General features: G+C 67.6%; 44 protein-coding genes and 2 tRNA genes (1 of these 46 cut by a window edge). 23 read left to right on the forward strand and 23 right to left on the reverse strand.

Translation table 11 applies throughout. The features are described 5' to 3' along the window. The 4 genes in view from HT136_RS05845 to HT136_RS05860 are tightly spaced (each overlapping or abutting the next) and all read left to right on the forward strand, a layout consistent with a single transcriptional unit that may run on beyond the window. On the forward strand, positions 1–79 hold the end of the coding sequence (locus HT136_RS05845) for a YggT family protein (protein WP_214198639.1). Its footprint begins 215 nt before the window's first position; only the last 79 of its 294 coding nucleotides appear in the window; the start codon falls outside the window, past its left edge; its stop codon occupies positions 77–79. Further along, positions 79–972, forward strand: coding sequence for a bifunctional methylenetetrahydrofolate dehydrogenase/methenyltetrahydrofolate cyclohydrolase FolD (gene folD / locus HT136_RS05850; protein WP_214198640.1), 894 nt, complete (start codon positions 79–81; stop codon positions 970–972). The genes HT136_RS05845 and folD overlap by 1 nt, the downstream gene beginning before the upstream one ends. Then, positions 969–1,718, forward strand: coding sequence for a hypothetical protein (locus HT136_RS05855; protein ID WP_246543392.1), 750 nt, complete (start codon positions 969–971; stop codon positions 1,716–1,718). The genes folD and HT136_RS05855 overlap by 4 nt, the downstream gene beginning before the upstream one ends. Beyond that, entirely contained in the window at positions 1,715–2,356 is a 642-nt protein-coding gene (locus tag HT136_RS05860; protein WP_214198641.1) for a MarC family protein, read from the forward strand. The genes HT136_RS05855 and HT136_RS05860 overlap by 4 nt, the downstream gene beginning before the upstream one ends. Before the next feature lie 50 nt (positions 2,357–2,406). Here HT136_RS05860 and HT136_RS05865 read toward each other — a convergent pair whose 3' ends face one another. Both HT136_RS05865 and HT136_RS05870 read right to left on the reverse strand, forming a co-directional pair. Then, on the reverse strand, positions 2,407–3,018 hold the full coding sequence (locus tag HT136_RS05865) for an LON peptidase substrate-binding domain-containing protein (RefSeq protein WP_214198642.1): 612 nt from the start codon (positions 3,016–3,018) through the stop codon (positions 2,407–2,409). Between the two features lie 48 nt (positions 3,019–3,066). Next, positions 3,067–3,969 (reverse strand): tetratricopeptide repeat protein, encoded by a 903-nt coding sequence (locus HT136_RS05870; RefSeq protein WP_214198793.1) that lies wholly within the window; start codon positions 3,967–3,969, stop codon positions 3,067–3,069. Between the two features lie 226 nt (positions 3,970–4,195). Between HT136_RS05870 and HT136_RS05875 the strand changes: the two genes are divergently transcribed. Both HT136_RS05875 and HT136_RS05880 read left to right on the forward strand, forming a co-directional pair. Next, positions 4,196–4,270, forward strand: a tRNA-Gly gene (locus HT136_RS05875). A gap of 185 nt (positions 4,271–4,455) precedes the next feature. Then, a tRNA-Gly gene (locus tag HT136_RS05880) sits at positions 4,456–4,530 on the forward strand. A gap of 95 nt (positions 4,531–4,625) precedes the next feature. Here HT136_RS05880 and HT136_RS05885 read toward each other — a convergent pair. Both HT136_RS05885 and HT136_RS05890 read right to left on the reverse strand, forming a co-directional pair. Next, the gene (locus HT136_RS05885) at positions 4,626–5,972 is read right to left on the reverse strand and encodes a TldD/PmbA family protein (protein WP_214198643.1); all 1,347 of its coding nucleotides are present in this window, start codon (positions 5,970–5,972) and stop codon (positions 4,626–4,628) included. Positions 5,973–6,106: 134 nt separating this feature from the next. Continuing rightward, positions 6,107–6,523 (reverse strand): hypothetical protein, encoded by a 417-nt coding sequence (locus HT136_RS05890; RefSeq protein ID WP_343222115.1) that lies wholly within the window; start codon positions 6,521–6,523, stop codon positions 6,107–6,109. Positions 6,524–6,759: 236 nt separating this feature from the next. On the opposite strand from HT136_RS05890, the gene lptB reads away from it, so the two are divergent. From lptB to HT136_RS05915, 5 genes are all read left to right on the forward strand, one after another. Further along, the gene (gene lptB / locus HT136_RS05895) at positions 6,760–7,542 is read left to right on the forward strand and encodes an LPS export ABC transporter ATP-binding protein (protein WP_214198644.1); all 783 of its coding nucleotides are present in this window, start codon (positions 6,760–6,762) and stop codon (positions 7,540–7,542) included. Between the two features lie 26 nt (positions 7,543–7,568). Then, the gene (rpoN, locus tag HT136_RS05900) at positions 7,569–9,113 is read left to right on the forward strand and encodes an RNA polymerase factor sigma-54 (RefSeq protein WP_214198645.1); all 1,545 of its coding nucleotides are present in this window, start codon (positions 7,569–7,571) and stop codon (positions 9,111–9,113) included. Positions 9,114–9,270: 157 nt separating this feature from the next. Then, positions 9,271–9,957: an energy transducer TonB gene (locus HT136_RS05905; protein ID WP_214198646.1), complete on the forward strand. Its 687-nt coding sequence runs from the start codon at positions 9,271–9,273 to the stop codon at positions 9,955–9,957. A 270-nt stretch (positions 9,958–10,227) separates the two neighbouring features. Further along, a complete protein-coding gene (locus HT136_RS05910) occupies positions 10,228–11,613 on the forward strand; it encodes a glycosyltransferase (RefSeq protein WP_214198647.1) in 1,386 nt (461 codons plus the stop codon). Positions 11,614–11,743: 130 nt separating this feature from the next. Then, entirely contained in the window at positions 11,744–13,324 is a 1,581-nt protein-coding gene (locus HT136_RS05915) for an ABC-F family ATP-binding cassette domain-containing protein (protein WP_214198648.1), read from the forward strand. A 10-nt stretch (positions 13,325–13,334) separates the two neighbouring features. Here HT136_RS05915 and HT136_RS05920 read toward each other — a convergent pair whose 3' ends face one another. Then, the gene (locus HT136_RS05920; RefSeq protein WP_214198649.1) at positions 13,335–15,560 is read right to left on the reverse strand and encodes an O-linked N-acetylglucosamine transferase, SPINDLY family protein; all 2,226 of its coding nucleotides are present in this window, start codon (positions 15,558–15,560) and stop codon (positions 13,335–13,337) included. A gap of 204 nt (positions 15,561–15,764) precedes the next feature. Here HT136_RS05920 and HT136_RS05925 point away from each other — a divergent pair, with 204 nt between their 5' ends. Then, a complete protein-coding gene (locus HT136_RS05925; protein ID WP_214198650.1) occupies positions 15,765–17,048 on the forward strand; it encodes a DUF3422 domain-containing protein in 1,284 nt (427 codons plus the stop codon). Between the two features lie 5 nt (positions 17,049–17,053). Here HT136_RS05925 and HT136_RS05930 read toward each other — a convergent pair whose 3' ends face one another. From HT136_RS05930 to HT136_RS05955, 6 genes are all read right to left on the reverse strand, one after another. Further along, positions 17,054–18,565, reverse strand: coding sequence for a tryptophan halogenase family protein (locus HT136_RS05930; RefSeq protein WP_214198651.1), 1,512 nt, complete (start codon positions 18,563–18,565; stop codon positions 17,054–17,056). After that, a complete protein-coding gene (locus HT136_RS05935) occupies positions 18,562–20,076 on the reverse strand; it encodes a tryptophan halogenase family protein (protein ID WP_214198652.1) in 1,515 nt (504 codons plus the stop codon). The genes HT136_RS05930 and HT136_RS05935 overlap by 4 nt, the downstream gene beginning before the upstream one ends. A 78-nt stretch (positions 20,077–20,154) precedes the next feature. Then, positions 20,155–23,112, reverse strand: a complete 2,958-nt coding sequence (locus tag HT136_RS05940; protein WP_214198795.1) for a TonB-dependent receptor — start codon at positions 23,110–23,112, stop codon at positions 20,155–20,157. Between the two features lie 273 nt (positions 23,113–23,385). Beyond that, entirely contained in the window at positions 23,386–24,180 is a 795-nt protein-coding gene (locus tag HT136_RS05945) for a GDSL-type esterase/lipase family protein (protein WP_343222117.1), read from the reverse strand. Then, entirely contained in the window at positions 24,177–25,175 is a 999-nt protein-coding gene (locus tag HT136_RS05950; RefSeq protein ID WP_246543393.1) for an alpha/beta hydrolase, read from the reverse strand. Before HT136_RS05950 ends, HT136_RS05945 begins: the two co-directional genes overlap by 4 nt. A gap of 13 nt (positions 25,176–25,188) precedes the next feature. Then, positions 25,189–27,636, reverse strand: a complete 2,448-nt coding sequence (locus HT136_RS05955; RefSeq protein WP_214198653.1) for a glycoside hydrolase family 3 protein — start codon at positions 27,634–27,636, stop codon at positions 25,189–25,191. 126 nt (positions 27,637–27,762) lie between these two features. Between HT136_RS05955 and HT136_RS05960 the strand changes: the two genes are divergently transcribed. Beyond that, positions 27,763–28,857, forward strand: a complete 1,095-nt coding sequence (locus HT136_RS05960) for a LacI family DNA-binding transcriptional regulator (RefSeq protein ID WP_214198654.1) — start codon at positions 27,763–27,765, stop codon at positions 28,855–28,857. Between the two features lie 100 nt (positions 28,858–28,957). On the opposite strand, the gene HT136_RS05965 is transcribed toward HT136_RS05960, so the two are convergent. The 5 genes from HT136_RS05965 to HT136_RS05985 form a co-directional block, all read right to left on the reverse strand. Continuing rightward, on the reverse strand, positions 28,958–29,797 hold the full coding sequence (locus HT136_RS05965) for an aldose 1-epimerase (protein ID WP_214198655.1): 840 nt from the start codon (positions 29,795–29,797) through the stop codon (positions 28,958–28,960). Then, positions 29,794–31,212 (reverse strand): sugar porter family MFS transporter, encoded by a 1,419-nt coding sequence (locus tag HT136_RS05970; protein WP_214198798.1) that lies wholly within the window; start codon positions 31,210–31,212, stop codon positions 29,794–29,796. The genes HT136_RS05965 and HT136_RS05970 overlap by 4 nt, the downstream gene beginning before the upstream one ends. A gap of 84 nt (positions 31,213–31,296) precedes the next feature. Continuing rightward, complete coding sequence (locus HT136_RS05975; protein WP_214198656.1) at positions 31,297–32,169, reverse strand: SMP-30/gluconolactonase/LRE family protein; 873 nt, start codon at positions 32,167–32,169, stop codon at positions 31,297–31,299. 39 nt (positions 32,170–32,208) lie between these two features. Next, positions 32,209–32,994 (reverse strand): D-xylose 1-dehydrogenase, encoded by a 786-nt coding sequence (gene xylB / locus HT136_RS05980; protein ID WP_214198657.1) that lies wholly within the window; start codon positions 32,992–32,994, stop codon positions 32,209–32,211. A gap of 23 nt (positions 32,995–33,017) precedes the next feature. Then, complete coding sequence (locus HT136_RS05985; RefSeq protein WP_214198658.1) at positions 33,018–34,139, reverse strand: fumarylacetoacetate hydrolase family protein; 1,122 nt, start codon at positions 34,137–34,139, stop codon at positions 33,018–33,020. A gap of 117 nt (positions 34,140–34,256) precedes the next feature. Here HT136_RS05985 and HT136_RS05990 point away from each other — a divergent pair, with 117 nt between their 5' ends. From HT136_RS05990 to HT136_RS06010, 5 genes are all read left to right on the forward strand, one after another. After that, positions 34,257–36,533: a beta propeller repeat protein gene (locus HT136_RS05990; protein WP_246543395.1), complete on the forward strand. Its 2,277-nt coding sequence runs from the start codon at positions 34,257–34,259 to the stop codon at positions 36,531–36,533. Next, positions 36,530–38,161: a DUF5597 domain-containing protein gene (locus tag HT136_RS05995; protein ID WP_214198659.1), complete on the forward strand. Its 1,632-nt coding sequence runs from the start codon at positions 36,530–36,532 to the stop codon at positions 38,159–38,161. The genes HT136_RS05990 and HT136_RS05995 overlap by 4 nt, the downstream gene beginning before the upstream one ends. Before the next feature lie 29 nt (positions 38,162–38,190). Then, complete coding sequence (locus HT136_RS06000; protein WP_214198660.1) at positions 38,191–41,067, forward strand: TIM-barrel domain-containing protein; 2,877 nt, start codon at positions 38,191–38,193, stop codon at positions 41,065–41,067. Between the two features lie 306 nt (positions 41,068–41,373). Then, positions 41,374–43,035, forward strand: coding sequence for an alpha-L-fucosidase (locus tag HT136_RS06005; protein WP_214198800.1), 1,662 nt, complete (start codon positions 41,374–41,376; stop codon positions 43,033–43,035). Further along, positions 43,035–44,663 carry a DUF5597 domain-containing protein gene (locus tag HT136_RS06010; RefSeq protein WP_214198661.1) on the forward strand — a complete coding sequence of 543 codons (1,629 nt, stop codon included), beginning with the start codon at positions 43,035–43,037 and terminating at the stop codon, positions 44,661–44,663. The genes HT136_RS06005 and HT136_RS06010 overlap by 1 nt, the downstream gene beginning before the upstream one ends. A 10-nt stretch (positions 44,664–44,673) precedes the next feature. On the opposite strand, the gene HT136_RS06015 is transcribed toward HT136_RS06010, so the two are convergent. The 4 genes from HT136_RS06015 to pdeM all read right to left on the reverse strand — a co-directional run bounded on the left by HT136_RS06015 (position 44,674) and on the right by pdeM (position 47,700). Beyond that, positions 44,674–45,303: a trimeric intracellular cation channel family protein gene (locus HT136_RS06015; RefSeq protein ID WP_214198662.1), complete on the reverse strand. Its 630-nt coding sequence runs from the start codon at positions 45,301–45,303 to the stop codon at positions 44,674–44,676. 73 nt (positions 45,304–45,376) lie between these two features. Beyond that, a complete protein-coding gene (locus HT136_RS06020; protein ID WP_214198663.1) occupies positions 45,377–46,162 on the reverse strand; it encodes an EF-hand domain-containing protein in 786 nt (261 codons plus the stop codon). Positions 46,163–46,317: 155 nt separating this feature from the next. Further along, a complete protein-coding gene (infC, locus tag HT136_RS06025) occupies positions 46,318–46,839 on the reverse strand; it encodes a translation initiation factor IF-3 (RefSeq protein ID WP_214198664.1) in 522 nt (173 codons plus the stop codon). A gap of 168 nt (positions 46,840–47,007) precedes the next feature. Next, positions 47,008–47,700, reverse strand: a complete 693-nt coding sequence (gene pdeM, locus HT136_RS06030) for a ligase-associated DNA damage response endonuclease PdeM (RefSeq protein WP_214198665.1) — start codon at positions 47,698–47,700, stop codon at positions 47,008–47,010. A 63-nt stretch (positions 47,701–47,763) separates the two neighbouring features. Between pdeM and hemF the strand changes: the two genes are divergently transcribed. The 4 genes from hemF to map all read left to right on the forward strand — a co-directional run bounded on the left by hemF (position 47,764) and on the right by map (position 50,963). Next, a complete protein-coding gene (hemF, locus tag HT136_RS06035) occupies positions 47,764–48,630 on the forward strand; it encodes an oxygen-dependent coproporphyrinogen oxidase (RefSeq protein ID WP_214198666.1) in 867 nt (288 codons plus the stop codon). 90 nt (positions 48,631–48,720) lie between these two features. Further along, positions 48,721–49,869 (forward strand): threonine aldolase family protein, encoded by a 1,149-nt coding sequence (locus tag HT136_RS06040; protein ID WP_214198667.1) that lies wholly within the window; start codon positions 48,721–48,723, stop codon positions 49,867–49,869. Positions 49,870–49,947: 78 nt separating this feature from the next. Beyond that, positions 49,948–50,160, forward strand: coding sequence for a ParD-like family protein (locus HT136_RS06045; protein ID WP_214198668.1), 213 nt, complete (start codon positions 49,948–49,950; stop codon positions 50,158–50,160). Further along, positions 50,157–50,963, forward strand: a complete 807-nt coding sequence (map, locus tag HT136_RS06050) for a type I methionyl aminopeptidase (protein WP_214198669.1) — start codon at positions 50,157–50,159, stop codon at positions 50,961–50,963. Before HT136_RS06045 ends, map begins: the two co-directional genes overlap by 4 nt. A 94-nt stretch (positions 50,964–51,057) precedes the next feature. On the opposite strand, the gene HT136_RS06055 is transcribed toward map, so the two are convergent. After that, positions 51,058–52,695: an alkaline phosphatase D family protein gene (locus tag HT136_RS06055; RefSeq protein WP_214198670.1), complete on the reverse strand. Its 1,638-nt coding sequence runs from the start codon at positions 52,693–52,695 to the stop codon at positions 51,058–51,060. A gap of 28 nt (positions 52,696–52,723) precedes the next feature. Beyond that, positions 52,724–55,048 carry a TonB-dependent receptor gene (locus HT136_RS06060; RefSeq protein WP_425516880.1) on the reverse strand — a complete coding sequence of 775 codons (2,325 nt, stop codon included), beginning with the start codon at positions 55,046–55,048 and terminating at the stop codon, positions 52,724–52,726. A 259-nt stretch (positions 55,049–55,307) separates the two neighbouring features. Between HT136_RS06060 and HT136_RS06065 the strand changes: the two genes are divergently transcribed. Then, positions 55,308–56,792: a S41 family peptidase gene (locus tag HT136_RS06065; RefSeq protein ID WP_214198672.1), complete on the forward strand. Its 1,485-nt coding sequence runs from the start codon at positions 55,308–55,310 to the stop codon at positions 56,790–56,792. Between the two features lie 69 nt (positions 56,793–56,861). Here HT136_RS06065 and HT136_RS06070 read toward each other — a convergent pair whose 3' ends face one another. Continuing rightward, positions 56,862–57,281, reverse strand: a complete 420-nt coding sequence (locus tag HT136_RS06070; protein WP_214198673.1) for a PilZ domain-containing protein — start codon at positions 57,279–57,281, stop codon at positions 56,862–56,864. Between the last annotated feature and the right edge of the window lie 204 nt (positions 57,282–57,485).

Below are 57,485 nucleotides of genomic sequence, written 5' to 3' on the forward strand. Positions count from 1 at the left end.
TTTCTCGCCCATGGTGCTGATCATCGGCCTGACCATCATCCAGATCATCCTCGCCAATCTCGCGCGGGCTTACGCCTGATGAGCGCGGCGATCATTGACGGGAAGGCTTTCGCCGAGGGCCTTCGTGCGCGCATTGCCACCCACGCTGGCGAGTTCGCGGCCAAGGCCGGCCGCAAGGCGGGCCTCGCGGTCGTTCTCGTCGGCGAGGACCCGGCCAGCCAGGTCTACGTGCGCAACAAGGGCAAGCAGACGATCGCCTGCGGCATGGAAAGCTTCGAGCATAAGCTTGCGGCCGACACCAGCGAAGCGGACCTGCTCGCCGTGGTCGAGGCGCTCAACGCCGATCCGGCGGTCGACGGCATCCTCGTCCAGCTTCCCCTGCCTGGCCACATGAACGAGCAGAAGGTGATCGCGGCGATCAACCCCGACAAGGACGTCGACGGTTTCCACGTCGTCAATGTCGGGCGCCTTTCCACCGGCCTGCCCGGATTCGTGCCCTGCACGCCGCTGGGCTGCGTGATGCTGCTCAAGGACAAGCTCGGCTCACTCGAGGGGCTCGACGCGGTCGTCATCGGGCGTTCGAACATCGTGGGCAAGCCGATGGCGCAGCTCCTGATTGCCGAAAGCTGCACGGTGACCGTCGCGCACAGCCGCACCAAGGACCTGCCCGAGGTCGTGCGCCGGGCCGACATCGTCGTGGCTGCCGTTGGCCGTCCCGAAATGGTCAAGGGCGAGTGGATCAAGCCCGGCGCGACCGTGATCGACGTGGGCATCAACCGCGTTCCTGGCACCCAGGAGGGCAAGTCGCGCCTCGTGGGCGATGTCGATTTCGCCTCGGCGAGTGCGGTCGCGGGCGCGATCACCCCGGTGCCCGGCGGCGTCGGACCGATGACGATCGCCGTGCTCCTGCGCAACACCATCGTCGCGGCGCACCGCAACGAAGGCCTGGCGCTGGACGAGAGCGCGATTTGAGCCGAGCGCGGCGCCTTCTTGTCCCGATTGCCGCGCTGATGGCCCTGTCCGGTGCCCTCGTGGCATCGGGCGCCCTCGAGGCGCGGTCGCGGCGCGGCCCGGCCGGGCCGCCGGGGGCGGGTACCGCCAACCCCAGCGCGCTCGTCGCCACCGAGATCGCCTTCAACCGCCGCGTGCGCGAGAAGGGGCAATGGAACGCCTTTCGCGAATACGCCGACGAGGCGGCGGTCCTCTTCGTGCCGCAACCGGTGCTGGCGCAAGGCTGGCTCTCGGGGCGCAAGGAGCCTGCAGCGCTCCTGCAGTGGAGCCCGACCGAGGTGTGGATGAGCTGCGACGGCACGCTCGGCTTCACCACCGGCGGCTGGACCCGCAGCGACGGCACCCACGGTGTCTTCACCACGGTCTGGAAGGAGCGCGCCAAGAAGCGCGAGTACCGCTGGGTGCTCGACATGGGCGAGGCGCGGGCGAAGCCGGTCGAGGAGCCCGAATTCCTGCGCGCGCAAGTGACCGATTGTCCCGCGCCGCAGCCCTGGAACCAGGCTCCGCGCGACAAGCGCGAGGACGAGATCAAGGTCACCGCCGAGGGGCCGCCCACGCAGGGAAGCTCGGACGACGGGACCCTGAAGTGGCGCTACGTTCAATCACCCGAGGGCCGCACGGTCCTCACCATGACCGTGCTCAAGAACGGCGAGACCAAGCAACTGGTGTTCGAGGCCGGGGCACAGTCGAGAGAAATTCAACCATGATCGAATTGTTCATCAGCGCCTTCACGGCCTTCTTCGTGGTGATCGACCCCTTGGGCTGCGCGCCGATCTACGCCGGTCTCTCGGCGGGTGCGAGCCGCGCGCAGGCGATCAGCATGGCCGCGCGCGCCTGCGTGATCTCGGCGGGCATCCTGCTCGTCTTCGCGCTGTTCGGCAAGCAGCTGCTCGGCGCGCTGCACATCGAGCTCGACGCCTTTCGCATCGCGGGCGGGATCATGCTCTTCGTGATCGCGATCGAGATGGTCTTCGAGAAGCGCACCCAGCGCCGCGAGGAGCGCGCCGAGAAGATCAAGGCCCAGCATGCCGAGACACCCGAGGCCGTGGTCGACGACGTCTCGGTGTTCCCGATGGCGATGCCGATGATCGCCGGGCCCGGTTCGATCGCGACGATCATGCTGCTGATGTCGCGCGCGCAGGGTACCGAGCAGACGCTCGGCATCCTGGGGGCAATGCTGCTGGTGCTGGTGCTGACGTTCCTTGCGCTCGCCGCCGCAGGCCCGCTGATGCGCGTGCTGGGCGAGAACGTGGAGGCCGTGATCACCCGCCTGCTCGGCGTGCTGCTGGCCGCGCTGGCGACGCAATACGTGCTCGACGGGATCAAGTCCGCGCTTCTGAGCTGATGGGGATGTGTGCCAAGGTGCTGATGCCTTAGCATCACGCCGCCTTGGCTTTACTGCAGCGTGGCGCCGTCCTCGTCGCTCTCGCCGTGCTTGCCGTAGAACTGCATCAGCTGGACCAGCATCTCGCAGCGTTCGGCGAGCGAGGCCGATTCGAGCAGGCCCTGCTTGGAGGCGGGATCGAAGGGCGCGATCTGCGAGACCCCGTTGATGAGCGCGAGGTCGTCGAGGCGCGAGACCTGCTCCCAGTCGACCGCATAGCCCTGCCGTTCGGCAAAGCGGCGGGCCTCGCGCTCGAACGAGGCGCGTTCGACGGGGGCGAGGACTTCGTCCTGAGGCTCGGCGAGAAGCTCGGCCTCGACCTGCCGGAAGGGCGTCGAGACGTCGAGTTCGCGCGTGATGCGAAAGAGCTGCTGGCCTTCGAGGATGATGTTGAAGCGTCCGTCCTGCAGCGCCTCGACCTCGCCGATCCGGCCCAGGCACCCGACCGTGTAGAGCGGGGCGCCCTCGGTGGGCTTCTTGGGCTGGATCATGCCGATCAGCCGGTCACGCGCAAGCGCGTCGCTGATCATCGCGCGGTAGCGTGGCTCGAAGATGTGCAGCGGCAGCTGGAGGTTGGGATAGAGGACCGCACCCGACAGGGGGAAGATGGTGATGCGGGCCAATCCGAAACCTCCCTTATCCGTGCCTGTTTCTGCCCTGCCTGCCCGACGTCAGCCGAACAGGACCGTGGAGAGCTTGCGGCGCGTCGCCGAGACCCACGGGTCCTCGAGGCCGACCGCCTCGAAGATTTCCAGAAGCTTGGTACGTGCAGCGCTTTCGTTCCACTCGCGGTCGATTGCAACCATTTTCAGGAGCGTTGCGGCGGCCGCGTCGCGTTCTCCGGCGGCGTAGGCGGCGCTGGCGAAGGCGAACTGGGCGTCCATGTCGGCGGGATTCGCCTCGGCCGTCGCGCGCAGCGATGCGAGTTCACCGGCCTCGGGCCGGCTGCGGGCGAGTTCGAGCGCCTTGCGTGCGCGCTCGACCTGCGGGTCGCTCGCCTGCTCTGCGGGAACGCTTTCGAGCACCTGCGCGGCCTCGTCCAGCCGGTCGCTGGCGATGAAGCAGCGGGCGAGGCCCGCGAGCGCCTCGAGGCTGTCGGGCGCGACCTGGAGGACCTGCATGAGGATCCCGGCGGCCTGCTCGGCATCACCCGCGGCCAGCGCCTCCTCGGCCATCGCGAGATGCGGGGCGATGTCGGGCTGGGGCGCTTCTGCGCCGGACTGGACGGGAAGCTGTTCGAGCAGCTTGTCGAGCGTCGCCTTGAGCTGCGATTCGCTGCGCGCCTGGGTCAGGTCGGCGACCGGCTGGCCCTGGAACATGGCGTAGACGGTCGGGATCGAGCGGACCTGGAACTGCGAGGCGATGAACTGCTCTTCATCGACGTTGATCTTGGCAAGGACCACACCCTTGTCGGCGTATTCGGCCGCGACTTTCTCGAGCACCGGAGCAAGCGCCTTGCAGGGCCCGCACCATTCCGCCCAGAAGTCGAGAATCACGAGCTGGGTCATCGAGGGCTCGACGATGTCCTTGCGGAACCGGTCGACTGCCTTCTGCTCTTCGATATTCAGACCCATGCTGGCCACTGCACTGCTCCCGTCGGTCGCGATTTCAAGAGGGGCCTAGATCGGTCTTCCCGAGCGCTTTGTGAAGGGGGCATTCGGGCAAACCACGGGGAATCGGCATTTTGAAGCTTTTCTTTCATTTTGCTCTTGCAGGCCCGCAAGCCCACTGCTAATGGGCCGCCTCCACCCCGGAAGGGGGGCGCACCCAGCGCTCCGAACCTTTCGAAAGGACGCCAGAGCGGGCGTAGCTCAGGGGTAGAGCACAACCTTGCCAAGGTTGGGGTCGAGGGTTCGAATCCCTTCGCCCGCTCCAGTTTTCCAAACCCGATACGACGTGGTCTCGGTTGGCCGATAGGTCACCGGAGCGCTGGCTTTCGCGGGTCCGGAATGAACGAAGGCGATTTGCATTTTTGGGTCTTGCAGGGCTGCAAAGGCGCTGCTAATGGCCCGCCACCCCGGACGCATTGGCCAATGCCACTGCCCATCCGAAGCGCCAGAGCGGGCGTAGCTCAGGGGTAGAGCACAACCTTGCCAAGGTTGGGGTCGAGGGTTCGAATCCCTTCGCCCGCTCCAGTTTTTCAAGACGTCGTCGAATTCGCCAGCCGCGCCGGAAGTCTCCGTTCGCGGCTTTTTCGTGCGCGCGGTTTGCCGCCGCGCGGGCGGCGGGCTTATTCGCCCGCCACCGTCATGCCGTCGATCCGGATCGTGGGCACGTTGATCGCCCGGTGCCATTCGAGGTCGCTGGCCGGCGTAAGCTTTGCGAACATGCTCAGGAGATTGCCCGCAACGGTCAGTTCGGCCACCGGCCCAGCCAGTTCGCCATTGACGATGCGCACGCCCGAGGCGCCGCGGCTGTAGTCGCCGGTCACCCCGTTCACGCCCTGGCCGATCAGTTCGGTCACGTAGATGCCGTCCTTGATGTCGGCCATCAGCTCGCGCGGCGAGAGCGCGCCCGCCGCGAGGTGGACGTTGCCCACCGAGACCGAAGGCGAGCCGCCACCGCTGCGCGCGGCGTGGCCGGTGGGGGTGAGGCCGAGCTGGCGCGCCGAGGCGGTGTCGAGCAACCAGCCGGTGACGCGCCCGTCCTCGACGAGGTGGCCCGCGCGCGTGGCAAGGCCCTCGCCGTCGAAGGGTCGCGAACGCAGCCCGCGTGGGCGGTGCGGGTCCTCGGCGATGAGCGTCCCGGCGGGGAAAATCTGCGCATCGAGACGGTCGAGCAGGAAGCTGGAACGCCGCGCGATGGCGCTGCCCGACATCGCGCCGAGCAAGTGTCCGATCAGGCTTCCCGCCACCCGTGGGTCGAACACGACGGGCATCGGCCCGCTCTTGACGCGGCCGGGGTTGAGGCGGCCGACGGCACGTGTTCCGGCGAGGTCGCCGATCTCGGCCGCGCTCGGCAGATCCACCTGGTGATGCGCCTGGCGCCAGGCGTTGTCGCGCTGCTTGGCGCTCCCTTCGCCGGCCACCACCGAGACGCTGAGCGAATGCGTGGTCGAGGCATAGCCCCCCGCGAAGCCATGGCTGGTCGCAAGTGCGAAGACGCCGCTGCCCGAATGCGCCGAGGCGCCGTCCGAATTGGTCACGCCCGCGACGGCACGCGCAGCATCCTCGCCTTCCTCGGCCATCGTGCGCAAGGCCTGGGGGCTGAGTTCGGCGGTGTCGATCATGTCGAGTTCGGGCCAGGGGCCCTGCGTGAGGAGCTCTTCGGGCGCGAGACCGGCGTAGGCGTCCTCGGGGGCGAGGCGTGCCATGCTGATGGCGCGCTCGGCCAGTTCGTCGAGCGCGGCGGGCGAGAGGTCGGAAGAGCCGATCGAGGCCGAGCGCTTGCCCGAGAAGACCCGGAGCGCGATGTGCTCGCTTTCGGAGCGTTCGACGTCCTCGAGCTTGCCGAGACGGATCTGGATGCCTTCGGAGGCGTTGGCGGCGTAGATCGCGTCGGCGGCGTCCGCTCCGGCGCGGCGCGCGCGTTCGACGAGATCCTGCGCGCGGTCCTGGGCCTGCTGCGGGCTAAGCATGTCTGTCACGTCTCCATTGCACGGGCGCGGTGGCGCCTTCGTTGGCAGGAGGTAGTGCGGGGGAGCGGCAAGCGCAAACCGCAACGCGGCGATTGTACCCGGCTGGGCTCGAAAGAACCGCGCCGATTCGGGGCTCAGCCGAGGAGCAGGCCGAGCACCTTGAACACCCCGGTGAGCGCGAAGGGCAATCCGATCGCGATCGCCCACAAGGCGATGCAGTCGCGCCGCGCGGCGGGGGCGAGGGACGGGTCGTGCGCCTCACTGTCGGTCAGCCGGGTCCAGCGCGCTTCGAAACGGCGGCAGGCCGGGATGATCGCGATGACGAGGACGATCAGCGCGAAATAGGGCAGTAGCGAGCCTTCGCCCGCCTTGAGCGCACCGATGGTCACGAAAATCTGCAGCGCGGTGTAGATCAGGAGGGCATAGGCGACGTGGTCGCTCATGCGTCTGCGCCAGTCAACCGGATGCGAGGACGGGCCACCGAGCGGGCTGCGCACGGAGGGCGTGCGGCCCTGCGGAACGGCACCGGTATGCGGCTTGTTACTGTCCATCGAAGGCTGGCCCCTTTCGCTGGGTTTGACGGCGTAAGTGAATAGATCATTGATGCCGCGGCGAATCAAGATTGTTGCGGGTCTGTGACGGTGGAGCGGGCCGGTGCGGGGATGGTCCGTTGCCCGGTGCACGGGCCTTTCGGTCGGCGTATCATGCACGAATCCTGCCATTCGCGAGACGACTTCCCAAAACCGCCCTTGCCGATGGCTTGGTCCCTGCGTACATCCACAAGACGATGACTGTATCCACCGATCTTCCATCCGCCCCCGTCCAAGCGACGCGTCCCGAGGCTGCCGGCGACGGGCTCGAAGTGATCTCGATCGCCAAGAGCTACGACAAGCGCGCGGTGTTGACCGACATCTCGCTTTCGGTGGCGAAGGGTGAGGTGCTCGGCCTGCTCGGCCCCAACGGCGCAGGCAAGACCACCTGCTTCTATTCGATCATGGGTCTGGTGAAGCCGGACTCCGGGCGCATCCTCATGGACGGCGTCGACGTCACGCGCCTGCCGATGTACCGGCGCGCGGTGCTGGGGCTGGGCTACCTGCCGCAGGAGACCTCGATCTTCCGCGGGCTCACGGTCGAACAGAACATCGGCGCGGTGCTCGAACTCAACGAGCCCGATCGCGACGTGCGCCAGAGCGAACTGGAACGCCTGCTCGACGAATTCGGGCTCACCCGCCTGCGCGCGAGCCCGGCGATGGCGCTTTCGGGCGGTGAACGCCGCCGCGCCGAGATCGCGCGCGCGCTGGCCGCCAAGCCCACCATCATGCTGCTCGACGAGCCGTTCGCGGGCATCGACCCGCTTTCGATCTCGGACATCCGCCATCTCGTCGCCGATCTCAAGACGCGAGGCATCGGGGTGCTGATCACCGACCACAACGTGCGCGAGACGCTCGACATCGTGGACCGGGCCTGCATCATCTACGGCGGACAGGTCCTTTTCGCTGGCAGCCCCGAGGCGCTCGTCGCCGACGAGAACGTGCGCCGGCTTTACCTGGGCGAGGGTTTCACGTTGTGAGGCCCTTCGCCGGAATGACCTGATCCATGGCCTTGGGGCCCCGGCTCGATCTGCGCCAGACCCAGTCGCTGGTCATGACGCCGCAGCTCCAGCAGGCGATCAAGCTGCTGGCGCTTTCCAATCTCGAGATCGAAGCCTTCATCGGCGATGCGCTCGACGCCAATCCGCTGCTCGATATCGGCCGCGACCCTCCGTCCGAAGCCTCGGACGAGGCCGGCATGGCCGAGGATGTGCGGCGCACCTCGATCGAAACCTCGGGCGCTGACCAGCTCATCGGCGAAGGCCGTGCGGGCGATGACCGTCCTCTCGATATCGACGTGGGTGCGATCGACCGCGAAATCGACACCGGCGACGGCGAGCGCCTCTCGGGCGCGGGTACCGGTGAGGCGGTCAGCGCGGGCGATGGCGAGTGGGGCGCCGCGCTCGTCACGGCGCTGGGCGAGGATGGGCCGGGGATCGAGGAGCGCGGCAGCCTTGGCGAGAGCCTCTACGATCATCTCCAGGCGCAAGTCGGTGCGTTCACCGCGGATCCGGTTCTGGCGGGCATTGCGCGCTACCTGATCGGCCAGCTCGACGAGGCGGGCTACCTGCCGGTGCGGCTCGACGAAGTGGCCGAAGACCTGGGCGTTGCCAGCGCGGTCATCGAGGAAGGGCTGGCGCTGGTGCAGTTGCTCGACCCGACCGGTGTGGGCGCGCGCACACTGTCGGAATGTATCGCGCTCCAGGCGCGCGAGGCGGATCGCTACGATCCGTGCATGGCGCGCCTGATCGACAATCTCGACCTCGTCGCGCGGGGCGATCTCACGCGGCTCAAGCGGATGTGCGGGGTCGACGACGAGGACATGGCCGACATGCTGGCCGAACTGCGCGGCTACGATCCCAAGCCTGGCCTGCGTTTCGGCGGCGGCGAGGCGGGTGGCATGGTCACCCCCGACATCCTGATCACCGCGCGCGCCGACGGGGGCTGGGACATCCGTCTCAACGAGGCGACCCTGCCGCGCCTCGTCGTCAACCGGGGCTACTACGTCGAGCTCAAGGGCACGTGCGCCAACAAGGATTCGCGCGCCTGGCTCTCGGAGAAGCTGGGCGATGCGAACTGGCTGATCAAGGCGCTCGACCAGCGCCAGAAGACGATTCTCAAGGTGGCGAGCGAACTGGTCAAACAGCAGGACGGCTTCTTCCGCCACGGGGTTTCGCAGCTGCGCCCGCTGACCTTGCGCACCGTGGCCGAGGCGATCGGCATGCACGAATCGACAGTGAGCCGCGTGACCTCGAGCAAGTACCTCAACTGCGCGCGCGGTACGTTCGAGCTCAAGTTCTTCTTCAGCTCGGGCGTGGCCTCGGCCAGCGGCGAGGGCGGGGCCTCGGCCGAGGCGGTCAAGGCCGCGATCCGCCAGCTGATCGACGCGGAAGACCCCAAGGCGGTGCTCTCGGACGACACCCTGGTCGAACTGCTCAAGGACAAGGGCTTCGAACTCGCCCGCCGCACCGTCGCCAAGTACCGCGAGGCGATCGGCCTTGGCAGCTCGGTCCAGCGTCGCCGCCAGAAGAAGATCGCGGCGGGCGGCTGAAGACCAGGCGCAATGCTAAGCTTGCTTGGCAAGAATCGATACTCAACGCCTTTGGTTGTGTTACCTTGTCTCATCGCAACCAGCCCCGGGCCGATCGTTTCCGGATAGATGCAGGAACGCGCGGCAAGTCGACGGGCTCGAATGAGGAGAGAAGGCGATGTCGTACGTGGATGCGAAAGACGGTGCGCGCAATCGGCTGGTAACCGGCGGGGTCGTGGGGGGCCTGCAGATCGGGCTTGCCCTTGCCATCGTCAGCGGTTTTGCGGTCAGCGATCTCGGGCGCGAGAAGGATCGGCCACTACCCAGCGCCTTCTTCCCGGCCGCGCCGCGCCCACCCGAGCCGGTCGAGCCAGCCCGGGTCGATCCCAGGCCGCAGAGCGTTGCGTCCTCGACGATCACCGCGCCCGAGCCGCGCATGCCGATCGCCACCCCGCGCGCGATCGAGGTCGCGCAGGCCGTGCCCACCGGACCGTCCGTCGCCTATGTCCCGGCACCTTCGGTCACGCCCATGCCCGTCGCCCACAGCGATCCCGCGCCGGCCTTCGAACCGCGCGTAGCGAGGCCGCGCGGCGACGTCGCGCGCTGGGTGACCACGAACGACTACCCCAGTCGCGAACTGCGCGAAGGCCACGAAGGGCTCGTGCGCTTCCGCCTCTCGATCGATTCGCGCGGACGGGTGCAGGACTGCGCGATTCTCGCCTCGAGCGGCTATCCGGCGCTCGATGCGGCCACATGCGCGTTGGCGAGCCGTCGCGGGCGCTTTGAACCGGCAAGCGATGAGAATGGCGCGGCAATTTCCGGCCAGTGGGACAATGCTGTGCGTTGGGTAATACCCAAGGATTGAATTCCATGCCTACCTCGGTCTAAACGGCGCATCGAAACGCCCCCACCCGGGCGGCTGACGCCTGCCCCCTTTCCCGGACGTGCCCTGCTTCGGCTTGCGCGGTGCTTCGGGAAAGGGGCCTTTTTCCCCTCCCGCCACCGCTGGATCACGAACCCTCGGGACTTCCCCTGAGGTTGATTACCTGGCTTCGTCTTGGGGCCTTGTTGACCGTGTCGCTCTAGCGTTTCGCATGTGGCGGCACGGGCCGTCAGCCCGGGGGAGGCGCGCGGCATGATACCGAAATCGTTCCATTTCATCTGGGTTGGCGATGAAAGCCGCCGGCCGGACAACTGCATCGCGACCTGGCGCGAGGCGCATCCCGACTGGGCGTTTCGTCTCTGGGGCAATGCCGAGCTGGAGGCGGGCGGCTGGATCAACCAGCGCCACATCGACGCGATGCGCAGGCGCGAGTGGAACGGCGTCGCCGACATGCTGCGCTGGGAAATTCTCCATGCGCATGGCGGCGTGGTGTTCGATGCCGATTCGGTCTGCACGCGCCCGCTCGACGATGAATTGCTCGATTGCCCGGCCTTCGCCTGCTGGGAAAGCGAGATTGCCCGGCCCGGCCTGATCGCGGCGGGCTATTTCGGCTGCCAGCAGGGCAATCCCTTCGTGAAGGGCATCATCGAGGCGATCGCCGCCGAGACGACGGTGGTGGGGGACATGGCCTGGAAGACGGTGGGGCCCTTGCGGCTGACCCAGTGCTACCGTGATTTCGGCTACACTCCCTTGCGGATCTACCCCAGCCACTACTTCATCCCGCGCCATTTTACCGGGGTGACCTATCAGGGAAACGACCCGGTCTACGCACACCAGCTGTGGGGTACGACCGGGCGGCGTTACGACGACCTGCACCAGACCGATGTCGCCACCTTGGCGGCGGAGCGGCTGCAAGAGGCTCCGGTTTCGACCCACGTTCCAGCCGCGGGTGCGGCCGGTGAAGTGGTGGACCAGCCGGTGGAGGCCACCCGGCAGGAGACGGCGTCGGCTCCGGCTTCGCCGCTCGAGAAAATCCACGCGCCCTATTTCCTCCAGCGCGTGCCGGTGGGCAGCGAACTGGCACGGCTGCCGCGTCTGGAGGTCTTCGCCAGCCTGCTCAAGGGGCAGCGCGTCCTTCATGTCGGCTGTGCGGACTGGCCGATCACCGATCCGGCAACTTCGCTTCACGTGCGGCTGGAGCCGCACTGCGCCAAGCTCGATGGGCTGGATCCGCACGGCGAGGCGCTCGATCAGCTGCGCCCTTACGTGAAGGGGGAGCTGTTCACCGATTTCGGTGAGGTTGAAGGGCGCTACGACGTCGTGTTGGCGCCCGAGGTCATGGAGCACGTGCCCGACGTTGCCGGCTTCCTCGCCCAGCTCGAAAGCGTGGATGCCGCGATGTACCTGATTTCGGTGCCCGATGCCTTCCAGTGCCGGGCGCGGCACTTCGACTACCAGGCCGAGACCGGCATGTTCCTCGAGGGCGTGCACCCCGATCACAACGTCTGGTACACGCCCTATACTTTCGCCAATACCTTGCGCAAATACAGCGGGCTCGACCTGCAGCGGCTATGGTTCTTCAACGGAATCTCGCTGCTCGCGCTGCTCAGCCGGCGCGAGGAAGCCAAGGCCGCCTGAGCGCGATCTTGCCGCTGGCCGGGTGATGCGGTAGAAGCCGCGCACCTGATCGTCGAAGGAGCCTGGGCGCCGTGAACATCTGACACCTCAGCCAAACCCTTGTCTGTTGTCGTCGATTTACGAGTGTCCCATGTCATCCTTTCTCACGCTGGAGAGCGTGTCGCTGCGAACGCAGGACGGCCGTTTCCTCTTTTCCGATCTTTCCCTGTCGATCGCGCGCGAGCGTATCGGGCTGGTGGGCCGTAACGGGTGCGGCAAGTCGTCATTGTTGCATCTTCTCGCAAGCGGGGCACCGCCGGCCGAGGGAAGCGTGGTGCGCCAGGGCACGTTCGGGCTGCTCGAACAGGACTGGGACCCGGCGCGGTCGCTGGCCGACGTGCTCTGCCTCGTGCAGCCGCTTGCCCGGCTCGAGCGGATCGTCGCGGGCGAGGGGTGCCCCGAGGATTTCGAGGCCGCCGACTGGACGCTCGAGGAACGTCTGGGCGAGGCGTTGCGTACGGTCGGTCTTGCCGGGATCGATCTTGCGCGCGAGGTCGCCTCGCTCTCGGGCGGCGAGCGCACCCGGCTGGGGTTGGCGCGGCTTCATCTGGAGCGGCCCGACCTGTTGCTGCTCGATGAGCCGACCAACAATCTCGACGCCGAGGGACGCGCATTGATCGGCGAACTGATGGCGCGCTGGCCCGGTGGAGTGCTGGTGGCGAGCCACGATCGCGCGCTGCTCGAGGGCGTCGATCGCGTGGTCGAATTGTCTCCGGTGGGCATTCGCACCGTCACCGGCGGCTGGTCCGCGTTCGAGGCCGAACGCACCGCGCAGCGCGCGGCGGTGGAGCGCGAACTGGTCCGCAGCGAGGAGACCTGGCGCACGGTGCGCCGCGCCGTGCAGGCGCACAAGGAAGCCAAGCAGGGGCGTGACCGGGCGGGACGGGCGTTCGCGGCGCGGGGGTCGGAGCCGAAGATCCTGCTGGGACGCCAGGCCGAGCGCGCCGAGAACAGCACCGGACGCCTCGGCCGGATTGCCGAGCGGCAGACACACGAGGCGCAGGCGCGGCTCGAACGGGCGCGTGAGCAGGTCGAGGTCACCGTGCCTGTTCGGCTCGACCTGCCGCCTTCGGGGCTGGCGACGGGCTCGACCGTGCTGGCTCTGGACGAGGTCGAATTCAAGCGCGGTGGACGGCGTTTCGGGCCCTGGTCGCTGACCCTGAAGGGGCCGCAACGCCTTGCCGTCACCGGGCCGAACGGAGCGGGCAAGAGCACCTTGCTGGCGCTGGCCTGCGGCGCGCTGGAGCCGACGCGCGGCACGGTGCTGCGGGCCGAGGGGCGTATCGCCCGCTTCGACCAGCATCTCGGGCACCTCGATCCGGCGGTGGACGTTCTGGTCAATTACCGGCGGCTCCATCCGCAAGTGGAAGAGGAAGCGGCGCGCAGCGCGCTGGCGCGCCTGGGCTTTCGCAACCGCGCGGCCTTGCAGCGCGTGGGCAGCCTTTCGGGCGGGGAGCGCCTGCGCGCGGGGCTGGCCTCTACCCTCGGCGGTGACGAGGTGCCCTGGCTGCTCGTCCTCGACGAACCGACCAATCACCTCGATATCGAGGCGATCGAACGGCTCGAGGAGGCGCTCGTCGCCTATGACGGCGCGCTCCTGGTGGTGAGCCACGATCGCCGCTTCCTGAAAGCCATCGGCATCGAACACGAGATCGCGCTCACGGGAGCGTGAGCGGGCTGCCCTAGTCGACCTCGAAATGGTCGGGCGCCTCGCCCGCGAGGTGGCGCGCGTGCATTGCCTCGAGCGCGCGTTCGAAGCGGGCGACGTAGGCGGCGGTGTCAAACAGCGGGCAATGCAGGCGCCGGGCCGCGAGACGCGCGCGCAGCTCCTGCAGGCGCTCGGGCTTGCGGGCGAGGGCCAGCGCGCTCGCTTCGTAGTCGGCCGCGCTCGCGCAGGCGAGCTCGGGGAGGTCTGCGGCGTGGAGGAGGCTGGTCGCGACGCGCGCGGCGAACTGGCGGCCGGTCAACGTCAGGACCGGCAGGCCGGCCCAGAGCGCGTCACTGGCGGTGGTATGCGCGTTGACGGCGAAGGTATCGAGGAACAGGTCGGCGAGCGCGAGGCGTCCGAGGTGCTCGGCATGCGGCACCGAGGGCGCGAAGACGAGCCGTGCGGGATCGACCCCGCGCGCCTGCGCCTCGGCCTTGAGGTTGGCTTCGGCCCAGGGGTTGGAGCGCAGCAGCCAGAGCACCGAACCCTCGATCCCGCGCAGCAGGCGCATCCAGATGTCCCATTCGGCGGGCGATATCTTGTAGGTGTGGTTGAAGCTGGCGAAGACGAAGCCCGTCTCGGGCAGGTTCCATCCCGCGCGTCCCAGGGTGTCGGGCACGATTGCGCGGGTGTTGTCGTTGGCCTGGTAGCTACCGGCAAGACGCACGATCTTCTCGGTGAAATGGGCCTCCCCGCCCGGGGGAAGCGCGTGCGCGTCGGCGATGAAGTAGTCGATCGAAGGGTGACCCAGCGTGCCGGGATAGCCCATGTAGCTGACCTGGACAGGGGCGAGGCGCTGGCCGAACAGGCGGCTTCGCGTGCCGCGGGTGAAGCCCTTGAGGTCGATCGCGATGTCGAGATTGTCGGCACGGGCCAGGGCCAGCACGTCGTCGTCGGCCATCGCGCCGATCTCGGTGAAGTGCACGACCTCGGTCTTGAGCCGGGCGCGGCAGGCATCCTCCTCCTGCTGCGGGCCGTAGCTGTAGAGGTGGACATCGAAGCGGCTGGCATCGTGTTCGCGAAACAGCCCGCTCACCAGGTACATCGTCGCGTGGTTGTGGAAGTCGGCCGAGAAGTAGCCGAGGCGGATGCGTCCATCGGACGCGGGTTCGGGGGAGGGCAGCGTCGCGGGGCGCGGCGCGAACATCTTCGCCGCGCAGCCTTTCGAGCGCTCGAGCTGGTGTGCGGGATCGTCGCGGAAGGGCAGCGAGGCGAAGGGCTGCACCGCGCCGACTTCGGCACCCGCCACAAGGGCGTATTCGCCGCGCTTGCTCCAGTCGCAGACGTGCGCTTCCTCGAAGAGTGCCTGAAGCCGGGCCGAACCATCGGTGGGTTTCAGCGCCACGGCCTTGCGGAACGCCGCGACCGCTTCGGCGTGGCGGCCCTTGAGCGAGAGCGCCTTGCCCCGATTGACCAGGGCCATCGTGTTGAGCGGGTTGGCGACGAGCGCGCGTTCAAAGCACACGAGCGCCGCATCGACCTGATCGAGGGCGAGCAATTCGCCGCCCATGTTGTTGATCGCGTCGTCGTGCTCGGGCCGCAAATGGATCGCCCATTCGTAGCAGGCGATGGCATCCTCGCGTCGCTCCATCTTCGCGTTGAGGTTGCCGAGGTTATAATAAGCATCGACGTAGTTGGGATCGATCGCGATGGCCTGCGCGAAGTAGTAGCCCGCCTCCTCGTCGCGCCCGTGCTGCTCGAGCAGGTTCGCCAGGTTGTAGCGGGCATCGGCGTACATCGGTGCTTGCGCGATCACCTCGCGGTAGATCGCCTCGGCGTCCTCGTCGCGGCCCTGCCGGCGCAGCGCCACGGCGAGGTTGTTGTAGCTGGCGTGGGCGTTGCCGTCGGCCGCGATCGCGGCGCGGAAGGCGGCTTCGGCGCGGGGGTTCTCGCCCAGCGCCAGGAGCGCCGCGCCGTAGAGGTTCTGGACCCCGTGTGAATGGGGGAACTGGCGCACGAGTTCGGCACCTTCGCGCGCCGTTCGCGCCATGTCGCCGTCGCGGTAGGCTGCGACGAGCGCGTCGAAGCGGAGCTGCGCGGGGGTTCCGGTCGGCTCGTCGAGCGCCTTGAGCGCGGCGCGCGCGCGGGTGTTGTTGGGATGGCGTTGCAGCACGTCGTGGTAGATCGCCCGCGCGGCGGCGGCATCGCCGCGCCGTGCCGCCCCCTTGGCCTTGATCAGCAGCGATTCCAGTCCGGCCATGTCTCTCGTATCCTTCCCCGGGGATGGCTTAGAGGGATATCCGGACATGGTGCAGGCCCGGTGTCCGAACGCCATGGTGGTTCTGCGTAGATCCGGCGCGGCATGAGAGGGGGCTCATCCCTTGGTCGAGTAGTCTTGCGCGGCGTCCTGTCCGAAAACGGGCGGACCATGCGCCGTCGCATGGAAGCCGGGGGGGGAGGGAACATGCGCAACGAACACGAGCTGCGCCAGCGCATCGTCGGGGAAATGCACTTGCGGCGTTGGCCGCATGTCTGCGCGCCCGCCACCATCGTCCAGTTCGTCCGGGTCCTCGATCCGGAGGAGCGGGCGGAGGAATTGCGCGCGGTCTCTGCGCTGCCACCGGGCGGGCTGGCGGGGCGAAGCGAAAACCCGCGCCACCGCGAGGGGACGCTTGCTGCGGGCATCACCTTCGGCTGGGAGCGCCAGAGCGAGGCCAGCACGACGACGCTCTTTTTCGACCGGCTTCTGGTCGATGCCGAGGGTCGCTTCGCACCCGATCCCGCCGCGCAGGAGGGACTGGCCTGGGCGCTTGCACTGCCCGGACGGAGCCTGCGCGCGATCCGGGTGCTGATCGTGCCCGACGAGGCGGCGGCGCGCGCGCTGTTTCCGGCAATGGGCTACGATCCGCTGGCATTGGTAAGCTGCTACGTCTCGTGTCAGGGCGGCGAGCGGGCCGCGCGGGTCTGGTCCGATTTTCACTTTCGCGACGGGGGCTATGGGCAGATCCTGGTCGCGGCGAACGGCATGGCGGGGGGCGACCTTTCGCGCGCGGTGCAGCGCCTGCAGGAACTGGGCAACTACCGCAATCTGGCACTGCTCGCCCTGCCGATCGCGCAGGAGGGCTGGCCGCGGCTCGATGCACTCGAGCGCGAACTTGGCGTGCTCACCGCGCGTGTGGCCCGGCCCGAGGAGCGCGACGACGATCTCCTGCGCGAGGTCTCCCGTCTCTCGATGGAGCTCATCGGTCTCGCCGCGCAGACCGATTACCGTCTCGGTGCGACACAGGCCTATGCGCGGATCGTCGAGGAACGCCTCGCCGACCTCCACATCCGCGCCTGCCCCGGTCATCCCTCACTTGCCGATTTTACCCAGCGCCGCTTCCTGCCCGCGATACGCACCTGCACCGCCTATCGTCGGCGCCAGGAGCAACTGGCACAGCGCACCGATCGGTTGGTCTCGCTGCTGCGCACGCGCGTGGAGACCCGCATCGAGAACCAGAACGGGCTCCTGCTCGCCTCGATGGAGCGTTCGAGCACGCGCCAGCTGCGCCTCCAGCAGATGGTCGAGGGACTCTCGGTGGTGGCGCTCAGCTACTACGCGATCAGCCTGATTGCGCATGTGCTCGAGGGGCTCGAGCGGATCCAGCCCGCGATCCACGCGCCGCTCGCACTGGCCGCGCTCACGCCGCTGACGGTCCTGACGGTCACTCTGGGGCTGCACCGCATGAAGAAGCGCATCTTCGACTGACCAGGTCAGCCCGCGGCACGAAAGTGCCGGGAAAGAGTGTCCTCATGGCGCGCCATTGTCCCGGCGGTCTGGGCGATGACGGCGTGCATCGCGCGCAGGATGCGGGCGCGCTCGGGCGCGGGCAGGGCATGGGCGAGCGGGTCGAAGCCCTGCGGTTCTATGCCCTGGCCGAGCAGCACCGAGAGCCAGCTGTCGCGGCTGAAGACGGGCGAATCGCGCTCGATCACGCGGCCGCTCGAACGGAACAGATCGATCCGTGCGGCCAGCGTGTCGGGCAACGCGATGGTCCGGCAATGGCGCCAGAAGGGCGTGTCGTCGCGCGCGGTGGTGGCGTAGTGGAGCACGAGGAAATCGCGCACCGCGTCCCATTCGGCGGCGACCGCCCGGTTGTATTCGGCGCGCGTATGGGGATCCATGTCGCGGCCGGGGAACAGTGAGACGAGCCGCATGATGCCGGTCTGCACGAGGTGCAGGCTGGTCGATTCGAGCGGTTCGAGAAAGCCCGAGGCCAGGCCGATCGACACCACGTTGTGCGACCAGGCCTGCGTGCGCCGCCCGGTGGTGAAGCGCAGCAGGCGTGGCTCGGCGGTGGGGGCGGCTTCGAGATGGTCGAGAAGCTCGGCACGGGCCGCGTCCTCGTCCTGGAAGGCGCTCGCGAAGACGAGGCCGTTGCCGAGGCGATGCTGGAGCGGGATGCGCCATTGCCATCCCGCGCTGCGCGCCGTCGCGCGCGTGTAGGGAAGCGGCGGCCCTGCGGGCGCGGTCGGCACCGCGAGCGCGCGGTCGCAGGGCAGCCACGCGCTCCAGTCCTCGTACCCGACCCCAAGCGCCTTGCCGAGCAGGAGCGCGGCAAAGCCGGTGCAGTCGACGAAGAGGTCGCCGGGGAGGCGGCGCCCGTCGGCGAGAACGAGTTCGCGCAAGTTCCCGGTTTCGGGATCGCGCTCGGCGCGCTCGATCCGGCCTTCGTGGCGGGTGACGCCCTGTGTCTCGGCGCGGCGACGCAGGAAGGCGGCGTAGAGCCCGGCGTCGAAATGGTAGGCGTGGCTGAAGGTGGACCAGACCGAGGCCTTGGTCGCGCCGGCGGGCGGCGGGGCGAAGCGACCTTGCAGGGCGGCCTGCGTCGCGAGGCAGTAGTGCGCGAGCGGGGTCTCGTCGCCCAGCGCGCGCTGGGCGAGCCAGTGGTGGTGGAAGGCGACCGTGCCGAAATCGTCGCCGTGGCGGCCGAAGGGATGGAGGTAGCGGGTGCCGCGCGCGGCCCAGTCGACGAACTCGATGCCGAGCTTGAAGGTGCCTTGCGTCGCCTTGACGAATTCGGCTTCGTCGATGCCCAGCGTCTGGTTGAACAGGCGGATCGGCGGGATCGTCGCTTCGCCCACGCCGACCGTGCCGATTTCGTCGGATTCGACGAGGTCGATGGCGATGCCCGTGCCGCGCAGGGTCTGCGCGAGTGCGGCCGCGCTCATCCAGCCCGCGCTTCCGCCCCCGGCGATGACGACCCGCGTGATCGGCGCGCTCATGCGGGCACCGGGGAGGCGCAGGTCCTGGCGATGAAGCGGGCGTGGTCGGGCATGCGCTGCGCCGCCTGGGCGAGGAACGCGCGGCGCTGCTCCATCAGCGCGCCGAGCTGGTCGGCCGGGGGATGCGAGGCACGCGGGTGGACCGCGCGGGGCAACACGCCCTGTCCGACCAGCACCGAGACCCAGCTTGGCTCCTGGTGCGATTCCAGGTCATAGAGCGGCACACGCCCGCTCGCGTCCCAGGTCCCGAGCTTGGCGGCGAGCGTCTCGGGAAGCTCCATCGCCGCAACCTGGCGCCAGAGCGGCTCGGGGCGGCGGGTGCGGCAGTAGTGGGCGATGATGAAGTCGCGGATGCGTTCGTATTCGAGCGCGGTCTGGCGGTTGTACTCGGCGGCCAGCGCCGGGTCGGGCCGCGCGGTGGGCAGCAGGTCGAGGAGGCGGTTCACGCCGGTCTGGATGAGCTGGATCGCGGTCGATTCGAGCGGTTCGAGAAAGCCCGCGGCAAGGCCGATTGCAATGACATTGCCTTCCCAGAAGCGCGCGCGACGTCCCGGGGTGAAGCGCAGCAGGCGCGGTTCGGCCAGCGGCTCGCCGTCGAGACCGGCCAGCAATTGCGCGACGGCCTCGTCGTCGGAGAGGAAGCGGCTGGCGTAGACGTGGCCGTTGCCGGTGCGGCTCTGGAGCGGAATGCGCCACTGCCACCCGGCGGCCTTCGCGGTCGAGCGGGTGAAGGGCGTGAAGCGCCCCGCGCGCGCCGATGGCACGGCGGCGGCGCGGTCGCACGGTAGCCAGTGGCTCCAGTCCTCGAAAGGGACACCGAGGCTGCCCGAAAGCAGCCGCGAGGCAAAGCCGGTGCAGTCGAGGAACACGTCGCCGGCCACGCGGCGTCCGTCGGCAAGTGCGAGCGCGGTGACGTGCCCACTCGCACCGTCGCGTTCGACGCCCTCGATGCGGCCCTCGATGCGGGTGACGCCCTGGCCCTCGGCGAGGCGGCGCAAGTAGGCGGCGTAGAGTGCTGCGTCGAAGTGGAAGGCGTGGCGGAACTGGGCGGCCTCGCCGCTCAGCGCCTCGTGCGGGGCGAAGCGGTCGCGCGAGGCGAGCGCGTGAGGCATCGACCATTCGTCGAGCGGGGGGAGGGCCTGTTCGCGGTTCAGGCGCAGCCAGTACTGGTGCGCGGGAAGCCCTGCGATGTCGGCGCCGAAATCGCCGAAGCCGTGGAAGTGGCGGTTGCCCACTTCGGCCCAGTCGACGAATTCTATGCCGAGCTTGAAAGTGCCGTTGGTGGCGGCGACGAACTCGGGTTCGTGGATGCCGAGGAAGCGGTTGAGCTCACCGATCAGGGGGACGGTCGCCTCACCCACGCCGATGATGCCGATTTCCTCGGATTCGACGAGGGTGATCTCGGCTGCGAACGGGGGAAGGGCGCGGGCGAGGACGGCTGCGGCGATCCACCCGGCGCTGCCGCCGCCGGCAATAACGAAACGGGTCGGAGTGCCTTCAGGCCCGGTCATGCGCCCATTCCTGCTCTAGGGGTCGGCCCCGGCCGGCAGGAGGAGCTGCCGGTCGGGGCCTGGGAGGAGCCGGTGGTATCAGAAGCGCGTGCGCACGAGAACGGCGAAGCGGCGGTCGGTCTCGGTCCAGCTGTAGCGCGGCTTGAGGTCCGGATCGCCGACACGCAGGTAAGTGCGCGAATCGAGCAGGTTGGTCGCCTGCACGCCGATCTTGAAGTGGTCGCCCACGTCGAACAGGATCGAGGCATCGAGCTGGCCATAGGCATCGGCCCAGACTGGGTAGTTGATGTTCGCCGCCGAGGTGGTCAGCAGGTAGCTCGAGCGCCAGTTGTAGGCAGCGCGTGCCGAAATGCCGTACTTCTCGTAAACCAGGGCCGCGTTGTACGACCACTTCGAGAGACCCTCGAGCGGCAGTTCGAGGCCGGCGTTGGTGGTCTGGCTCGAGTCGAAGACGTTGACCGCGGTGTTCTTGCCGCCCGACGAATCGACGTAAGTCACGTTGCCGGTAAAGCCGATGCCACTGAGCGCGCCGGGCAGGAAGTCGAAGAACTGGGTATAGGCCAGTTCCATGCCCTTGATCTGGCCGTGCGAGCCGTTGGTCTGCTGGGTGACATCGAAGGTGATCGTCTGGCCATCGACGCTGGTGTAGTCCTGCTGGACGAGACCGGAGAAGATGTAGTCCTTGATGTCCTTGTAGAACAGGCCAAGCGTCAGGCTGTTCGAACGCCCGTAGTAGTACTCGAAGCTGAGGTCGAGGTTGATCGCCTGGGTGGGCTTCAGGTTGGGGTTGCCCGCCGTGCCGGTGAAGGCCGTGGTGGTTCCGCCCACACCCGTACCGTTGGGCGTGCCCGTACCGTCGAACGAGAAGCCGAGCGAGGTATAGGGGTTGAGCTGGGTGAAGCTGGGTCGCGTGATCGACTTCGAGGCCGCGAAGCGGATCTGGAAGTCGTCGTTCACGAAGTAGCGGAAGTTGAAGCTGGGCAGAATGTCGGTGTAGCTGTTCTTGCCGCTCGTCGCGTCCATGGCGAGACCGCTGGCGATGAAGGCCTGCGCGGCCTCGAAGTCGCTGCAGTCGCTCGCGGTGCAGGTGCCGGTGATCGTGCCGACGCTGGCGCCGGTGCCCAGCGCGCTCAGGTTCGTGTGGACCACGCGCACGCCGACGTTGCCGTCGAAGCGGCCGATCGGGCTTTCCCACATGCCGTAGCGCGCGACCAGGTAGCCGGCCCAGGTTTCCTGGGTCTGGTCGTTGATGCCGCCGCTGGCGGCCGACTGCGAGACGTCGCTGTCGAGCGGCGACCAGCCCCAGCCGTTGGTGATCGTCTGCTGCAGCTGGTCATAGGCGTAGCCCGTGCCCTGCGTGACGAGCGAGGCGGCGGGGAACCACAGACCGGAGGTGGGATTGTTGGCCTCGCCCCGGAAGAAGTTGGGGAAGGTCTGGAACGAGCTCATGTTGGCGCTGGTCTGGTTCAGGTAGACCGCGTTCCAGGCGCTCGAGGGGTACTGGGCGGAGAGCAGGCTCCAGTTGTAGGTGGTCTGGCGCGTGATCGCGTTGCGGTTGGTGTAGCGCGCGCCAGCCTTGAGCGACTTGAGGAAGCTGTCGTCGTCGAACTTGTACTCGACGTCGCCGCGCCAGGCCCACTCGTCAGCCTCGTTGTCCTCGAGGTGGTCCATCGCCGCGGCCCACCAGTTGGTGCTGGCGTCGGTGAAGGTCTGCGAGGAATCGGTCGGCGTGATGCTGAGATAGGGCGTGTCGCCGCCGAAATCGAAGTCGAAGGTGGCATCGGTGTCGACGCCGGTGAAGGCGGTCATCGAATAGACCTTCGAGGTCGACTTCACGTACTGGAGGTCGGTCGACACGGTCCAGTGGTCGTCGGGCTCCCACTTGGCCTTGAACGAGTAGTCCTGGGTCTTCTTGGTCTGGCTGCCGGCGCGCGTGTCCATGTTGAGGTTGCGGCCATCGACGGTGCCCGAGATCAGTTCGCCAGCCGAGCCATAGGTGTAGCTGTCGTTGTAGGTTTCGGGCTGCGACCAGTCACCCATCGCGAACTCGGTGTCGTGCGGGGTGGCCTTCGAGATCAGCGCCTCGGCGGTGAATTCGAGCGTGCTCGAGGGGCGCCACTGCAGCGAGCCGTCGAAAGCGGTGCGCTTCTGCTGCCAGTCGATGCGGCGGTAGCCCATCGAATTGGGGATGTAGACAGTGTCGCCCACGGCCACCGAGGGGTTGGTCGCGCCGGCGAGGTCGTCCTCGGTCACCGTGGTCGGCACGTAGCGGCCGGTCGAGATCGAATCGGTACGGTTGCCGATGTTCGAGACCGAGTAGGAGACGAGCACGCCGATTTCGCCCAGGCCCGTGTCCCAGCGGTTCGAGACGAGCGCGCTGCCCGACATGAAGCTCTTCTGGCGCAGGTCCGCATAGTTGATGTCGCCCGAAAACGCGGCGACGAAGCCAGGCGCGTCGAAGGGCTTGCGGGTGCGCAAGTCGATCGTGCCGCCGATGCCGCCCTCGATCATGTCGGCCGAGGGGTTCTTGTAGACGTCGACGCCCGAGAGCAGGTCGGCCGAGATGTCCTCGAACGAGAGCGAGTTGCCATTGTTGGCCGAGAACACGTCGCGGCCGTTGAGTTCGGAGCGCACGAAGGAGAGGCCGCGGATGAACACGCCGCCGCCTTCGCCCGAAAGGCGGGCCGGATCGCGCGCGTCGCTGGTGCGCTGCAGGGTCACGCCGGGCACGCGCTGGAGCGCTTCGGAAACCGAGCGGTCGGGCAGGGCGCCGATGTCCTGCGCGGTGATCGAATCGACGACGACTTCGGCGTTGCGCTTGCGGTCGATCGAGCCTTCGAGCGAGGCGCGGATGCCGGTGACGATGATCGCGTTCTCGTCGGCGGTGGTGGTGTCGCTGCTGGCGGCGGTGTCGTCGCCGGCCTGCGCGCTCGCGATGGCGGGCAGGGCGCAGATCGCCAGGGCCGTCGCCGAGGTGCCGGCGCGCAGCAGCTTGCTGGCGTTAAAGCCCGTGAAACTCTCACGAATACGGATCATCGATGCCACTTCGGTACCCTCCTGTCCCAAAATACGCTGCGCTGCACCCATCGGGTAGCGCTATCATTTTGCGATGCAGTAAGCCGGACGGCGTCCTTACGTCTGAACATACTGCTCGTAGGGGCGGCTAGTATCACCACGGAAATAGGGGCGCAACACAAAATGTAGACCGCTAACATTTGTCCGACATGTGTTGCCGATTTTCGTCACATTGGCGTCAAGTGACCGGATCGCAATGCTTTTGTTGCGGGCAAGAGGGCGCGCTTGCGCGCCCTAATCGCGGTGATGTTGCAGGGCTTCGTCGATCGCCGAGGTGACGATCGGCGCCATCACCGCATAGCCGGCGGGAAGGGGATGCACGCCGTCGCGGGTCAGTTCGGGGCGGAGCAGGCCGGCGCTGTTGCGCATCGCGCTCTGGTAGTCGGCGAAGGCGTAACCACGCGCCTTGGCGAGCTTGCGCAACTGCTCGTTGATCGTGCGCAGCTGCTCCGGGTGGCGCTCCTTCTCGACGTAGTCGGCGTCGGGGGTGTTGGTAACCGGCAGGATCGAACAGAGCACGACCGCGATGCCGTGGCGATCGGCGATGTCCGCCATCGCGGTGATGTTGGCGACGATGCCCTCGGTGCTCTCGACCTGGAGGAAGCCCGAGACGTCGTTGACCCCGCCCAGGATCACCACCGCGCTGGGCTTCAGCGCGACGACGTCCTGTTCGAAGCGCACCAGCATCTGCGCGGTGACCTGGCTGCCGATACCCCGGTTCACGTAAGGCTTGCCGGGGAAGTAGCGCGCCAGGTCCCACAAGTCGGTGATCGAATCGCCCAGGAACACCACGCGCTTCTCGCTCGGGGCGGGCGGTGGCAGCGCGGCGTTGGCGGGGGCGTAAAGATAGCGCTCGCCGAAATCCTGCATCATCGAGGGCACGAGCTTGTCGCGAAACGGGCCCGCCCAGGGGCCCCAGTCGCGCGTGTCGTGGACGGTGCGGCGCTCGGGGCTCGACTGGTAGTGGGCTGGTTCGCCCGCTGCGGTCAGCAGCATGGCGCCGGCGAGCAGGAAGGCGAGCCGCTTCACGCCGAGAAGATTCCGTGGCGCGTGCCATAGGCGTGGAACAGGTCGGGCCAGGCATGCGCGGGGGTGTCGCTCTTGAGGCGCGCGCCGAAGCCGTGGCCGCCCCGATCGAAGCCGTGGAACTCGACCGGGCGCTGCTTCTCGAGCATGGCGTTGTACATCGCCAGGCTGTTGCCGATCGGGACCAGCCCGTCGTCGCTCGAGGCGGTGAGGAAGACGGGCGGGGTGTCGGCGGTGACGCGGTTCTCGACCGAGGCGTATTCGGCCTCGGCGGCGGGCGCGCCTTCGCCCAGCAGGTTGTCGCGCGATCCGGCGTGGGTGAAGGGCTTGCTGAGCGTGATCACCGGGTAGATGAGTCCGGCCAGGTCGGGGCGGGCGGACACGCCGTCGGCCTTGTCGACCGGCGCGTAGGTCTTTTCGTCGAAGCGGGTGGCGATGCTGCCGCCCAGGTGCCCACCGGCGGAAAAGCCGAGCACGGCAATGCGCTGGGGGTCGATCCCGAACTCGCCAGCGCGTGAGCGCACCAGGCGCATCGCGCGCTGTGCGTCCTGCAGCGGCACCAGGCCACGCTTGGCCCAGCCCTCATCGGGCAGGCGATAGGAAAGGATGAAGCAGGTCACGCCGCGCGCCGTCAGCCAGCGCGCCTGTTCCTCGCCCTCGTTGTCCCAGGCGAGGAAGCCGTAGCCGCCGCCCGGCAGCAGGATCACCGCCGAGCCGTCGCGGTAGGCGGGCTGGCGCACCTCGAGGCTGGGGGTGGCGATGCCGGTCAGCCAGCGGTCGTCGAAGCCGGGGTCCTTGCTGGTCTGCTGGACCTTGCGTTCGGGCAACTTGGCGGGAGCGCCGGGCGCCTTCCCCGGCCAAAGCGGGATCGAGGGGCCCGAATAGGTGAGCCCGGTCGAAATCGCCCGGGCCTTGTGCGAGGTGGCCGCGGCGGCGAGGCCGACGGCGGCCATGCCGCCCAGAAGTGCGCGGCGCGAGGTGGAGGTGGTTGCGGTCATGTTCGGGGGCTCCTTACTTCGGGCAGACCGTTCCGGCGGGATCGGTGGCGATCTGCATGTCCGAGATCGACACCGCGAAGGGCGCCGCCGCGCTCAGCGTGAAGGGCGGGGTAATGCCGCCCAGGTACGTGCCATGATCGCCAAAGCACTTGAGCGAGATCTTGAGCTTGGCCCAAGTGCCCGCCTCGGCAAGCGCGCCATCGATGCGCACCGCGCCCGAGCCCAGCGCCAGCGTGACCGGGCCCTTGGGCGCGGCGTCGAGGCGATAGGTCACTTCCACGTTCATGTCGGCGTTGGCCTCGCGCTCGAGCGAGAGGTTGGGGCCCTTGATCCGGGCCTTGGCGGCCGACGTCCAGTCGAGGCGGATGGCACCCTCCTGGCGGTCGGCGCTGTCGACGAGGCGCGTGCTCACGCCCGCTTCGGTCTCGAGCGTGAAGGGCTTGTCGAGGATGCCCTTGGTGATGAAGCGGCTGGTGTTGGTGGCGCTGGCATCGATGCCGGGTTCCTCGCCGAGAGCGCCCACGTGGCCCGCCTTGGCATAAGTCAGGCCATAGCCGAGCGGGAAGAGCGGGTCGTAACCGGGTTCGCCCTTGTTCAGGCGGAACTGGGCGGCGGTCTTGGGCCAGCTGAACGCGAGCGTGCCGTGGAAGTCGGTCTTGCCGCCCACCAGCACGTCGGCGATACCTTCGCCTTCCGAGCCCGGATACCAGGCCGCGACGAAGGCATCGGACTGGTTCATCTCGGGGTTGACCCAGAGCGGGCGGCCCGAGAGGAACACCGAAACGGTGGGGATGCCTTGCGCCTTCAGCTTCTTGAGCAGTGCGAGCGCCTGCTTGTCGCCCGGCTGGAATTCGAGCGTACGCACGTCGCCGCGCAGTTCGGCGTAAGGCTCTTCGCCAAAGACGACAACCGCGACATCGGGCTTGGCGGTAAAGCTGCCGTCGACCGAGAGGGTCGCCGTGCCCCCACCGGCTTTCAAGGCGTCGCGAATCCCCGCAAAGATCGAGGTTGCGCCGGGGAAGTCGGCGTTGGTGTTGCCATCGCCCTGCCAGGAGAGCGTCCAGCCGCCCGACTGGCGGCCGATGTCGTCGGCCGCCTGCCCGGCGACGAGCACCTTCGCGCTCGTCTTGATCGGCAGCACGCCCTCATTCTTGAGGAGGACGAGGCTCTCGCGCACGGCCTGGCGGGCGATCGCGCGGTGCTCGGGAGCACCCATGACCTTCTGCCACTGCGCCTCGTAGGGGCGGGCGGGATCGAACAGGCCGAGCTTGAACTTGACGCGCAGGATGCGGCGCACCGCATCGTCGATGCGGGCCTTGGGGATGGTGCCGTTCTTCGCCTCGCGCAGGGTCGCCTCGAACAAGCCCTTCCAGCTGTCGGGTGCCATCGCCATGTCGAGCCCGGCGTTGAAGGTGGCGGGGCAATCGGTGTTGGTGCAGCCCGGGATCTGGCCGTGGCCGTTCCAGTCGCCCACGACGAAGCCGTCAAAGCCCATGCGGCCCTTCAGGACGTCGGTCAGCAGCGCCTTGTTGCCGTGCATCTTGATGCCGTTCCAACTCGAGAACGAGGCCATCACGGTCATCGTGCCGGCGTCGACGGCGGCGGGGTAACCCGCGTCGTGGACGGCGATGAGGGTGTCCTCGTCGACGCGCGTGTCGCCCTGGTCGATGCCGTCGGTGGTGCCGCCATCGCCGAGGAAGTGCTTGACGCTCGCCGAGACGTGGCCGGTCTGGACGGTGTTGGCGGTGCCGGGCGCGCCCTGCAGGCCCTCCACCATCGGTCCTGCGTAGGCGGCGACAACTGCGGGATCTTCCGAATAGCCTTCGTAGGCGCGGCCCCAGCGTCCGTCCTGGGGTACGGCCAGGGTCGGCCCGAAGGCCCAGTGGATGCCCGAGGCGGCGGTTTCGGCGGCGGTGGCGCGGCCGATCTCGCGCATCAGCGCGGGGTCGTGCATCGCGCCAAGGCCGCTGTTGTGCGGGAAGAGCGTGGCGCCCACCACGTTGCTGTTGCCGTGGACGGCATCGATGCCGAAGATGATCGGGATCGCGACGTGGCCCTTACGCTGTTCCATCGCGACCGCGTTGAAGGCCTCGCTGGTGGCGATCCAGGGCTGGGCGTTGGAACGGTCGGGCGCGCCGATCGGGGGCGAGTTGCCGCCCGCGAGAATCGAGCCGAGCGGGTATTCGCGCAAGTCCTCGGGCGTGATCGCGGCGGTGTCCGCCTGGATCATCTGGCCCACCTTTTCGCGCAGTGTCATGCGGGCGAGAAGGTCGGTGATCCTGGCCTCGATCGCAGGATCGATGAAGTCGGGGCTCTTCGCGGCGGGCCACTTGTCCGGATGGACCGGCGTTGCAGCGGGGGCCTTGGCTGCCTCGGGTTTGGCCAGGGTCGGCTGGGCCAGTGCCAGCACGGCACACGAACCGAGCGCAAGTCCTTGCGCGATGCGGTGGAAACGCCTCATGTCATCCTCGTCCTGATTTGTCTGGCGCGATCCTAGGGAAGGAAAAATGATTGCGCTACCATTTTCCGCAAGGGTGAATTTTTTGGCATGTCTATGCCTTTTGCGAAGTCCTGCTAGACTTATCGCATGTCAGATAGTGAGCGCAAACGGCGAACCTCCAAATCCCGCCAGACCGGAGCCCCAACGATCGCGGATGTCGCGGCGATGGCAGGAGTCTCGATGATGACCGTATCGCGCGTCATCAACGCCGAACCCAAAGTGCGGCAATCTACCCGCGATGCCGTGAACGAGGCGATTGCCAAGCTCAATTACGCGCCCAACCGCGCCGCGCGCAGCCTGGCCGGGGCCTCGCAGATCCGCGTCGGGCTGCTCTATTCGAACCCGTCCGAGGCGTTCCTGTCGGCCTTCATCGTCGGCTCGCTCGAGGAGGCGGGGCGGCTCGACGTGCAGATCGTGATCCAGAAGGTGGAGGAGGGCGAGGCGCTCGGTGCGGCGGTCGAGCGCATGCTCGCGGGCGGGATCGACGGGGTGATTCTTCCGCCGCCGATCTGCGAGGCGGCCGAAGTGCTCGACATGCTCGCCAAGGCCGACGTGCCCACCGTCGCGGTGGCCACGCCGATGGAGCCGCAGGGCATCGCCACGATCGCGATCGACGATGCCAGCGCCGCGCGCGAGATGACCACGCACCTGGCGGGCCTGGGGCATGAGCGGATCGGTTTCATCGTCGGCCATCCCGACCTTTCGGCGAGCGCCGAGCGTCTCGCGGGTTACCGGCAGGGATTGCTGGACGCGGGCTACAGGTATGACGAGGCCCTCGTCGCGCAGGGGTTCTTCACCTACCGTTCGGGGCTCGATGCGGCCGAGGAGCTGCTTTCGCTGGAGAACCCGCCGAGCGCGATCTTCGCGAGCAACGACGACATGGCCGCTGCCGCCGTCGCAGTAGCGCATCGGCGCGGGCTCGACGTGCCGGGCGATCTTACCGTCTGCGGGTTCGACGACGTGGCGATGGCGACGACGATCTGGCCCGAGCTGACCACCATCCACCAGCCGATCGCGGCGATGAGCCGGCAGGCGGTGGAAATCCTGGTGACCTTGCTGCGCACCAAGCGCATCGCCGAGATCGGGGGGCAGCGCGTGCTCGTCGACTACCGCCTCGTGCGCCGCCAGTCCGACGCCGCGCCGCGCCGGCGTCCCGCGACACGGGTGCCGGCGACGGCCTGAGGAAGGGAAGGGGTTTCGAGGGGCAGGGCCCCTCGAGTTCCCGATACCTTTGCGGGCATTGCGGCCCGACGCGTCATGCCGCGCGGGGCCCCGTCGGACTTCACGCCGAGCGGATCACCATTTCCAGCGAAATCGTCTGCCCCGGCGCGAGCGCCTGCGGTTCAGGCCCCATGTGATTGACCGCATCGGGCATCGTCGTCTGCGGCTCGGCGCAGAAGAAGTCCGCGCCCTGCGGCACGAAGAGGTGGAGGAAGCGCGTGCCTTCGCTTTCGAGAAGGAGATCGCCGTCCTCCCGGCCGATCCGCAGCGCGCCATTCCAGCCGGTGTAGCAATTGTCGACGAGGTGGGGGCGCTCGAGCGTCGCGGGCGTGCGCCAGTCGCCCAGCGCATCGGGCGTGGCTTCGTGCGTGGGCAGCATGTCCGCGTCGGCGAGCCAGACGCTGCGGGCCTGGAATTCGAGGGCAGTCACTTTCGCGCGCGCGAACCAGGGGTGGAAGCCAAGCCCTGCAGGCATGGCGCGGGTATCGGTGTTGCTGAGCGTGAGGCGCGCGGTGAGGCCTTGGGGGCTCAGCTCCAGCACCTGCTCGAGCGTGAAGGACCAGTCCCAGCCTGCATCGCGTTCGTGGGCGTGGACGAGCGTTACCGCGTCTTCGCGCTGCGCGCGCACCTGCCAGTCGCCGAGCCAGGCGGTGCCGTGGATCGGGTGCGCGATGGCCGGATGGTTGGGGGCGAGGGCATGCGCCTCGCCCTGCCAGGTGAAACGCCCGTGGGCGATCCGGTTGACGTAAGGGGCGAGCGGGAAGCAGGCGCTTTCGAGCGGCTCGGTGCTGCCCTCGGGCATGGCGCGCAGCACGTCCGCGCCACCCCGCGTGACGCTGCGGACCAGGCCGCCGTGCACCGGATCGAGGGTGAGCGCCCAGTCCCCGCTCGCGATCCTCATCCTTCCATGTCCTCCAGCTCGCGCCCGCGCGTCTCGGTCACGGTCGCGCGCACGAAGAAGAACGAGACAAAGGCGGCCAGGGCATAGAGCACGTAAGTGATCGAAAGTCCGGGCGTGACCGCCAACGTCGGGAAGCTCACCGAGATCGCCGCGTTGGCGATCCACTGCGCGAAGCCCGAGACCGCCAGCGCCGAACCGCGGATCTGGTTGGGGAACATTTCGCCCAGCATGACCCACATGACCGGGCCCCAGCTCACATTGAAGAACACGGTATAGAGGTTGGCCGAGACGAGCGCGACGAGGCCGAAATGGCCGGGCAGGACGAGGCTGCCGTCCGCTCCGGTCACCGCGGTCGAGAACGCCCAGGCGACGAGGGCAAGCGTCACGGTCATGCCCGCCGAGCCGATCAGCAGCAGCGGCTTGCGCCCAATGCGGTCGATAAGCGCGATCGCGACGAGGCAGGCGCCGATCGAGAGCGCGCCCGAGATGATGTTGATCTGGAGCGCGAAGTCCTCGGTGAAGCCGACCGCCTGCCACAGCGTGGCGCCGTAGTAGAACACCACGTTGATGCCCACCAGCTGCTGGAAGATCGCGATGCCGATGCCCACCCACAGGATCGGACGGATCTTGCCGGTGGTCTTGTCGACGAGGTCGGAAAGCTTGGGACGGTGATGGTCGGCAGCGAGAGAGGCTTCGATCTCGCCCACCTTGCGCGCGGCCGTCGCGGCGCCGAACAGGCGGGTGAGAACGTCCTGCGCCTCGTCCTTGCGGCCACGCGCGACCAGATAACGCGGGCTTTCGGGAATGCCGAGCAGAGCGAGGAAGTAGATCAGCGCGGGGATCGCCTGGAGCCAGAACATCCAGCGCCACGCGGCAAAGCCCAGCCACAGCGTCGCAGTCGAGCCGCCGGCCCAGCGCGCGAGCACGAAGTTGGCGAGAAAGGCGCCGGTGAGGCCGGTGATGATCATGACCTGCTGCACGCTCGACAGGCGCCCGCGCACTTCGGCTGGCGTCATCTCGGAGATGTAGACCGGTGAGGTGACGCTGGCGGCGCCCACGCCCAGGCCCCCGATGATGCGCGCGAAGATGAACACGGCGGAGGAGCCGGCCGCGCCGGCGAGCAAGGCCGAGCCGAAGAACAGCACGGCGGCCAGCATCATCGTGCCGCGCCGCCCGATCCGGTCGGACAGGCGCCCGGCGATGAAGGCGCCGAACGAGGAGCCCACGAGGATCGCGCCGACGTTGATGCCGATGCCGAAGCGACCCAGCTGGAAGGCGGCTTCGAGCCCGTTCTGGGTGCCGTTGATGACCCCCGAATCGTAGCCGAACATGAAGCCGCCGATGGTGGCGACGGCCACCACCAGCGCGACCAGCCGCGTGTTGATCGCGAGCTTGTCCCCATTCGGCCCGTCCATTGCTGGCCTGTGCATTTCAGTCGTGTCCTTTCCCGTGCGGTCGGTGCGTCTTGTGTGGCGCGAATTTGCCGACCGGCTGTGAATTTACGTGTTGGCGCGCCGTGGCGGCGCAGCGGGCACCTTCACGCGGAAGGTGAAGAGATCGCCGGCCATGGGCTGGGTGGCAAGTTCGTCCTCGCTCAGGCCCTGACGCGCGGTGGTGGCATAGGCGGTGCACCCGTCGGGTCCGCCGAGCGCGATCTTGGTGATGTTGCTAACCGGGAAGAACACCTCGTCGGTGAGTGTGCCGTCGGGCGCGAAGCGGCGCGCCGCCGCGCCGCCGAAGAAGCCCTGCCAGATGCCGCCCTCGGCGTCGCAGATTGCGCCGTCCGGGTGGCCCCAGTCGGCGCGTTCGGGGGTGTCGAAGTCAAGGAACAGGGTGCCGCTGTCGCAAGTCCCGTCGCTGGCGATCTCGTGGCGGATCACCTGCCGGCCGAGCGTGTCGACGTGGTAGAGGTACTGGCCGCAGGGCGAGATCGCCGGGCCGTTGGTGATCGTGATCGGGGGAATCGCGGACTGGCGCACGGAGCCCTTGTCGAGCACGAAGACGACGCCGCTCGCGCTTTCCTCGAGGTTGTCCATCGAGCCGAACCAGATGCGGCCTTCACCGTCGATCGCGGCGTCGTTGAGGCGGTTGTCGGGCAGGTCGGTGTGGACTTGCGCGATGCGGGTCAGGCTGCCGTCGGCGGGGTCGAAGCGGTGCGGGCCCGACTGGAGCCCGGCGATCAGCCCGTGCGTCGCGCTCGGCAGGACCCAGCCGACGTGCTCGGGAGTGGACCAGCGCTGCGCCGTGCCGGTCCCGGTGTCGACCCGGAAGATGGTGTTGCTCTTGATGTCGACGAACCACAGGGCCTCGTCGATCCACGCAGGGCCCTCGCCCAGCTGCGCCCCGATCGTCAGATAATGGTCAGCCTGCATCTCTCTCTTCCCTCGTCTCGTTCGTGTTGACCTTGGGGATCAACGCCAGCCGGCGTCGATCCAGTAGTCGTGGCCGGTACACATACGGGCGCCTTGCGAGCTTAGGAAGAGGACGAGCGCGGCAACGTCCGATGGCTGGATACGGCCCGAAAGGCACTGCGCGGCGACGATCTCGGCCTCGCCTTCGGGGGTGTACCATTTTTCCTGGCGCGGGGTCTGGACATTGCCCGGGACCACCGTGTTGACGCGGATGTTGTCGCGCCCGAGGTCGCGCGCGAGGCTGCGCGTCAGGCCCGAGATGGCCGCCTTGGCGGTCTGGTAGAGCACCAGGTCGGAGAGGCCCAGGTGCCAGGAGATCGAGCCGAAGTTGATGATCGCGCCGCCGCCGGCGGCCTTCATCGCGGGGATCACCGCCTGGGCTGCGAAGAACTGGTGGCGCAAGTTAACGTTCATGCGCTCTTCCCAGAACGCGGGCGTGACGTCGGCGATCGCGTGGCGATCGTCGTTGGCCGCGTTGTTGATCAGCACGTCCACGCCGCCCAGCTGCGCGACGAGGGACTCGACCCCGGGCTTGAGTGCATCGACGTTGGTCAGGTCGAGGCGGGTGAACAGCGGGGCATGGCGCGCGCCGGGCGAAAGCTCGCTGGCGAGCGCCGCACCGGCTTCCTCGAGGATGTCGACGAAGGCGACCTGGGCACCTTGCGCGACGAAGGCCTTGACCAGGCCCTCGCCAATCCCGCTGGCGCCGCCCGAGATGATGACCTTCTTGTCCTGAAGGTCGGGGTAGATGGCGTTGACACCACCGTTGGAAGGCTTGCTCAGCATCGTATCGTGTTCGCCTGAATGCATTACTTGGAAAGAAGCCCGCGCTGGGCGAGATTGCGGAAGAGGTCGGAGAGACCGAAAGTCCAGGCCGGGGCCTTGGCGGAAGTCGTGACCGTGTTGGTCAGCGTGCCGAGGCGTTCGCTGGAGATGGTGACGGTGTCACCGACCTTGTGGGTAAAGCCCTTGCCGGGCTCGTCGCGGTCCTGGGTCGGTGCGAAGAGCGTGCCGCAGAACAGTACGAGGCCGTCGGGGTACTGGTGCTCACTCATCGCCTGGCGCAGCAGGTCCTCGGGGTCGCGGCTGATCTCGCGCATCGTCGAGTGACCCTCGAGGACGTAGCCGTCGGTGCCCTCGATGGTGAGCGCGACGTCGGCGGTGCGCACGTCCTCGATCGTGTAGCCTTCGTCGAAAAGGCGGATGAACGGGCCGATCGAGCAGCTCGCGTTGTTGTCCTTGGCCTTGCCCAGGAGCAGCGCCGAGCGGCCCTCGAAGTCGCGCAAGTTGACGTCGTTGCCGAGCGTCGCGCCGACCGCCTTGCCGTCGGGCCCGGCGACCATGACGATCTCGGGCTCGGGATTGTTCCAACCCGAATCCGAGCGCACGCCGATCTCGGCGTCCTGGCCCACGGTGGCCAGGACCGGGCACTTGGTGAAGACTTCGGCGTCGGGACCGATCGCCACTTCGAGGTACTGCGACCACAGGCCTTCGGCGATGAGGGTCTGCTTGAGCGCCTCGGCTTCGGGCGAGCCGGGAACGGTGCTGCGCACCGAACCGCCGAGCGCCTCCTCGATCTTGCCGCGCAGTTCCTGCGCCAGCGTGTAGTCACCGCGCGCGCGCTCCTCGATTACGCGCTCGAGTGCGGAGACGGCGAACGTCACGCCGCAGGCCTTCACGCACTGCAGGTCGATCGGGCTGAGCAGGCTGGCGCGGTCGAGAACCTCGAGGCCGCCCAGTTCCACGCCGCCCTCGCGCAGGCCCTGCGCGATCAGGTCGGCAACGGTGGGCGCGAGGTGCGACATGTCGAAAACCGAGCCAGCGCGAATCAGTACGGGCGTCGGGCCCTCGGCGGTCTCGATCCGGCCGACGAACGTGCCGTCGCGCCAGTCTTCGGGCAGGCCCCTGTTCGAGGCCGGTATATTTTTCATCAGTGCTATTCCCCTCCGCAGGTGTTAGCGTTATCTATGACAACGTCGAAAGCGTCAAGACGCGACTTTGGGATAGGCCGACGGACAGGTTCGGTCGTGAGGAGGACGGGGCGAGGCATGGCCTTGGCAAAGGCACGGCAAGCGGCGATTTGTGCGCTCACATCCACACTGGGGCTGGGCGTGGCGACGCTTGCATTTGCCGCGCCGGAGGCCCCTTCCTCCAGTTTCGAATCAGTAGCCTACGCCTGGCACGGCGTGCGCGTGGGCGGGGGCGGTTTCACCCCCGGCGTGATCTTCAGCACCGTCGAGCAGGGGCTTGCCTACCTGCGCAGCGACATGGGCGGCGCCTATCGCTGGGACGCGCGCGCGCAGCGCTGGGAACCGCTGACCGACGGCGTTTCGCAAGGCAGCTACATGGGTATCGAGAGCCTTGCGGCCGATCCCGTCGACGCTGGCACGGTCTACCTTGCGGCGGGCATGGGCTGGTCGGCTCCGGCGGCAATCCTGCGCTCCACCGACTACGGTCGGAGCTGGCGCACGACGCCGGTGCCTTTCGCGATGGGCGGCAACGAGGATGGCCGCGGGCTTGGCGAGCGGCTGGCGATCGACCCTTTCGACCACCAGCGCCTGTTCTTTGGCTCGCGCCACCAGGGGCTCTGGCAAAGCGTGGACGCCGGGGCGAGCTGGGAGCAGGTGGTAACGTTCCCGCGCGCGGGCCTGGGGCTTCCGAAAGCGCCGCGCGCGACGCACGGCGGCCTCTCCTTCGTGGTCTTCGATCCCCAGGTGAAGGGCCGTGTCTTCGTCGGCAGTGCCGATCCGGGGGGCGCCCGCCTGTTCCGTTCGGACGATGGGGGCGCGAACTGGCACGCCGTCGCGGGCGGCCCGTCCGGCGACCTCCTCGCGGTCAAGGCCGTCGTCGGCGCCGACCACGTGCTGACCGTGACCTTGTGCGACGCGATCGGCCCCAACGGCATCACCCGCGGCGCGGTCTGGCGCTACGATCCGGCGCGCGAGGCCTGGTCCGAGGTCACCCCGCTCAAGGGGGCGAATGCGCCGGTGGGCGGCTACATGGGCGTCGCCGTTTCGGCGCAGGACCCCGAGACCATCGCGGTCAGCACCGTCGACAGGGGCGATCCGGTCGATACCGTCTGGCTCAGCCACGACGCAGGGGCGCACTGGGACGAACTGTGGACGCGTTCGGTGCGCGATGTCTCGGCCACGCCCTTCCTCGATTTCGGCGCCAAGGCGAACTTCGGGCACTGGATCGCCGGGCTTGCGATCGATCCCTTCGATGCGGGCCACGCGGCCTATGTGACCGGCGCGACGGTCTATGCGACGAACGAGTTGAAGCAGGGCGGCACGCTGCACTGGGCTCCCTGGACCAAGGGTATCGAGCAGACCGCGATCATCACCCTGGTCAGCCCGACCGGCGGCGCGCACCTGATTTCGGGCTTCGGCGACATCGGGGGCTTCCGCCACGACGATTTCGGCGTCTCGCCTACGGCCCAGCACGTGAACCCGTTCCTCTCCAACACCAACACGCTCGACTATGCGGGGCTGGCGCCGCAGATACTGGTGCGCAGTGGTAATACCCATGCGCGCACGGTGCCCGATACCTCGCTGGCCTGGTCGCGCGACGGCGCGGCGCACTGGCAGCCGATCCATGTGCCCGCGGGCAAGCCCCATGCCGACGGATCGCCGCGGCCCGAGGAGACCGGCAACGCCGCGATCACGGTCTCGGCTGATGGCGCGAATTTCCTCGTCGAGACCGATGTCCCGCAACTGAGCCGCGATCACGGCACGCGCTGGAGCCCGATCGAAGGCCTGCCCTCGCGCGTGCGGGTGACGGCCGACAAGCGCGACGCGCGCCGTTTCTACGCCATCGATTTCGCGAAGGGCCGCATCGTGCGCAGCGACGATGGCGGGGCGCACTTCGCCCCCGTCGGCGGACGCGGGCTGCCCGCGGATCTTTCCGCCGCGCACTCGACCAACCGCGAGGCCCCCGCGCCGATCCTGGCCGATCCCGGCCGGGCGGGGCATCTCTGGCTCAACCTGGGCGGTGACTTGTGGTATTCCAACGACTTGGGCGAGAGCTGGACGCGCACCGGGCAGGGTCTCAGGATCGAACGCTATGGCCTGGGCAAGGGCGCGGACGGGGCCGACGTACCTGCGCTATACGCGCTGGGCACGAAGCAGGGCCTGCGGGCGATCTGGCGTTCGCTCGACGGCGGCGCCTCGTGGCAACGCATCAATGACGATGCGCACCAATGGGGCCTGCGCATCCGCGTGATTTCAGGGGACCCGCGCCAGTTCGGGCGGGTCTATATCGGAACCGATGGCCGGGGGATCGTCTATGGCGACCCGCAAACCGGCACGGGAGAGAGGGACGAATGAGGGTGAAGGGATTCATGGCGCCGCTGGCGATTCTGGCCACGGCCGCACTGGCGATGCCCGCGCAAGGTGCGACGGGCGATCTGCCGCGGCTCGAAAGCAAGGGCGGTCGCCACGCGCTGATCGTCGATGGCGCGCCGTTCCTGATGCTGGGCGCACAGGCGAACAATTCGAGCAACTACCCGCAGATGCTGCGCGATGTCTGGCCGGTGCTCGAGACGATGCACGCCAACACGCTGGAAATTCCCATCGCCTGGGAGCAGGTCGAACCGGTCGAGGGCCAGTTCGACTTCTCCTATCTCCAGACCTTGCTCGATCAGGCCCGCGCGCACGACACGCGCCTGGTGCTGCTCTGGTTCGGCACCTGGAAGAACACCAGCCCCAGCTACACGCCCGCCTGGGTGAAGCTCGACAACGCGCGCTTTCCCCGGATGAAGGCGCCCGACGGCTCGGACCACTACGTGCTGACCCCGCTGTCGCAAAACACGCTCGATGCGGACCGCAAGGCCTTCGTCAAGGTGATGGAATATTTGCGCGACCATGACCGCGAGAACACCGTGATCATGGTCCAGCCCGAAAACGAGACCGGCTCCTACCGCGTGCCGCGCGACTACTCGGCCAAGGCCAATGCCCTTTTCGCGCAGGCCATTCCATCGGCGCTGGCGAAGAAGACCGGCAAGTCGGGCACCTGGGAGCAGGCTTACGGCAAGCAGGCCCCGCGCGCGTTCCAGACCTGGTACGTGGCCAGCTTCGTGAACGAGGTGGCCAAGGCGGGCAAGGCAGTGAAGAACCTGCCGATGTACGTCAACGCCTCGCTCGCGGGGCCCTCGAACGTGCCCGACCCGACCGGCGTTGCCAGCGGCGGCCCGCAGTGGGACGTGCTCGACATCTGGAAGGCGGCTGCGCCCGCGATCGATTTCGCCGGGCCCGACATCTACGACCGCGCAAGCGCCAACGCCGAGGCCTATCTCGACAAGTACGCGCGTGCGGACAACGCGCTGATGGTGCCCGAGATCGGCAATTCGCTGGAATTCGCGCGCTACTTCTGGTCCACCATCGGCAAGGGCGGGATCGGTTTTGCGCCCTTCGGCATGGATGCGACGGGCTTCTTCAACTACCCGCTCGGCGCGCGCGAGCTCGACGTGAAGACTTTGGCCGCCTTCGCGCTGCCCTATGCGACGCTGGAGCCGATCGCACGCGACTGGGCGCGCATCGCCTATACCCGCCCGACCTGGGGCGCGGCGAAGCCCGACGACGGCGCGGTGCGCGAGACGGTGCTGGGCAAGTGGAAGATCAGTGCGGACTGGGGCCAGTGGCAGTTCGGCGAGAAGGACTGGACCTGGCTTCCATCGGAGCCGCCCGCCTGGGCCAAGGAGCCGGTTGGCGGGGTTGCCGTCGCGCAGCTCTCGGACACCGAATACCTTGTCATGGGCGATCACGTGCGCGTGAATTTCAGCCCCGCCAATGGGGCCGCAAACGGCGTGATCGTCGCGGTCGAGGAAGGCACCTTCAAGGACGGAAAGTGGGTCATGACGCGCCGCTGGAACGGCGACCAGACCGACTACGGCCTCAACCTCATCGACCGGGGGCAGGTGCTCAAGGTCACCACCGGATTCTATTCATCGAAGTAAGAGAGCCTGACAGGGCAGGGGATACCAAAATGAAGCTTTTTAAATTGTCGGCGCTGCTTGCGGGTTCCGCGCTCTGTTCGGTTCCGGCGCTGGCCGCCACGGTCGAGAAGGTCGCGGGTGGTGTCGTCGTAACGCCCGACAGCGGTCCGTCCGACCGCGTCGAAGTCACGCTGCACGGCGATGGCATCTTCCACGTCGTCGCGCATGCCAAGGGCCTGAAGGCGCCTGCGCCCAACGCCAGCCTGATGGCGCCCAACCCGCCCAAGGCGGGCACCTTCACGGTCAGCGAAAAGCAGGGCACGGTCTTCGTCACCGCCGCCAGGGCCACCGCGGCGATCACCAAGGCGACCGGGCAGGTGCGCTTCTATGACGCCAAGGGCGCCGAGCTCCTGAGCGAAAGCGCGCCCGCCGTGTTCACGCAAACCCAGGCGGACGGCACGCCCTACGTCACGGTTTCGCAGCAGTTCAACAAGGGCACCGACGAGGGGCTCTACGGTCTTGGCCAGCACCAGCAGTCGGTGATGGACTTCAACGGCCGCGACGTCGAACTCGCCCAGCACAACATGGACATCGGTACGCCCTTCGTCGTCTCGACGAAGAACTACGGCCTGCTCTGGGACAACGAGAGCATCACCCGCTTCGGCAATCCTGCGCCCTACACGCTGGTCGGCGAAGCGGGCGGCATGAAGGTCTCCTCGGGCGGCAAGCCGGGCTTCAAGGCGCAGTACTTCCTCGACGGCAAGCTGGCGGTCGAACAGCAGGAAGCCTCGATCGACTACCAGTACATCGAGGACCAGGCCAAGTGGCCCGAGAAGGCCAAGGCCAAGACCGAGGCGGCGACCGAAGGCCAGAACACGGCCGGCAACGCGGTGCAGACGCAGACCGTGGTGTGGACCGGGGAAGTCCTGCCCGATGCGACCGGGACCCACGAGTTCCAGCTCTACGGGTCCAGCTATTTCAAGGTCTACGTCGACGGAAAGCTGGTGCTCGACCGCTGGCGCCAGAACTGGAACCCCTGGTACGCCGATTTCAGCGTGCCGATGACCGCGGGCAAGCCGGCGCAGATCCGCATCGAATGGGAGCCCAATGCAGGCTACATGGCGCTGCTGCACAAGGACCCGCTGCCCGCAGCCGATCGCCACTCGGTCTGGTTCACCAGCGAGGTCGCGCGCGACAAGGACTACTGGTTCATCCCGGGCAAGGACATGGACGGCGTGGTCGCGGGCTACCGCCAGCTCACCGGCAAGTCCGAGATGATGCCCAAGTGGGTCTACGGTTTCTGGCAGTCGCGCCAGCGCTACGAGGACAGCAAGCAGCTGCTCGACGTGCTGCACACCTACCGCCAGATGAAGCTGCCGATCGACAACATCGTGCTCGACTGGCGCTACTGGAAGGACGACGCCTGGGGCAGCCACGACTTCGACGAGACCCGCTTCCCCGATCCCAAGGCGATGGTCGACGACGTCCACGCCAACAACGCCGAGATCATGATCTCGGTCTGGCCCAAGTTCTATCCCACGACTGAGAACTACAAGGAACTCGACGCAGCGGGGGCCGTCTATCACGGTAACCTGGAGCAGGGGAACAAGGACTGGGTCGGGGTGGGCTACCTCAACACCTTCTACGATCCCTATTCGGCCAAGGGCCGCGAGATCTTCTGGAAGCAGATCGAGACCAAGATCGCGTCCAAGGGCTTCGACGCTTGGTGGGCCGACGCCTCCGAGCCCGATCTCCACTCGAACCTGTCGATCGAGAAGCGCATCGCGGGCATGGGCCCCAACGCCGATGGGCCCGCGGCCGAGTTCTTCAACTCGTATCCGCTGATGAACGCACGTTCGTTCTATGATGGCTGGACCAGCTACAAACCCGATGTCCGCCCGTTCCTGCTGACCCGTTCGGGCTTTGCCGGCCTGCAGCGCTACGGCTCGGCGGTGTGGTCGGGCGACGTTGCCACGCGCTGGTATGACCTGAAGGCGCAGATCTCGGCGGGCGTGAACACCGCGATGTCGGGGCTTGCCAACTGGACCCACGACATCGGCGGCTTCTCGGTCGAACCGCGTTTCGCCGCCGAGAATCCCAAGCCCGAGGATCTCGCCGAATGGCGCGAACTCAACTTGCGCTGGTTCCAGTTCGGCGCCTTCAGCCCGTTGTTCCGCAGCCACGGCGAATATCCCTACCGCGAAATCTTCGAAATCGCGCCCGAGGGCTCGGACATGCGCGCCTCGATGGTGTGGTACGACAAGCTGCGTTACCGCCTGATGCCCTACATCTACACGCTGGGCGCGGACGTCTACATGAAGGACGGCTCGATCATGCGCGGCCTCGTGATGGACTTCCCGCAGGACGAAAAGGCGCGCGCGGTCAACGACCAGTTCCTCTTCGGCAAGGCCTTCCTGGTCGCGCCGGTGGCGGATTACCAGGTGCGCGAGCGCTCGGTCTGGTTCCCGGGCAAGGGCGTGACCTGGTACGATTTCGAAACCGGCAAGACCTATCCCGGCGGCACTTCGGCCATCGTTCCCGCGCCCGAGACGCGCATGCCGCTGTTCGTGCGCAGCGGTTCGATCGTGCCGATGGGCCCCGTCCAGCAGTACGTCGACGAGCAGCCCGAGGCACCGGTCACGCTCGTGGTCTACACCGGCGCGGACGGCACCTTCTCGCTCTACAACGACGATGGCCGATCGGAAGGCTACAAGACCGGCGCCTTCGAGCGCATGCCGATCGCCTATGACGATGCCAGCGGCACGGTCACGCTCGGCGCGCGCGAGGGCAAGGGCTACAAGGGCATGCCCGCGAGCCGCACCGTGCGCGTGAAGTGGATCGTTCCCGGCCAAAGCGTGGCCGAGACGACGAGCTACGATGCCGAAGTGAAGTGGACCGGCAAGGCGCTGCGGATCAAGCGTCCCTGAGCGCCCTGCACGGGTCCGGCCTGCCCCGCCTTTCCTCCTCCAAAAGTGGGGCAGGCCGGACTTCGCAATGCAGTATCGATGTGCCTTGGGCAAGTCGAACTGGTGGTGATTTTTAAATACTCGTAATTATTTCGATTTTATTTGGCATCTTTACGCCGGGCCGTGCAATTCGAGCGGTGAATTCGGGATGCGATAGTTCCGCTTTACGCGCGGCATCGAAATGGCGACGGGGCAAGTGCAGCGGATGCAAGCGATGGAACTGGAAGCCTATTTCATGCCGGAACGGACACCGGGAGTTTTCGCGTGATGCGCGGTCTGCAGCCCAGCCGCCGCGCGTTCCTCGGTGGCGCGCTCGCCGCCGGGGCCGGGGCCTCGAGCCGGGCGCTGGGAGCCTTGCCGAATAGCCTGCCGAGCGGGGTGGCACATGGGCCCGTGGAGCCGACGTGGAACTCGCTGGTGGCGAACTACCGCTACCCCGAGTGGTTTCGCGATGCGAAGTTCGGCATCTGGTCGCACTGGGGCCCCCAGGCGGTGCCTGAGCAGGGCGACTGGTACGGGCGGTTCCTCTACATGCAGGGCCACCCGATGTACGAGCACCACCTCAAGACCTACGGGCATCCCGCCGATACCGGCATGATGGACGTGCAAAACCTGTGGCGCGCGGACAAGTGGGACCCCCAGGGCCTGATGGATCGTTACGTCAAGGCGGGCGCGAAGTACTTCGTCAGCCTGGCCTGCCACCACGACAACCTCGACTGCTTCGATTCCGCGCACCACGCCTGGAATTCGCTGCGCGTGGGGCCGGGGCGCGACGTGGTCGGCACCTGGGAAAAGGTGGCACGCGCGGCGGGCCTCAAGTTCGGCGTATCCAACCACATCTCGCACGCCTGGCACTGGTACCAGCCCGGCTATGCCTACGACCCGGAAGGTCCGCGCAAGGGCGAGCGCTACGATGCCTTCCGCCTGACCAAGGCCGACGGCAAGGGCAAATGGTGGGAGGGGCTCGACCCGCAGGAGCTCTACACCGGGCCGCACATGGTCGCGCCCGAGGGGATCGAAACCATCGAGGCCATGAACGAATGGCACGACAAGCACGACGGCCAGTGGATCGAGACGGCTCCGCCGGGCGACGAGCGCTTCGCGCGCCAGTGGCTGCTGCGCCAGATGGACCTCGTCGCCAAGTACAAGCCCGACTTCTGCTACATGGACAACTACGAGCTGCCCTTCGGCACCTACGGCCTCGCGGCGGCGGCGGACTACTACAACCGTTCGATCGAGTGGCACGGCAAGATCGATGTCGTGCTGACCGCCAAGCAGTTGAAGGCGCAGGCGCGTTTCGGCCTCGTCCAGGATGTCGAGCGTGGCTTTTCGGATCATCTCTGGGACGAGCCCTGGCAGACCGACACGTGCCTGGGTGACTGGTTCTACAACCGCGCGCGCTTCACCGAGAAGAGCTACGTGCCCGCCGCGGCGGTCGTGCAACGTCTTGCCGACGTTATCTCGAAGAACGGCAACCTGCTGCTCTCGGTGCCCCAGCGTGGCGATGGTACGATCGATGCCGAAGAGGAGAAGATCCTCGACGACCTTGCGCGTTGGTTCGCGGTTCACGGCGAGGCGGTTCACGGATCGCGCCCCTGGCACATGTACGGCGAGGGGCCGACACAGCTCCAGGTCGGCATGCAGAACGAGGGTGGGTTCAAGGGCTTCGTGCCGGGCGACGTGCGCTTTACCACCAAGGATGGCGCGCTTTACCTGTTCGTGCTCGCGCCGGGCGATGCGCCGCTCTCGGTCGCGGCGCTCGGCCGCGCAGCGCTGGCCCGGGCGGGCAAGGGCCGGGTCGAGCAGGTGCGCCTCCTGGGCGGGGGCGCGGTTTCGTTCCGGCAAGGCGAGGACGCGCTGCACCTTGCCGTGCCGCGTTCGGAGCACTTCGTGCCGGTCCTGAAGCTCGAGGGGCGGGGACTGGTGTGATGCACCATCTCCTGCGCGGGTTGCCGTTCGCGGCCTGTGCGCTTCTGGCCCTTGCGCGGCCAGCCGGTGCGCAGGCGAACGAGGTGCCTCATATCGAAACGAAGGGCGCGCGCCATGCGCTGATCGTCGATGGGGCGCCGTTCCTGATGCTGGGCGCGCAGATCAACAATTCCAGTTCGTGGCCCGCCGCGATGCCCGGCGTCTGGCCGGCGATGGAGGCGATGCACGTCAACACCGTGGAAGCGCCGATCGGCTGGGAGCAGATCGAGCCCGAGGAAGGCCACTTCGATTGCGCAGCGGTCGACCTGCTGCTCGAACAGGCGCGCGCGCACAAGGTGCGCCTCGTCCTCCTGTGGTTCGCGACCTGGAAGAACACCAACCCGCAATATGCGCCGAGTTGGGTCAAGCTCGACAACGCGCGCTTTCCCCGCATGCGCCGGGCCGACGGGACCTTCCACTACGCGCTCTCGCCGTTCGCCGCCGCGACGCTTGCCGCCGACAGCAAGGCCTTCGCCGCGCTGATGCGCCATTTGCGCGAGGTCGACCCGCAGAACACCGTGATCATGGTGCAGGTGGAAAACGAGCCGGGCACCTATGGCCTTGCGCGCGACCATTCGCCCGAGGCGAACAAGGCTTTTGCGGGACCCGTGCCCGAGGCGCTGCGCAAGCGCACGGGGAAGGGGCCGGGCAGTTGGAGCGCGCTCTACGGGCGCGACGCCGAGCTCTACTTCCACGCCTGGTCGATCGCGCGCTACATCGACCAGGTGGCGGCGGCGGGCAAGGCCGAGAAGCCTTTGCCGATGTACGTCAACGCCGCCTTGCCCGGCAGCCCGTTCACCTGGCAGGACCCGGCGACCTACGCCAGCGGCGGCCCGGCGAACACCGTGATCGAGGTCTACAAGGCCGCCGCGCCCCATCTCGACCTGGTGGCGCCCGACATCTACACGACAGCCCACAAGGACTACACCGGCTTCCTCGACAGCTACGAGAGGGCCGACAACGCACTCTTCGTGCCTGAGACGGGCCACGCACGCGACTATGCGCGCTTCTTCTTCGAAGCGGTGGGGCGCGGCGCCATCGGCTGGTCGCCCTTCGGGATCGATCGCCTGCGTTATCTGCCCAGCTATCCGCTGACCTCGAAGCTGAACGACGAGGCGCTGGCGCCCTTTGCGGCCAACTACGCCCTGTTCGGTCAGCTCGCCCGGCTCTGGCCGCGCTGGGCGCTTGCGGGCAAGACCTGGGGCGCCGCCGAAAGCGAGGACCCGGCGGACGGGCATCGTCAGGTGCTCGACCTCGGTCGCTACCGCGCCGAAGTCAGCTTCGGGCGGGGCGACTGGGGGGCGGGAGAGGCCAAGGGCAACGACTGGCCCAAGGGCGGCGTCGCCATTGCCGAGATCGCGCCCGACGAATACCTCGTCACCGGCCACTTCGCGCGTGTCGAATTCGCCCTGCGCGATCCCGCGCGCGCGAACCTGATCCTCGACCGGGTCGAGGAGGGGCATTACAACGATGCCGGGAACTGGGTTTTCGAGCGGGTGTGGAACGGCGACCAGGTCGACTGGGGGCTCAACTTCACTGCGGCCAACCAGGTGCTGCACGTTAAGCTCGCCAGCTACCCGATCCGCTGAGCCTTGCCCGTCAGCCCTTGTGGCGGGGCAGGCGCAGGCCCCAGTGGATCGCCGAGCCGCGCAGGCCAAAGCCCGCCAGCGTCGCGAGAATGGTGGCGAGGCCCGAGGACAGGCCAAGCGCGGTCAGGCCAAGGAATACGCCCGCCGCGAGCAGCGCGGCGGTGATGTAAAGCTCGTTGCGCAGGAGGATTGAGGGCTCGCCCGCCACCACGTCGCGGATGACCCCGCCCATGCAGGCGCTGATCACCCCCATCGCCAGCGCTGGGAGCGGCGCGACGCCGAGGCTCAGCGCCTTGCCGGTGCCGAACACCGCGAAGGCGGCAAGGCCCGCGGCGTCGAACCATTCGAGCGCGCGTTCGGGCCAGATCCGGGTGGGCAGAAGCCAGACCACCGCGCCCATCGCCACGCACATCACGAGCGGGCCTGGCGAGACCATCCAGCTGACCGGCACATTGGCGAGAACGTCGCGCATCGTGCCCCCGCCGATCCCGGCGACGATGGCAAAGAAGATCGCGGCGATCACGTCGAGGTGCTTGCGCGCGGCGACGAGCGCGCCCGAGACCGCAAAGACCGCGATCCCGGCGAAGTTTACGAAGTCGAGAATCGGTCCGACGAGGACAAGATCGCTGGGGCCTGCCATGGCCTTGCCCTACACCGGGGAAGGCGGGAGGCAAACCCTGTCGGCCTGCCCCGTATGTTCCAGGCGGCGCGGCTTACTGTTGCGCGGGGGGAGGGCCGCCGGCACCACCCGGTCCGCCCGGGGGCGGGCCGCCGCGTCCGCCGGGGCCGCCGGGACCACCACGGCCGTGGGGGCGCAATTCCATCATCGAGAGTTCGCCGTCGCCATCCTTGTCGGCGGCCTCGAAGATCTTGCCCTCGTAGGCGAGGAATTCGTCGAGCGAGAGCCCGGCGTCGTAGTTGCCGTTGGCCTTGGCGATGACCGTGCCGGTGAGCGGCTCGATCAGGTCGTTGAGCATCTGGTCCTCATCCTCGTCGCCGGCATCGGGCATGATCGCGTCGGGGATCGGTCCTTCGCTGCGGCCGAGCGCGCTGTCCTCGTGCGCGGCGGCCGAGCCCATGGCGGACTGCCAGGCGATGAATTCGGCCTCGGAGATCGTCTTGTCGTGGTTGGCATCGACGCTGGCGAAGCGCTCGCGGATGATCGCGGCGCGGCGCGCCTCGATCACGGAGTGCAACTCCTCGAGCGTCACCGTGCCGTCGCGGTTGGCATCGGCGGTCTCGAACATCACGGTCACGACCTTGTCGAAGGTCTTGCGCTTGATGGGCTTGGGCATGCGCGGCTTGCCGCCGCCCGGAGCACCGCCGCCGGGACCACCGGGGCCACCGCCGCCGCCCGGACCGCCGCCCATTCCGCCACCTCCCATGTCGCCGCCGCCCATACCGCCCATGCCGCCCATCTGGGCCATGACGGCCGAGGGCTGCGAAAGCAGCAGCGTGGTGGCGAGGAGCGAGGCGAGAGTGAGGGTGGTCTTGCGCATGTAAGCGCTGGTGCCACGTAACTGTAGCCATTGCATTTCAAAAGCTGTCGCAGGCTGTATCAGGGCCCGGAATGCGAAAAGGCGCCCCCTTGCGGGAGCGCCTCTCGATCTGGTGTGCGCCGGCAGTCTGTGCTCGCCGGACGCAGCGCCGGTGCTTACTTGGGTGCGAGCACCATGAGCATCTGGCGGCCTTCCATGCGCGGATAGGCTTCGACCTTGGCGATCTCGGCGACGTCTTCCTGCACGCGGCGCAGCAGGTTCATGCCCAGCTGCTGGTGCGAGAGTTCACGGCCACGGAAACGCAGGGTCACCTTCACCTTGTCGCCATCACCGATGAAGCGCTGCACGTTGCGCATCTTGGTGTCGTAGTCGTGGTCGTCGATGTTCGGACGCATCTTGATCTCCTTGATCTCCTGCGTCTTTTGCGTCTTGCGCGCTGCGTTGGCCTTCTTCTGGGCCTCGTAGCGGTACTTGCCTACATCGAGAAACTTGCACACCGGCGGATCGGCGTTGGGCGAGACTTCGACGAGATCGAGGCCGACATCGGCCGCGCGCTCAATCGCCTCGCGCGTCGAAAGGACACCAACATTCTCGCCGTTCTCGTCGATCACGCGGACCTTGTCGGCTTGGATGAACTTGTTGTAGCGCGGTCCGCTCTTGACCGGTGGCGCCATCATGCGCCGGGGTGGGGGTGCTATATGCGTTCTCCTGAGTCGTTACTCTGAAAATAGGCGAATTGAGGCGTCCTTAGTGCGAATCGCGTCCTCGCGCAAAGAGCGATTTTCAGCGACGTTCACAAGGATGCCCCGGCCAGCGAACCGACCTTCGTCTCCCTATATAGGCTTTCAGGCGGCTTTCCGCCAGAGGGGGTAGCGAACGAGCCTCGCGCGGGAGGGAACGAGCGCGTCGATCGCATCGGCCGGTTGCAGCGCGCCCAGGATCGCGGGGTCGTCCGCAGCCATGCCGCCGGTCAATGCACCGAAGGCGGGGAGGATCAGCCGGCTCTCGCTGGCCACCGTGCAGGGCCGCGCAATGCGCCGGCCGCGGGCATGGACCACGAGGCGGGGATGGAAGTGGCCCGAAAGCTCGGGGCCTTGTACGTCGGGCCGCGCTTCGTGGCGCAGCGCAAGGCCGCCGATCTCGGCTTCGGTGACGCAGGTGCCCCCCGCGCTCGCGCCCAGTTCGGGGTCGTGGTTGCCGGTGATCCACAGCCAGTCGAGCGAACGGGTGAGGGCATCGAGCATGCCCGCCGCATGAGGTTCGAGGCGGGCGGGGCCAGCGCTGTCGTGGAAATTGTCGCCGAGCGCGAAGACCCGCCGCGCACCCGTGCGGCGCACCGCCTCGGCCAGCCGCTCGAGCGTCTCGCGGCTGTCGTAGGGGGGCAGCATCTGCCCGCCCCGGGCGTAGAAGCTGGCCTTCTCGAGATGCAGGTCAGCCACCAGCAGCGCGCGTTCGGCGGGCCAGTAGAGCGCGCCCGGCCGCGTGCCGCTGCCTTCGAGCAGGATCAGTTCATGCGTGCAGAACGAAAAGGGAACCATGGCTTTTCCTTGCCGTGCGCGATGCGATTTGGCAAGCGCTCCCCCAACACGAGGATGACTTGCATGACCGATTGGGCACCCTACACGCGCCGCGCGGGCGAATGGTTCCAGACCTTGCGCGACCAGATCTGCGCCGAATTCGAGGCGATCGAACGCGAAGCGGGCAGTGATGCCGCCTTCCAGTACACGCCCTGGCAGCGCGCGGCGGTCGAAGGCGAGAGCAACGGCGAAACCGGTGGCGGCACGCGCGGCCTGATGAAGGGGCGCGTGTTCGAGAAGGTCGGGGTCAACATCTCGACCGTTCACGGCACCTTCGCCAAGGAGTTCGCCGGCTCGGTCAATGGCGCTTCGCCCGAGGCTCCGCAGTTCTCGGCGACCGGGATCAGCCTCGTCGCGCACATGGCGAACCCGCACGTGCCCGCCGTCCACATGAACACCCGCTTCCTGACGACGACCAAGGCCTGGTTCGGCGGCGGCGCCGACCTCAACCCGCCGTTGCCTTATGCGGAGGACACCGAGGAATTCCACGGCGCGTTCCAAGCTGCATGCGATGCCCACGGACCGGATTACTACGAGCGTTACAGGGCCTGGGCCGACGAATATTTCTACATCCCCCACCGCAAGGTGCACCGGGGCGTCGGCGGTATCTTCTACGACCACCTCGAATGCGCCGATGAGGGGGCGTGGGAGGCGAACTTCGCTTTCACCCAGGCGGTCGGCCGGACCTTCCTCGAGGTGTTCCCCCGCCTCGTGCGGCGTCGCATGGGGCTGGACTTCACCCCCGCCGACAAGGCGCAGCAACTCGAATGGCGTGGGCGCTACGCCGAATTCAACCTCGTCTACGACCGTGGCACGCTGTTCGGCCTCAAGACCGGGGGCAACATCGACGCCATCCTGATGAGCCTCCCTCCCGAAGCGACCTGGAGTTGAGAGAGCGCGTGGCGACGATCGAGGCGGGGTACGGGCGAGCGGACCGCGCCGGCCTTGCGCGGGACGCGGCCTGTTTGCAAGAGGCGCGGCATGCCTGAACCCGATGCGCTGGCCGCCGAACGTGCGCGGCTGCGCCTGACTTGCCGCCACCTTGCCGGGCATGGCCCGGTCCATCCGGCCGAGCCCTTCGAGGCGATTGCCGCGTGGTGTCGAGCGAACGGGCCGCAAGGGGCCGGTGAAACGCTCGTGCCCGGCTTCGAACCCGACTTCTACGGTGCGGGCGCGCTCGTCGAGGACTTCGAAGCCGAAGTCGCGGACCTGTTCGGCATGCCCGCCGCGCGCTTCATGCCGTCGGGCTGCATGGCGCAGCCCATCGCGCTGCGCATCTGGAGCGATCGGCAGGGCAACCCGGTCACGGCGTTCCACCCGACCTCGCATCTCGAATTGCACGAAGAGGGGGGCTACAAGGCCTTGCATGGCCTGACGGCGCATCTGCTGGGCGATGCGGACCGGCCGACGGCGGCGGCCGACGTGGCCGCACTCATCGGTCCCGGCGGCGCGGCCTGCGAAACCGGGCTTGGCAGCGTCCTCGTCGAACTGCCCGCGCGCGAGATCGGCGGCCAGCTTCCGGCCTGGAACGATCTCGTCGCCCTCAGCGAACTGTGTCGCACGCGGGGCATCCGCCTCCATCTCGACGGCGCCCGCGTATGGCAGGCCGCACCTGCCTATGGCCGCAGCCTGCGCGCGATCGCGGCGCTGTTCGATTCGGTTTACGTCTCCTTCTACAAGGATGTCGGCGCGCTTGCCGGGGCCATGCTGCTGGGCCCGCGCGACTTCATCGCGGACGCCGCGATCTGGCAAAGGCGGCAGGGCGGTACGCTGCATTCGGCCATGGGCAATATCGTCTCGGCGCGGATCAACCTTGCCGACGCGCTCGGGCGCATGCCCGAGCTGGTTTCCCGCGCGCGCAACGTCGCGGCCCTGTTTGCGGCGCACGAGCGCGCCCGGGTCCTGCCCGATCCGCCGCAGTCCAGCATGTTCCACCTGTTTCTCGAGGGCGAGGAGGAGGCCTGGCTCCTGGCCCGGGACCGTGTCGCGCGCGAGACCGGCATCTGGCTGTTCAACGCGCTTCGGTCCGTCGATGGGGGCGCATCGTGGAAGGTGGAGATTTCTCTCGGGAAAGCATGTCTCGCGATCGGTCAGGCGGAGCTTGGCGAGGCGATTTCCCGCCTGTTCTGACGGCGCAGCGCAGCCCATTGCTCTTCCCATATACGATCCATATATGGTTCGCATGCGAATCGTATATGAGGTTTTGCCGTGGGCATCGTGAACATTGACGACGAACTGCACGAGCAGGTGCGTCGGGCGAGCAAGGTTTCGGGCCGCTCGATCAACGCGCAGGCGGCGTTCTGGATCAAGGTCGGAATGCTGTGCGAGCTCGAGCCGACGCTGACTTTCAACCAGATCATGGAGCGCGAACTGGCCAAGGCCGGCGTGGCGCCACCCCCGCTGATGGAGCGCGTGGCATGAGGGGGCGGGTCGTCCCCAAGGCGGCCTGGGAGGTCGAGGTCATGGCTGAGGCCGGGCGGCTGCTGGCCTCGGTCTTCACGCGGATCGACGCGGTGGCGCTCGCGGGCAAGTCGACGCTCGAGATCGACGCCCTGGTCGAGCGCTACATCGTCGACGAGCTCCAGGCACGCCCTGCGAGCAAGGGGCAGTACGGCTTCAAGTTCGTGCTCAATTCCTCGATCAACACGGTGGTCTGCCACGGCGTGCCGAGCGCGCGCGACATCCTCGAGGACGGCGACATCGTCAACTTCGACATCACGCTGGAAAAGGGCGGCTACATCGCCGATTCGAGCAAGACCTACATGGTCGGCGAAGTCTCCGGCCCTGCGCGACGGCTTGTTCTGAGCACTTACGAGGCGCTGTGGAAGGGCATTCGCCAGGTCCGTCCGGGCGCGCGGCTGGGCGACATCGGCTACGCCATCGAGCGCTATGCGAAGAAGGCGGGCTATTCGGTGGTGCGTGAATATTGCGGCCACGGCATCGGCCAGGAGATGCACGAGGATCCGCAGGTCCTCCACTTCGGCAAGCCGGGCACCGGCCTCGTACTGGAAGAGGGCATGACCTTCACGATCGAGCCGATGCTCAACCAGGGCCGGCGCGGGGTCTACCAGGAAGATGACGGCTGGACGGTCAAGACGCTCGACGGCGGGCTCTCCGCGCAGTTCGAGCACACCGTCGCGGTGACCCGCACGGGTGTGCGCGTACTGACGCTGCGCCCCGAGGAAAAGGGGATGATCGAAAGGCTGGAGGCCGTCTCGGCCTGACCCCGAACGATCGGGAAACGGGCGCGCGCGGCTTGGCCTTGTGCCAGGCCCTGCGCGCGCCCGCTTCCCTTTGTCCGCGGGCCGTTCCCCCTGGTCAGGCCGCGGCGAACCGGCGCGTGCCCCACGCGACGGTGCGTTCTTCGCTGGTCACGCCCGCACTCGTGCGCGTCGCGATCGTGCTCAGGAAATGCCAGGAGCCGCGCACCCGCTCGGGCGTGAGGTCGAGCGAGACGTAGCCACGCCGGCTGGTGTCGCACAGCGAGAGTCCCGGATTGGCCGACTGGAGCGCGCGCGCGACGGTCTGTGGCGAAGTGCCGGGCAGATAGGTCTCGTAGCCGGGTGAGGTGACCGAGTGGCCCGCGTACTCGACCCCGACCGGGGCGCCGTCGACCGACAGGTTCTGACCCCAGGCGTTGTGGCTGTCGCCCGAGAGCACGACGAGATTGGCCTCGGCCTCGCGCGCGGCGCGCAGCAGGCGGGTGCGCGCGGCGGGGTAGCCGTCCCAGCTGTCCATGTTGATGGGCAGCCCCACCTTGCTGGCCGCGACGATTGCCTGGAGTGCCTGGCGCACCTGTTCGGGCGCGTCGCGGGGGCTGAGCGAGGCCATGTCGGCGGGCGCCTTGAGAGGCCCCATAACGATCTGCTGGGCAAGCACCTGCCAGCGCGTGCCGCTCTTCGCGGACCCGGCGATGGCGCCGTTCAGCCAGGCTTCCTGCTTCGCGCCCATGAGCGTGCGCGCCTCGTCTTGCCAGGGGCCGTCGCGAAAGGCGAGGAGCGCCTGGCCGACATCGGCTTGCCCCGCCATCGCGGCACCTAGCTCAAGCTGTTTGACGCGCCCCGTGATGCGGGTTTCGGGGCGGAAGATCGTGGCCAGCGAGCCGATCTGGAAGCTGTCGTAGAGCGCGTCGGAGACCGGCATCCACTCGCGGTAGGCCTTTTCGGCGGCTGCCTTGCGCGCGGACCAGGGCCCTTCGGTGTCGCTCTGGTGATTTTCCGCGCCGCCCATCCAGGCGTCGTTGGCGAATTCGTGGTCGTCCCATTGCGCGAGCATCGGCAGGCGCTGGTGGAGCGCGCGCAGATCGGGGTCGAGGCGGTACGAGGCGTAGCGCAGGCGGTAGTCGGCGAGGCTGAGAATCTCGTGGTCGGGCTCGACCGAACGGCCCGGCGCGGGGTGCTCGGGATAGTGGCCATTGGGGCCGTATTCGTAGAAATAGTCGCCGACGTGGATGACGAGGTCGAGATCCTTGCGCGCGGCGGCGTGGCCATAGGCGTTGAACCAGCCGAAGGGCATGTTCGAGCACGAGAACAGGCCGATCCCGAAGCGCGCGATGTCGCCCGTGGGCAGGGTCCGGGTGCGCCCGGTCTCGCTCATCGTGCCGTCGGGCGAGATGAAGCGGTAATGGTACCAGCGGTCGGGTTCGAGCCCGGTAACGACCAGCTTGGCGCAGTTGTCGTGCGCGGGCGAGGCTGTGACCTCGCCGCCGGAGACGACTTTGGCGAAGGCCTCGTCGGTGGCGACCTCGCAGCGCAGCGTGGTCTCGCCCGAGCCGACGTAGCGCGTCCACAGCAGCACCGAATGGCCGGTGGGCTCGCCGCTCGCCACGCCGTGGGTGAACCCGCGCGCGGCGAGGATCGCGGCGAGAGCCGAACTGGAGAAGCCGGGCGTGGAGAGGGCGGCAAGCCCGAAGGCCCCGGCCCTGATGAGCAGGCGACGATCGACGCTAAGGGTCATGGCAGGTTCCTTCGGACGTGGCAGGAGGTCAGTAGCGCGCGGTGAATTCGATGCCGTAAGTGCGCGGCTCGGCGGGAATGTAGGTGGGGTAGCCGAAGGCCCCGCCGGTGTTGCCCGCGTCCATGATGTAGCGCTTGTCGGTCAGGTTCTTGGCCCAGCCGGTGAGCGTGTAGCGGCCATCGGCGAACGAGGCCCCACCGCGCAGGTTGACGAGCGTGATCGGATCCTGGCTGGTAGCCTCGCTGTTGGGGATCTCGAAGTAGATCTTCGAGCGGTAGGTGACCGTCGGTGTCAGGAACAGGCGGGTGTTCTCGTCCAGCGGCAGCTGGAGGTTGAGCCCCGCCGCCCATTGCCACTTTGGCTGGAGGCGGAACTGGTCGCCCGCGTATTCGCCGTTGGAGGCCTTGTCGTCGATCCCGCCCGCGATATAGCCGAAGTTGGCGAAGGCGCCGAGCCAGGACGCGAACTGGGCATTGAGCTCGCCCTCGACGCCGATGTTGGTGGCCGAGCCTGCGCTCTTGGTCTCGCTGACGCCGGTCGAGGTGTTGGTGACGGTGACCTGGAAGTTGCTGTAGTCGTCATAGTAGACGCCCAGCGACCCCGTGAAGATGCCCATGCGGCCCTTGATACCCGCTTCGTAGTTCCACACCGTCTCGTTGGGAACGTTCGTCAGCTTGACGTTGTAGAGGCCGTCCGAATAGAGCGAGCCCACGCTGCTGCCCGAACTGGCGAGCTGGACTACCGGCGAGCGGCGCCCTTCGGATACCGTCGCGTAGAGGTTGAGGTCGGCGTTGACGCGGTAGAGCGCGTTGAAGCGCGGCAGCAGCGCGGAATAGGAGCGGGTGGCGGCGATCACCTCGCCCTCGGTGTCGACGATCGGCAGGAGCTGCTGGCCATAGACCGGCGCCGCGGGCTGGTAGGTCGAAAAGCCCGAGCGGCGCTTCTCGATCAGCACGCGCGCACCGGCAGTCAGCTCGAGGCGGGGGCCGGCCTTGAAGGTCACGTCGCCGAACATCGACCAGGTCTGGTTCTTGCCCTCGTTCCGGTACCAGCTCGAATAGGGCAGTTCGCTGTAGGCGCCGCCGCTGGCGTAATAGGTGGTCGCGGCCGCGGTGACGGTGTTGTCGCCCGCTACGCAGCCCAGGCCCGGAATGATCTGGGCCGAACATTGCAGGAAGGTGCCGACCTCGCTGGAGAAGGGCACGTACTGGAAGCTCTTCTCGACATAGTAGTTCCAGCCGAAGGAGGCGCGCCAGACCGGGTCCTGGTAAGTGAAGCGGCCTTCGTGGCTGGCGTCCCAGCCCTTGGCGTGTTCGGCGAATTCGAGGTACCAGGCGGCCGAGCCGTCGGCGTCGAACACCTCGGTGGCGTCGAAGTGGCGGTAGCCGTTGACGGTGGTGAAGTTCCAGCCGTCCGCGAAATCCCAGCTCGTGGTGAAGTTGACGTCGTAGACATCGCGCGTGAGGCCCAGCTTGTCCGAGCCGAGCAGCTCGGCGGAATAGGGCGAGCCGCCCAGGTACGCCGCGCCGTAGATGCCGTCCAGCGAAGTCGAGCCGAGCGACTGGCTGAGGAACGGCGTTCCCGAATTGCGCTGGCGGTCGTAAGTGACGATGAGGTCGGCGGTGAAGTTGCTGGCGGGCGTGAAGCGCAGCGAACCGCGCAGGCCAAGTTGGTCCTTGGCGTAGAGGTCGTCCTGGTCGGGGGCGAGGTTCTCGACGTAGCCGTCGCGCTTGAGCCACTGCCAGGCCAGGCGTGCGGCGATCACGTCGTTGCCCGCGTTGACGAAGCCTTCAAGCTTGGTGGCATCGTAGTTGCCATAGCCGCCGGTGACCGAGGCCGAGACGCCGGGCTCGGGCTTCTTCGAGATCAGCGAGATCGCGCCGATCGTCGCGGCGGTGCCGAACAGCGTTGCCTGCGGGCCCTTGACCACTTCGATGCGGTCCATGTCGTAGCTGCCCTGGTAGGCCCCGCGCGAACGCGAGATGTCGACGCCGTTGTAATAGAGCGTGACGCGCGGGCTTTCCTGCGAGGAGCCGCTGTCCGAGGTGATGCCGCGGATCACGAAGCCGGGGTTGTTGGCGCTCTGGATCTGGACATTGAGGCCGGGCACGTAGGCCGACAGTTCGCCCATGTCGGTGATGCCGAGCTGTTCGAGGCGCTCGCCGGTCACCGCGCTCAGCGTGATCGGCACGTCGATCGCGCGCTGGCGCACCTTCTGCGCGGTGACGATGATCTCGGCGCTGTCGGTCGCGTCGGCGAGCGTGCCTTCGCCCTCTTCGGCCCGCGCGCCGGCGCTGATCGCCAGGAGCGACGAGCCGGCCACGAAGAGCGAGGCAAGTGTCTGGAATTTCACGATGGTGTCCCCTGAAAAATTGTCCGCCAGCATCGAATGCAGCGCTCCCCTATCGTGTCTGTGTGACAGATCGGCGACCCTTGCCGAGAGGAGGCTGTGGCAATCGAATGCAGGCTTGCGGTAGATATGAAATCGCACGAGGGCACGCGCTCTAGCGGTGGAATTGCGGATAAGTCGATGTCCGGAGCCCAATTTCTTTGACCTTGTCCGGTCAAGACGGGCAGTTCTTCGTCAGGTCACACTGTATATCGGACATTGCATGCGTTCTGTTCTCTTGCCGTCCTGGCTCGCGTTGTCGCTCGTACTTGCCGGGTGCGGAGGAGGTGGAAGCGGCTCTGCGTCCTCCGGGGGCACGAGCGCCACGCCAACCCCTTCGCCCACGCCCACGCCCACGCCGACCGCGACGGGCTCGGCCTGCGCGCTGGCCGATCGCGATGCCTGGGCGCTCGCGCAATTGCAGGAGTGGTACCTGTTCCCCGACCTGCTCGACACCACGGTCGATCCCGCGGCCTATTCCAGCCTCCAGGATTACATCGATGCGGTGGTCGCCCCGGCCCGTGCCCAGTCGAAGGACCGCTATTTCACGTATGTGACCTCGATCGCGGAAGAGAACGCCTACTACGCTTCGGGTGAAACGGCGGGCCTTGGTGTGCGGCTGGGTTTCGATGCGACTTCGGCGCGGCTCTTCGTGATCGAGGCCTACGAGACCGGCCCCGCCTATGCCAAGGGCTTCGCGCGGGGAACCGAGATCGTGGCCATCGGCACCAGCACCTCTAACCTGCAGAGCGTGTCCTCGCTCTACGCAAGCGGGGGTGTGGACGCCATCAGCGCGGCGATGGGGGGATCGAGCGCGGGCACCACGCGGGTCTTCCAGATCCGTCAGCTCGACTCGACGCTTTCCACGGTCAGCGTGACCAAGAAGACCTTCACGCTCGATCCCCTGTCTCCGACTTATGGCTACAAAGTGCTGACCAGCAACGGGCGCAAGGTCGGCTACGTCAACTTGCGGACATTCGTGACGAGCGCAGAGACGGCGCTGCGCGAGGCCTTCGCGGCCTTTCGCGCGCAAGGCGTGAGCGAGGTGGTGGTCGACTTGCGCTACAACGGGGGTGGACTGATCTCGGTCGCGAACACCTTCTCCAACTTGCTCAACGCGGGCCGGACGGGTCAGGTCCTGAGCTACACGAGCTTCCGCCCGTCCAAATCGAGCAACGACGAGACGGCGTACTTCGCGACCGAGGATTCGGCGATCGCGGCGACGCGCGTGGCCTTCATCGCGAGTAGCGGCACCGCATCGGCGAGCGAACTGGTGATGAACGCGCAGAAACCCTACCTGCCTTCGGGCGCGGCGCTCATCGGGACGAACACCTACGGCAAGCCGGTGGGACAGGTCGGGCTCGACTACACGGCCTGCGACGACCGTCTGCGGGTGGTCGCGCTCAAGACCGAGAACGCCGATCACGAAGGCGACTACTACACCGGGCTCGCCGCGAACTATCCCGCGACGTGCCAGGCCGGCGACGATATTTCCTATGCTTTGGGAGATCCGCAGGAAGCCTCGCTCAAGGCGGCGCTGGGCTATCTCAACGGCGAGAGTTGCACCGCGATCGGCGCTACGACATCATCTGCATCTGCGCGTACGAGCGCGCAATCGCTGTCGACGTCGAGCCTGCGTGCGGTCCGCCAACCGCTCGAGGCGAAAGATCCCAACTTCGCGCAGCGCGAACTTCCGGGCCTGTTCTGAACGCCCGATCCGGACGCCCGTTCGCAACGCCCGTTCACAACGATTGCCCGGCGCGCAGGTAAAAGTGCTTCAGCAGGCGTGAAGCGGACGGGTTCCGGTGTCGGGGCGACGGCAGAGGCGGCTTTCCACCTGGCCGCCGAGCGTGCTCGCCATGTCGCCGTTTCGGCGCTGGTTGGCCACGCCGATGTAGGCGAGGTCGAGCGGGTGTGACAGGCGCACGCCGAACTCCTGGCCCTGCACCCAGCGCACGTGGCCCTTCATGTTGGCCGTTCCGGGCAGGTCGAGCTCGATGATCTCGCCTTCGCGGGGGAGAAAGGACTTGCTGGCCAGGCACATGCCGTTTTGCGAGACGTTGCGCACCATGACCGGCTCGCTGCGCATTCCAGGAAGGGTCATGACCGCGCGCATCAGCGTGCGCTGACGTGGCTCGCGATCAAGGAGAATCCCGTTTTCCGGGGCGATGAACTCGGTGTCGAAATGTGCCTCCACGTCAAACCTCCTTGCTTACCAGCACGATGATGAAATCGATCTCTCAGGCCTTATAGGATGGCTTAGCCGGGCTCCGTAACGGTTAACCGAAAGATAGCGATGTTTGCGTTGAAAACGATTGAATGGGTGGGGCGGCCGGAGTTATTTTCGATCGGGACGTCCCCAGCCGGGGAAACCGAGTGATTGCAAAGACTGCACCTGGCT

Source organism: Novosphingobium profundi (genome assembly GCF_018491765.1).
Taxonomy (GTDB): domain Bacteria; phylum Pseudomonadota; class Alphaproteobacteria; order Sphingomonadales; family Sphingomonadaceae; genus Novosphingobium; species Novosphingobium profundi.

What these genes read in the sequence shown, in the direction of transcription:
- folD (WP_214198640.1), top strand. Translation starts at nt 79, where the DNA reads ATGAGCGCGGCGATCATTGACGGGAAGGCTTTCGCCGAGGGCCTTCGT.
- HT136_RS05860 (WP_214198641.1), top strand. Translation starts at nt 1,715, where the DNA reads ATGATCGAATTGTTCATCAGCGCCTTCACGGCCTTCTTCGTGGTGATC.
- HT136_RS05870 (WP_214198793.1), bottom strand. Translation starts at nt 3,969, where the DNA reads ATGGGTCTGAATATCGAAGAGCAGAAGGCAGTCGACCGGTTCCGCAAG.
- HT136_RS05885 (WP_214198643.1), bottom strand. Translation starts at nt 5,972, where the DNA reads ATGCTTAGCCCGCAGCAGGCCCAGGACCGCGCGCAGGATCTCGTCGAA.
- HT136_RS05890 (WP_343222115.1), bottom strand. Translation starts at nt 6,523, where the DNA reads ATGGACAGTAACAAGCCGCATACCGGTGCCGTTCCGCAGGGCCGCACG.
- lptB (WP_214198644.1), top strand. Translation starts at nt 6,760, where the DNA reads ATGACTGTATCCACCGATCTTCCATCCGCCCCCGTCCAAGCGACGCGT.
- rpoN (WP_214198645.1), top strand. Translation starts at nt 7,569, where the DNA reads ATGGCCTTGGGGCCCCGGCTCGATCTGCGCCAGACCCAGTCGCTGGTC.
- HT136_RS05905 (WP_214198646.1), top strand. Translation starts at nt 9,271, where the DNA reads ATGTCGTACGTGGATGCGAAAGACGGTGCGCGCAATCGGCTGGTAACC.
- HT136_RS05910 (WP_214198647.1), top strand. Translation starts at nt 10,228, where the DNA reads ATGATACCGAAATCGTTCCATTTCATCTGGGTTGGCGATGAAAGCCGC.
- HT136_RS05915 (WP_214198648.1), top strand. Translation starts at nt 11,744, where the DNA reads ATGTCATCCTTTCTCACGCTGGAGAGCGTGTCGCTGCGAACGCAGGAC.
- HT136_RS05920 (WP_214198649.1), bottom strand. Translation starts at nt 15,560, where the DNA reads ATGGCCGGACTGGAATCGCTGCTGATCAAGGCCAAGGGGGCGGCACGG.
- HT136_RS05925 (WP_214198650.1), top strand. Translation starts at nt 15,765, where the DNA reads ATGCGCAACGAACACGAGCTGCGCCAGCGCATCGTCGGGGAAATGCAC.
- HT136_RS05930 (WP_214198651.1), bottom strand. Translation starts at nt 18,565, where the DNA reads ATGAGCGCGCCGATCACGCGGGTCGTCATCGCCGGGGGCGGAAGCGCG.
- HT136_RS05935 (WP_214198652.1), bottom strand. Translation starts at nt 20,076, where the DNA reads ATGACCGGGCCTGAAGGCACTCCGACCCGTTTCGTTATTGCCGGCGGC.
- HT136_RS05940 (WP_214198795.1), bottom strand. Translation starts at nt 23,112, where the DNA reads ATGATCCGTATTCGTGAGAGTTTCACGGGCTTTAACGCCAGCAAGCTG.
- HT136_RS05950 (WP_246543393.1), bottom strand. Translation starts at nt 25,175, where the DNA reads ATGACCGCAACCACCTCCACCTCGCGCCGCGCACTTCTGGGCGGCATG.
- HT136_RS05955 (WP_214198653.1), bottom strand. Translation starts at nt 27,636, where the DNA reads ATGAGGCGTTTCCACCGCATCGCGCAAGGACTTGCGCTCGGTTCGTGT.
- HT136_RS05960 (WP_214198654.1), top strand. Translation starts at nt 27,763, where the DNA reads ATGTCAGATAGTGAGCGCAAACGGCGAACCTCCAAATCCCGCCAGACC.
- HT136_RS05965 (WP_214198655.1), bottom strand. Translation starts at nt 29,797, where the DNA reads ATGAGGATCGCGAGCGGGGACTGGGCGCTCACCCTCGATCCGGTGCAC.
- HT136_RS05970 (WP_214198798.1), bottom strand. Translation starts at nt 31,212, where the DNA reads ATGGACGGGCCGAATGGGGACAAGCTCGCGATCAACACGCGGCTGGTC.
- HT136_RS05975 (WP_214198656.1), bottom strand. Translation starts at nt 32,169, where the DNA reads ATGCAGGCTGACCATTATCTGACGATCGGGGCGCAGCTGGGCGAGGGC.
- xylB (WP_214198657.1), bottom strand. Translation starts at nt 32,994, where the DNA reads ATGCTGAGCAAGCCTTCCAACGGTGGTGTCAACGCCATCTACCCCGAC.
- HT136_RS05985 (WP_214198658.1), bottom strand. Translation starts at nt 34,139, where the DNA reads ATGAAAAATATACCGGCCTCGAACAGGGGCCTGCCCGAAGACTGGCGC.
- HT136_RS05990 (WP_246543395.1), top strand. Translation starts at nt 34,257, where the DNA reads ATGGCCTTGGCAAAGGCACGGCAAGCGGCGATTTGTGCGCTCACATCC.
- HT136_RS05995 (WP_214198659.1), top strand. Translation starts at nt 36,530, where the DNA reads ATGAGGGTGAAGGGATTCATGGCGCCGCTGGCGATTCTGGCCACGGCC.
- HT136_RS06000 (WP_214198660.1), top strand. Translation starts at nt 38,191, where the DNA reads ATGAAGCTTTTTAAATTGTCGGCGCTGCTTGCGGGTTCCGCGCTCTGT.
- HT136_RS06005 (WP_214198800.1), top strand. Translation starts at nt 41,374, where the DNA reads ATGCGCGGTCTGCAGCCCAGCCGCCGCGCGTTCCTCGGTGGCGCGCTC.
- HT136_RS06010 (WP_214198661.1), top strand. Translation starts at nt 43,035, where the DNA reads ATGCACCATCTCCTGCGCGGGTTGCCGTTCGCGGCCTGTGCGCTTCTG.
- HT136_RS06015 (WP_214198662.1), bottom strand. Translation starts at nt 45,303, where the DNA reads ATGGCAGGCCCCAGCGATCTTGTCCTCGTCGGACCGATTCTCGACTTC.
- HT136_RS06020 (WP_214198663.1), bottom strand. Translation starts at nt 46,162, where the DNA reads ATGCGCAAGACCACCCTCACTCTCGCCTCGCTCCTCGCCACCACGCTG.
- infC (WP_214198664.1), bottom strand. Translation starts at nt 46,839, where the DNA reads ATGATGGCGCCACCGGTCAAGAGCGGACCGCGCTACAACAAGTTCATC.
- pdeM (WP_214198665.1), bottom strand. Translation starts at nt 47,700, where the DNA reads ATGGTTCCCTTTTCGTTCTGCACGCATGAACTGATCCTGCTCGAAGGC.
- hemF (WP_214198666.1), top strand. Translation starts at nt 47,764, where the DNA reads ATGACCGATTGGGCACCCTACACGCGCCGCGCGGGCGAATGGTTCCAG.
- HT136_RS06040 (WP_214198667.1), top strand. Translation starts at nt 48,721, where the DNA reads ATGCCTGAACCCGATGCGCTGGCCGCCGAACGTGCGCGGCTGCGCCTG.
- map (WP_214198669.1), top strand. Translation starts at nt 50,157, where the DNA reads ATGAGGGGGCGGGTCGTCCCCAAGGCGGCCTGGGAGGTCGAGGTCATG.
- HT136_RS06055 (WP_214198670.1), bottom strand. Translation starts at nt 52,695, where the DNA reads ATGACCCTTAGCGTCGATCGTCGCCTGCTCATCAGGGCCGGGGCCTTC.
- HT136_RS06065 (WP_214198672.1), top strand. Translation starts at nt 55,308, where the DNA reads ATGCGTTCTGTTCTCTTGCCGTCCTGGCTCGCGTTGTCGCTCGTACTT.